Source organism: Paraburkholderia sediminicola, assembly GCF_046027355.1.
Taxonomy (GTDB): Bacteria; Pseudomonadota; Gammaproteobacteria; order Burkholderiales; family Burkholderiaceae; genus Paraburkholderia; species Paraburkholderia sediminicola_B.
Genome location: NZ_JAQQEK010000001.1, coordinates 344,528 through 401,033, shown reverse-complemented (window position 1 = coordinate 401,033; position 56,506 = coordinate 344,528). Strand labels below are relative to the sequence as shown.

49 protein-coding genes (1 of these 49 only partly in view) are annotated in these 56,506 nt (G+C 64.0%); 19 read left to right on the top strand and 30 right to left on the bottom strand.

Features of this window, described 5'->3' with window-relative positions; genetic code table 11:
- Nucleotides 1-1,261: 1,261 nt before the first annotated feature.
- From PQR42_RS01870 to PQR42_RS01855, 4 genes are all read left to right on the top strand, one after another.
- Nucleotides 1,262-2,698 (top strand): sigma 54-interacting transcriptional regulator, encoded by a 1,437-nt coding sequence (locus tag PQR42_RS01870; protein WP_408217842.1) that lies wholly within the window; start codon nucleotides 1,262-1,264, stop codon nucleotides 2,696-2,698.
- A 117-nt stretch (nucleotides 2,699-2,815) separates the two neighbouring features.
- Complete coding sequence (locus PQR42_RS01865) at nucleotides 2,816-4,552, top strand: MFS transporter (protein WP_408384684.1); 1,737 nt, start codon at nucleotides 2,816-2,818, stop codon at nucleotides 4,550-4,552.
- A gap of 139 nt (nucleotides 4,553-4,691) precedes the next feature.
- A complete protein-coding gene (locus PQR42_RS01860) occupies nucleotides 4,692-5,042 on the top strand; it encodes an NIPSNAP family protein (RefSeq protein WP_408384686.1) in 351 nt (116 codons plus the stop codon).
- Between the two features lie 288 nt (nucleotides 5,043-5,330).
- A complete protein-coding gene (locus PQR42_RS01855) occupies nucleotides 5,331-7,976 on the top strand; it encodes a mechanosensitive ion channel family protein (protein ID WP_408384688.1) in 2,646 nt (881 codons plus the stop codon).
- Here the strand turns inward: PQR42_RS01855 and PQR42_RS01850 are convergent.
- The 11 genes from PQR42_RS01850 to PQR42_RS01800 all read right to left on the bottom strand — a co-directional run bounded on the left by PQR42_RS01850 (nucleotide 7,915) and on the right by PQR42_RS01800 (nucleotide 22,325).
- The gene (locus PQR42_RS01850) at nucleotides 7,915-8,766 is read right to left on the bottom strand and encodes an alpha/beta fold hydrolase (RefSeq protein WP_408384690.1); all 852 of its coding nucleotides are present in this window, start codon (nucleotides 8,764-8,766) and stop codon (nucleotides 7,915-7,917) included. The genes PQR42_RS01855 and PQR42_RS01850 overlap by 62 nt on opposite strands.
- Before the next feature lie 255 nt (nucleotides 8,767-9,021).
- A complete protein-coding gene (locus PQR42_RS01845) occupies nucleotides 9,022-11,286 on the bottom strand; it encodes an ATP-dependent DNA helicase (protein ID WP_408384693.1) in 2,265 nt (754 codons plus the stop codon).
- The gene (locus PQR42_RS01840; protein ID WP_408384695.1) at nucleotides 11,283-13,064 is read right to left on the bottom strand and encodes a VRR-NUC domain-containing protein; all 1,782 of its coding nucleotides are present in this window, start codon (nucleotides 13,062-13,064) and stop codon (nucleotides 11,283-11,285) included. The genes PQR42_RS01845 and PQR42_RS01840 overlap by 4 nt, the downstream gene beginning before the upstream one ends.
- Nucleotides 13,065-13,147: 83 nt before the next feature.
- Nucleotides 13,148-13,531 carry an MBL fold metallo-hydrolase gene (locus PQR42_RS01835; protein WP_408384697.1) on the bottom strand — a complete coding sequence of 128 codons (384 nt, stop codon included), beginning with the start codon at nucleotides 13,529-13,531 and terminating at the stop codon, nucleotides 13,148-13,150.
- A 26-nt stretch (nucleotides 13,532-13,557) separates the two neighbouring features.
- Nucleotides 13,558-14,145, bottom strand: a complete 588-nt coding sequence (locus PQR42_RS01830) for a LutC/YkgG family protein (protein ID WP_408217819.1) — start codon at nucleotides 14,143-14,145, stop codon at nucleotides 13,558-13,560.
- Complete coding sequence (locus PQR42_RS01825) at nucleotides 14,132-15,526, bottom strand: lactate utilization protein B (RefSeq protein ID WP_408217816.1); 1,395 nt, start codon at nucleotides 15,524-15,526, stop codon at nucleotides 14,132-14,134. Before PQR42_RS01825 ends, PQR42_RS01830 begins: the two co-directional genes overlap by 14 nt.
- Nucleotides 15,523-16,266, bottom strand: coding sequence for a (Fe-S)-binding protein (locus PQR42_RS01820; protein WP_408217813.1), 744 nt, complete (start codon nucleotides 16,264-16,266; stop codon nucleotides 15,523-15,525). The genes PQR42_RS01825 and PQR42_RS01820 overlap by 4 nt, the downstream gene beginning before the upstream one ends.
- Before the next feature lie 361 nt (nucleotides 16,267-16,627).
- A complete protein-coding gene (locus tag PQR42_RS01815; protein ID WP_408384699.1) occupies nucleotides 16,628-17,374 on the bottom strand; it encodes a FadR/GntR family transcriptional regulator in 747 nt (248 codons plus the stop codon).
- A gap of 183 nt (nucleotides 17,375-17,557) precedes the next feature.
- Nucleotides 17,558-19,339: a S10 family peptidase gene (locus PQR42_RS01810; RefSeq protein ID WP_408384701.1), complete on the bottom strand. Its 1,782-nt coding sequence runs from the start codon at nucleotides 19,337-19,339 to the stop codon at nucleotides 17,558-17,560.
- 187 nt (nucleotides 19,340-19,526) lie between these two features.
- Nucleotides 19,527-20,705: a pyridoxal phosphate-dependent aminotransferase gene (locus PQR42_RS01805; RefSeq protein WP_408384703.1), complete on the bottom strand. Its 1,179-nt coding sequence runs from the start codon at nucleotides 20,703-20,705 to the stop codon at nucleotides 19,527-19,529.
- A gap of 138 nt (nucleotides 20,706-20,843) precedes the next feature.
- Entirely contained in the window at nucleotides 20,844-22,325 is a 1,482-nt protein-coding gene (locus PQR42_RS01800) for an RNA polymerase factor sigma-54 (protein ID WP_408384705.1), read from the bottom strand.
- 497 nt (nucleotides 22,326-22,822) lie between these two features.
- Here PQR42_RS01800 and PQR42_RS01795 point away from each other — a divergent pair, with 497 nt between their 5' ends.
- Nucleotides 22,823-23,164, top strand: a complete 342-nt coding sequence (locus tag PQR42_RS01795; protein ID WP_408217798.1) for a BON domain-containing protein — start codon at nucleotides 22,823-22,825, stop codon at nucleotides 23,162-23,164.
- 201 nt (nucleotides 23,165-23,365) lie between these two features.
- On the opposite strand, the gene PQR42_RS01790 is transcribed toward PQR42_RS01795, so the two are convergent.
- Nucleotides 23,366-23,818 (bottom strand): PA2169 family four-helix-bundle protein, encoded by a 453-nt coding sequence (locus tag PQR42_RS01790; RefSeq protein WP_408384707.1) that lies wholly within the window; start codon nucleotides 23,816-23,818, stop codon nucleotides 23,366-23,368.
- A 370-nt stretch (nucleotides 23,819-24,188) separates the two neighbouring features.
- Between PQR42_RS01790 and PQR42_RS01785 the strand changes: the two genes are divergently transcribed.
- A complete protein-coding gene (locus tag PQR42_RS01785) occupies nucleotides 24,189-24,431 on the top strand; it encodes a hypothetical protein (RefSeq protein WP_408384709.1) in 243 nt (80 codons plus the stop codon).
- A 91-nt stretch (nucleotides 24,432-24,522) separates the two neighbouring features.
- Here the strand turns inward: PQR42_RS01785 and PQR42_RS01780 are convergent, their stop codons facing one another.
- The 5 genes from PQR42_RS01780 to PQR42_RS01760 form a co-directional block, all read right to left on the bottom strand.
- Nucleotides 24,523-25,104, bottom strand: coding sequence for a hypothetical protein (locus PQR42_RS01780; RefSeq protein WP_408384710.1), 582 nt, complete (start codon nucleotides 25,102-25,104; stop codon nucleotides 24,523-24,525).
- Nucleotides 25,105-25,197: 93 nt separating this feature from the next.
- On the bottom strand, nucleotides 25,198-25,542 hold the full coding sequence (locus PQR42_RS01775) for a DUF1488 family protein (protein WP_408217788.1): 345 nt from the start codon (nucleotides 25,540-25,542) through the stop codon (nucleotides 25,198-25,200).
- Nucleotides 25,539-26,102 carry a DUF4142 domain-containing protein gene (locus tag PQR42_RS01770; RefSeq protein WP_408384712.1) on the bottom strand — a complete coding sequence of 188 codons (564 nt, stop codon included), beginning with the start codon at nucleotides 26,100-26,102 and terminating at the stop codon, nucleotides 25,539-25,541. Before PQR42_RS01770 ends, PQR42_RS01775 begins: the two co-directional genes overlap by 4 nt.
- Before the next feature lie 94 nt (nucleotides 26,103-26,196).
- Nucleotides 26,197-26,748: a type 1 glutamine amidotransferase domain-containing protein gene (locus PQR42_RS01765; protein ID WP_408217782.1), complete on the bottom strand. Its 552-nt coding sequence runs from the start codon at nucleotides 26,746-26,748 to the stop codon at nucleotides 26,197-26,199.
- A 118-nt stretch (nucleotides 26,749-26,866) separates the two neighbouring features.
- Nucleotides 26,867-27,217, bottom strand: a complete 351-nt coding sequence (locus tag PQR42_RS01760; protein ID WP_408217779.1) for a chemotaxis protein — start codon at nucleotides 27,215-27,217, stop codon at nucleotides 26,867-26,869.
- A 193-nt stretch (nucleotides 27,218-27,410) separates the two neighbouring features.
- Between PQR42_RS01760 and PQR42_RS01755 the strand changes: the two genes are divergently transcribed.
- Nucleotides 27,411-28,730: a DNA topoisomerase IB gene (locus PQR42_RS01755; RefSeq protein WP_408384714.1), complete on the top strand. Its 1,320-nt coding sequence runs from the start codon at nucleotides 27,411-27,413 to the stop codon at nucleotides 28,728-28,730.
- 22 nt (nucleotides 28,731-28,752) lie between these two features.
- Here the strand turns inward: PQR42_RS01755 and PQR42_RS01750 are convergent, their stop codons facing one another.
- Complete coding sequence (locus tag PQR42_RS01750; RefSeq protein ID WP_408384716.1) at nucleotides 28,753-29,049, bottom strand: hypothetical protein; 297 nt, start codon at nucleotides 29,047-29,049, stop codon at nucleotides 28,753-28,755.
- A gap of 156 nt (nucleotides 29,050-29,205) precedes the next feature.
- A complete protein-coding gene (locus PQR42_RS01745) occupies nucleotides 29,206-29,499 on the bottom strand; it encodes a hypothetical protein (protein WP_408217770.1) in 294 nt (97 codons plus the stop codon).
- Between the two features lie 336 nt (nucleotides 29,500-29,835).
- On the opposite strand from PQR42_RS01745, the gene PQR42_RS01740 reads away from it, so the two are divergent.
- From PQR42_RS01740 to PQR42_RS01725, 4 genes are all read left to right on the top strand, one after another.
- Nucleotides 29,836-30,363: a PRC-barrel domain-containing protein gene (locus tag PQR42_RS01740; RefSeq protein WP_408384718.1), complete on the top strand. Its 528-nt coding sequence runs from the start codon at nucleotides 29,836-29,838 to the stop codon at nucleotides 30,361-30,363.
- A 153-nt stretch (nucleotides 30,364-30,516) separates the two neighbouring features.
- On the top strand, nucleotides 30,517-30,903 hold the full coding sequence (locus PQR42_RS01735) for a DUF3175 domain-containing protein (protein WP_408384720.1): 387 nt from the start codon (nucleotides 30,517-30,519) through the stop codon (nucleotides 30,901-30,903).
- 91 nt (nucleotides 30,904-30,994) lie between these two features.
- Nucleotides 30,995-32,314 carry a cation:proton antiporter gene (locus PQR42_RS01730; RefSeq protein ID WP_408384722.1) on the top strand — a complete coding sequence of 440 codons (1,320 nt, stop codon included), beginning with the start codon at nucleotides 30,995-30,997 and terminating at the stop codon, nucleotides 32,312-32,314.
- Between the two features lie 107 nt (nucleotides 32,315-32,421).
- Nucleotides 32,422-32,994, top strand: coding sequence for an FUSC family protein (locus tag PQR42_RS01725; protein WP_408217758.1), 573 nt, complete (start codon nucleotides 32,422-32,424; stop codon nucleotides 32,992-32,994).
- Here the strand turns inward: PQR42_RS01725 and PQR42_RS01720 are convergent.
- Nucleotides 32,991-33,968, bottom strand: coding sequence for a cupin domain-containing protein (locus PQR42_RS01720; RefSeq protein WP_408384725.1), 978 nt, complete (start codon nucleotides 33,966-33,968; stop codon nucleotides 32,991-32,993). The two genes, PQR42_RS01725 and PQR42_RS01720, sit on opposite strands and share 4 nt — an antisense overlap.
- A gap of 116 nt (nucleotides 33,969-34,084) precedes the next feature.
- Between PQR42_RS01720 and PQR42_RS01715 the strand changes: the two genes are divergently transcribed.
- Nucleotides 34,085-34,456: a carboxymuconolactone decarboxylase family protein gene (locus PQR42_RS01715; protein ID WP_408217752.1), complete on the top strand. Its 372-nt coding sequence runs from the start codon at nucleotides 34,085-34,087 to the stop codon at nucleotides 34,454-34,456.
- Nucleotides 34,457-34,647: 191 nt separating this feature from the next.
- Here the strand turns inward: PQR42_RS01715 and PQR42_RS01710 are convergent, their stop codons facing one another.
- Complete coding sequence (locus tag PQR42_RS01710) at nucleotides 34,648-35,700, bottom strand: aldo/keto reductase (protein WP_408217749.1); 1,053 nt, start codon at nucleotides 35,698-35,700, stop codon at nucleotides 34,648-34,650.
- Nucleotides 35,701-35,956: 256 nt separating this feature from the next.
- Between PQR42_RS01710 and PQR42_RS01705 the strand changes: the two genes are divergently transcribed.
- On the top strand, nucleotides 35,957-40,429 hold the full coding sequence (locus tag PQR42_RS01705) for a DEAD/DEAH box helicase (RefSeq protein ID WP_408384727.1): 4,473 nt from the start codon (nucleotides 35,957-35,959) through the stop codon (nucleotides 40,427-40,429).
- Between the two features lie 227 nt (nucleotides 40,430-40,656).
- Nucleotides 40,657-42,660 carry a cyclic di-GMP phosphodiesterase gene (pdeR, locus tag PQR42_RS01700; protein WP_408217744.1) on the top strand — a complete coding sequence of 668 codons (2,004 nt, stop codon included), beginning with the start codon at nucleotides 40,657-40,659 and terminating at the stop codon, nucleotides 42,658-42,660.
- 51 nt (nucleotides 42,661-42,711) lie between these two features.
- Here the strand turns inward: pdeR and PQR42_RS01695 are convergent, their stop codons facing one another.
- From PQR42_RS01695 to PQR42_RS01685, 3 genes are all read right to left on the bottom strand, one after another.
- Nucleotides 42,712-43,599: a crotonase/enoyl-CoA hydratase family protein gene (locus PQR42_RS01695; protein WP_408384730.1), complete on the bottom strand. Its 888-nt coding sequence runs from the start codon at nucleotides 43,597-43,599 to the stop codon at nucleotides 42,712-42,714.
- Between the two features lie 427 nt (nucleotides 43,600-44,026).
- Entirely contained in the window at nucleotides 44,027-45,130 is a 1,104-nt protein-coding gene (locus PQR42_RS01690) for a malate/lactate/ureidoglycolate dehydrogenase (RefSeq protein WP_408384732.1), read from the bottom strand.
- Between the two features lie 55 nt (nucleotides 45,131-45,185).
- A complete protein-coding gene (locus PQR42_RS01685) occupies nucleotides 45,186-46,646 on the bottom strand; it encodes a M20 family metallopeptidase (protein WP_408493546.1) in 1,461 nt (486 codons plus the stop codon).
- A gap of 227 nt (nucleotides 46,647-46,873) precedes the next feature.
- Here PQR42_RS01685 and PQR42_RS01680 point away from each other — a divergent pair, with 227 nt between their 5' ends.
- Complete coding sequence (locus PQR42_RS01680) at nucleotides 46,874-47,185, top strand: superinfection immunity protein (protein WP_408384735.1); 312 nt, start codon at nucleotides 46,874-46,876, stop codon at nucleotides 47,183-47,185.
- Nucleotides 47,186-47,255: 70 nt separating this feature from the next.
- Here PQR42_RS01680 and PQR42_RS01675 read toward each other — a convergent pair whose 3' ends face one another.
- The 3 genes from PQR42_RS01675 to PQR42_RS01665 all read right to left on the bottom strand — a co-directional run bounded on the left by PQR42_RS01675 (nucleotide 47,256) and on the right by PQR42_RS01665 (nucleotide 50,240).
- Nucleotides 47,256-47,528 carry a YodC family protein gene (locus PQR42_RS01675; RefSeq protein ID WP_408217729.1) on the bottom strand — a complete coding sequence of 91 codons (273 nt, stop codon included), beginning with the start codon at nucleotides 47,526-47,528 and terminating at the stop codon, nucleotides 47,256-47,258.
- Between the two features lie 485 nt (nucleotides 47,529-48,013).
- The gene (locus PQR42_RS01670; RefSeq protein ID WP_408384737.1) at nucleotides 48,014-49,570 is read right to left on the bottom strand and encodes an MFS transporter; all 1,557 of its coding nucleotides are present in this window, start codon (nucleotides 49,568-49,570) and stop codon (nucleotides 48,014-48,016) included.
- Between the two features lie 31 nt (nucleotides 49,571-49,601).
- Entirely contained in the window at nucleotides 49,602-50,240 is a 639-nt protein-coding gene (locus PQR42_RS01665) for a TetR/AcrR family transcriptional regulator (protein ID WP_408217723.1), read from the bottom strand.
- A gap of 298 nt (nucleotides 50,241-50,538) precedes the next feature.
- On the opposite strand from PQR42_RS01665, the gene PQR42_RS01660 reads away from it, so the two are divergent.
- From PQR42_RS01660 to PQR42_RS01650, 3 genes are all read left to right on the top strand, one after another.
- Nucleotides 50,539-51,096: a nucleotidyltransferase domain-containing protein gene (locus tag PQR42_RS01660; protein WP_408384739.1), complete on the top strand. Its 558-nt coding sequence runs from the start codon at nucleotides 50,539-50,541 to the stop codon at nucleotides 51,094-51,096.
- Nucleotides 51,096-51,533, top strand: a complete 438-nt coding sequence (locus PQR42_RS01655; RefSeq protein ID WP_408384740.1) for a hypothetical protein — start codon at nucleotides 51,096-51,098, stop codon at nucleotides 51,531-51,533. Before PQR42_RS01660 ends, PQR42_RS01655 begins: the two co-directional genes overlap by 1 nt.
- 433 nt (nucleotides 51,534-51,966) lie before the next feature.
- Nucleotides 51,967-53,079, top strand: coding sequence for a patatin-like phospholipase family protein (locus tag PQR42_RS01650; RefSeq protein WP_408384742.1), 1,113 nt, complete (start codon nucleotides 51,967-51,969; stop codon nucleotides 53,077-53,079).
- 186 nt (nucleotides 53,080-53,265) lie between these two features.
- On the opposite strand, the gene PQR42_RS01645 is transcribed toward PQR42_RS01650, so the two are convergent.
- Nucleotides 53,266-53,691, bottom strand: a complete 426-nt coding sequence (locus PQR42_RS01645) for an OsmC family protein (protein ID WP_011492126.1) — start codon at nucleotides 53,689-53,691, stop codon at nucleotides 53,266-53,268.
- 347 nt (nucleotides 53,692-54,038) lie between these two features.
- On the opposite strand from PQR42_RS01645, the gene PQR42_RS01640 reads away from it, so the two are divergent.
- The gene (locus tag PQR42_RS01640; protein ID WP_408493545.1) at nucleotides 54,039-54,347 is read left to right on the top strand and encodes a DUF4148 domain-containing protein; all 309 of its coding nucleotides are present in this window, start codon (nucleotides 54,039-54,041) and stop codon (nucleotides 54,345-54,347) included.
- Between the two features lie 262 nt (nucleotides 54,348-54,609).
- Here PQR42_RS01640 and PQR42_RS01635 read toward each other — a convergent pair whose 3' ends face one another.
- Together PQR42_RS01635 and PQR42_RS01630 are read right to left on the bottom strand one after the other, a co-directional pair.
- Nucleotides 54,610-55,164 carry a carboxymuconolactone decarboxylase family protein gene (locus tag PQR42_RS01635; RefSeq protein ID WP_408385157.1) on the bottom strand — a complete coding sequence of 185 codons (555 nt, stop codon included), beginning with the start codon at nucleotides 55,162-55,164 and terminating at the stop codon, nucleotides 54,610-54,612.
- Nucleotides 55,165-55,199: 35 nt separating this feature from the next.
- Nucleotides 55,200-56,506, bottom strand: partial view of an aspartate aminotransferase family protein gene (locus PQR42_RS01630; RefSeq protein WP_408384746.1) — the 3' portion only. It continues 22 nt past the right edge of the window; only the last 1,307 of its 1,329 coding nucleotides appear in the window; its start codon lies off the right edge, out of view — the gene reads right to left on this strand; the stop codon is at nucleotides 55,200-55,202.

Sequence of the window (56,506 nt, the reverse complement as noted above, 5' to 3'; positions counted from 1 at the left end):
GTAACCTGCGCCTCTCTACGGAGGCTCTGGCCTTTCCTCCCCGCTCCATCGCGCCCGGTTGGTCCTCGACCGCGCGCTACCCCGCCGCTTTTCTTTCGCTGTTTTCTTGTTGTTGTGCGTATCGTTCGCTCGCAAACTCCGTGAGCGCGGTACTTGTTGTTTTTGCCATCCCCTTCATCTCCGCCGAAACAGACGGAAAAAGTGGCGAGGTCAACCTTTACATCGTCCGGTCACGACGACCGGTACGTTGTACCGATCATTCGCGCCGTGCTTTTTATGACAGTTGTTTTTCAGTGGCCCCGCCGCCTCCTCGTAGAACGCATTGGCTTCCCCTCACCGCGCCTACGAAGTCTTATTTGCCGCCGGTCTCTTTTCACTCCGGCTTCCCGAAGTTCGGACCGGGCGGCAACAGCATTCGCTGTGAAGTGCTTATTGCAACGGCTATGCCATGTGCCCCCAAACCCTTATGCCACCGTGATCGTTGCTGCGGCGCACCCTGCTCGCGCACGGTTCGCATCACGCGTTGATTCGAATTCGACACGCACTTGTGCGTCCGCCGACGTGCCGCGGCAAGACGTACCAGGCCGTTTGCTCGCCAGGCAATCCGCACGTCCCGCGTGGGGCCGGGCGCTGCGTCACATCCCGGTCAAATATGCCGATGCTTCGGAACCCTACCTGGTAGTCGCAGCACCCTGCCCAATGTGTCGCAGGCGTGAGACGAGGTAAATCGCGAATTACAGTTCCGTTTCACATTTGCCGTAAAACGAATTGAGGCGCTATGTGGAATGCCGAGCATAGCGGGACTTGACCGTCCATTTTTGAACCGCAAGGACAATGGGGTGATGTGAAAAACGTTTCTGAATCCAGACTTGTTTGTATGGCGCTCCAAAGCGGTTTCGCTTATCGTTAAGCCCATGCGCCAAGAAGAGTGCTTGTATCAGGCCAACGAGGTTAAAAACGGTTTGAGTGATTCGGGGAAAAGATCGTGTGACGGTTACAACGGTGAACACCGTTCCCGCCATTCGTCCGATATGTAGCACCTCGCGGCTCGCGCCGCCCGCTCCATGCCCCCCGAGATTGCCGCTACCGTGAATCGTCACCGCCGGGCTGCGAGTCGCAGAACCCCAAAAGCGGTGGATCAATCCATGTCCGGGTCCGCACATGCGGACCGGCTGGCTCAGTTGGCCGGAAGCCGGCATCTTGCCGGTCTGTTGGGTACGTCGCAGAACAGTCCTGAGAGCTGCATCGAACCGGGGGTAACATGAATACGACTTGCACGCCTGTCGACACGGAACGCACCGTTCTATATGTGTCGAATTCGCCGGATCAGAAACTGGCCGCTTTTCTGGCGGCTTCTGGCTGGCAAGCGGTGCATGCCAAAAGCACGGCCGTCGCGGAGCGTATGCTCGAGCGCGGCAATATCAAGGTCGGCCTCGTGGAACTGCCAGGCGACTGCACATCCCAGCATCTGTCCGCGCTGGCGTCCTGTATGCGGCGCGTCGAAACCAACTGGGTCGCCCAGATCGCGCCGGGCCAGGCGGAAAACGAACTGGTCAGCCGCTTCATCCTCGACTATTGCTTCGACTTCGTCACACGGCCGTGGCTCAACGAGCGGCTCGTATTCGCGCTCGGCCACGCGCATGGGCTGTCGAGCCTGCGGCATGTGGAAGTCGCGCCGGAGCCCTCGCTCGGCCGGCACGGCATGGTCGGGCAATGCGAAGCCATGCAGCAGTTGTACCGGCGCATCGACAAATGCGGCGTGACCGACGCGCCGGTGTTCGTCGCCGGCGAATCCGGCACCGGTAAGGAACTGACCGCCAAGGCGATTCATGAACGCTCGCCGCGCGCCGGACGGCCCTTCGTCGCGATCAATTGCGCGGCGATTCCGCCGAGCCTCTTGCAAGCCGAATTGTTCGGCCACGAACGCGGCGCCTTTACCGGCGCGCTCCAACGCAAGATCGGCCGGATCGAGAGCGCCCATGAGGGGACCCTCTTCCTGGATGAAATCGGCGACATGCCGCATGAATGTCAGGCGGTGCTGTTGCGCTTCCTGCAGGAAGGCACAATCGAACGGCTGGGCGGTAGTGGCCCGATCAACGTCAATGCGCGGGTCATTTCGGCGACCCACGTCGATCTGGACAAGGCGGTCGAAGACGGGCGCTTCCGTTCCGACCTGTATCACCGTCTATGCGTGCTGCGCCTCGTCGAGCCACCGTTGCGCGAGCGCGGCGGCGACATCAAGCTGCTCGCCAACTATGCATTGAGCATGTACAAACAGGACGGCGCGCGCAAACTGCGCGGCCTGTCGAGCGACGCGATCGTCGCCATGTCGAACTATCCGTGGCCGGGCAACGTGCGCGAGCTGATCAATTGCGTGCGCCGCGCCGTGGTGATGAGCGAGGGCCGCTTTATCACGGCGAGCGATCTGGGCCTGCCGGAAGCCGACAATGGGCCGGCCGTGACGCTGGCGGAAATCCGCAGCAAGGCCGAGAAAGACGCGATCGAGCACGCTTTGCAGCGGCATGGCTACAAATTGTCCGAGGCGGCGGTCGAACTCGGCATTTCGCGGGCCACGCTGTATCGGTTGATGCACGCCAACCGGCTGCACCAGGAGCCGGCCGCCGGGCGTGCTTCGAACGGCGCCGGTGGCGCGGATGCCGACGGCGAGGCGGAGCGGCGGGCGCCTTCGCTGGTGTGAGCGGGTAGGCTCGGCGTGGCGATTGCCGTGTTAGCCGCGGCTTCCGCATCCCTCGCGCCTTTCGCCGACACGCCGGCATTGCTATGCTGAAGGCCGTTCATCCATCCGGGAGCGGACTTGGCCGACCAGCACGTACCAGCGCTCGAGCGCCGTTCCTCGTCCGTCCTGCCCGCTCAGGCGAGCCCGTGCGACGCGCTCGTCATTCGCGCGCAACATCCCAGCCTCGTCCATCCGTGCCGGCGTAAGAAACTCGCGCTGGCCGCGACCATCCTCGGCTCGAGCATGGCCTTCATCGACGGTTCCGTGGTCAACGTCGCCTTGCCGTCCATCCAGACCGAACTGGGCGCGAGCGTGGCGGCGATCCAGTGGGTCGTCGACGCCTATCTGCTGTTTCTCGGCGCGCTGGTGCTGGTGGGCGGGTCGCTCGGCGACAAACTGGGCCGGCGCACGGTGTTCATCGCCGGAATCGGGCTGTTCACGCTGGCCTCGATCGGCTGCGGCCTCGCGCCGGGCGCCGCCGCCCTGATCGCGGCGCGCGCCGTGCAAGGCGTGGGCGCGGCGTTGCTGGTGCCGAGCAGCCTCGCGATTATCGGCGCGGTATTCGACGACAAGGAGCGCGGCCAGGCGATCGGCACCTGGGCCGGCGTCGGCGCGATCACCTCGGCGCTCGGCCCGGTGGCGGGCGGCTGGCTCGTCGATGCATTTTCGTGGCGGGCCATCTTCTTCCTGAACGTGCCGATTGCGTGCGCGACCGTCGTGCTGGCGATCATGGCCGTCCCCGACAGCCGGCAGGACGACGACGGCAATCCGTCCACCTTCCCCGCCGGCCATGCGACAGCCGGACTCGACTGGCCGGGCGCTGTCACTGCCACCGCCGGACTCGCCGCCTTGACCTACGGCCTGACCCTCGCCTCGGCGCACGGCTTCGGCAACCGCTGGGTGCTGGCGTCGATCCTCGGCGGCCTGCTGGTGCTGACCGCTTTCGTCGCGCTCGAAGCGAGAACCCGCAATCCGATGATGCCGCTCGACGTGTTCCGCTCGCGCGACTTCGTCGGCGCCAATCTCGTCACGCTGCTGCTTTACTTCGGTTTGGGCGGCGCGCTGTTCTTCCTGCCGTTCACGCTGATCCGCGCTTATGGTTACAGCGCGACCCAGGCGGGCGCGGCGTTGCTGCCGGTGCCGGTGACCATCGGCCTGCTGTCGCGCTTCACCGGCGGACTGACAAGCCGCTACGGCGCGCGGGCCTTGCTGACCGCGGGACCGGTCGTCGCCGCGGCCGGCTTCGCGATGCTCGCGCTGCCGTGGGTACGCGGTGAGTATTGGCGCGGCTTCCTTCCGGCGCTGGCCGTGCTCGGGCTCGGCATGACGATTACCGTCGCGCCGCTGACGACGACGGTGATGACCTCGGTGTCCGCCGCTCGCACCGGCGTCGCCTCGGGCATCAATAACGCGGTGGCGCGGGTGGCGAGCTTGCTGGCGATCGCGGTGTTGGGGATCGTGTTCGTGTGGTCGCACGATGCGGCGCTCGATGCGCTGCATATGCCGCAGGCGGCGCGCGCGGCAGCGAGCCTGGCGCAAGTCGGCATGGATTCGGGCGCTGCGTCGCCGGCCGCTGGGGCCGGTGCGTCGGAAGGGAAAGTGGGCGGAGCGCCGGCAGATGTGACGACGGCGCAAGCCGAAGCCAACGCGGCCCAAACACATGTGGAAGCGCCACGAGCGCAAGCCGAGGTGGCGCGGGCACAGGCCGAAGCCTTAGGCGCGGCATTGCGGGCGGTGGCGCTGGTGTCGGCGTTCTGCGCGCTGGCCGGCGCGACGCTGGCGGCCTTCACAATCCGCTCGCAACGGCCGCTTTAAATGCGCGGTGGCTGATTCACGGCTCTCGCACGCTCACCATCCATAGTTCATACCACGCTGAAACATCGCCGGCCGGCGCTCGCCATACTGCAGTCATGGTGCTTCAGACCACGACCCTCAACCGACCGGGAGCTTGCACATGGCGATTACCTGCTTCATCCGCTATCAGATCGACCCTTTCCAGCGCGATGCCTTCGACGAATACGCCCGCAACTGGGGCCGCATTATTCCGCGCTGCGGCGGCCATCTGATCGGCTACTTCCTGCCGCACGAAGGGACCAACGACATCGCGTGGGGCCTGATCGCGTTCAACAGCCTCGCGGCCTATGAGACGTATCGCGCGAGACTGCGCGCCGATGCCGAGGCACGCGACAACTTCAAGTTGGCGCAGACGAAGCGCTTCATTCTGCGCGAGGAACGCACCTTCACCGAAGTCGTGGAAGGCACCTTGGGCGTGCCGCCGGTGCGCGCGTCAGCGGCGACGGAGTAATTGCGAGGGGGGTGCAATTGCGGCTGCCGCCGTGGAGGCAGAGGCACAGGCCAAGGGGAATTCCTGAGCGTCACAGCCGGTATGGGACAATCCGGTGCTGTCCGACAGGCAAGTTTTTTGCTGCCGCAAGATGCCGCTGCGCGGGGCTCGCCGGCTTTCCGGCGCCTCGCGCCACAGGCAGTTCAAGGAACTTGTACGGCCGAACCCGTGTCGGTTCATGGTCACGCCGCCGAACCGGTCCGTACGTATCGGCACAGCCGTCCGCATCTGTCCCCCGCTTTACACCCTATGCGCAAATTATTCCAAGTCTGGTTTTTCGTTCTTCTCGCCTTCATCACCGCGCCGGTTTTCGCCGCGACAGCGCCGGCCACGCCCGCGTCGTCGGCCTCCGGCGTCGGCGTCACGCTGACACCCGAGCAGGCCCGCCAGGCCCTCGCCGTCCTTAACGATCCCAAGCGCCGCGCGCAAGTCGCCGACACGCTGCAGGCCATCGCCGCCGCCGGCGCGCTCAGCGCGCCGCCCGCTTCCGCGCCCGCGGCCGCCTCGGCGCCCGCTGCGGCGAGCGGCGCCGCCGCCATCGTACCGGCGGCGTTCAAGTCCAACGGCCTCGCCTCGCAACTGGCCCGTCAGGGCGCGCATTGGGCCGTCCACCTCGGCACGTCGTTGCGCAGTTCGGTCGCCGCGCTGCTCGATGTCGCATCGGTCCGCGCCTGGTGGAACTGGCAATCGACCAACCCGCAAGCGCGCGCCGTGCTGGGCCACGTCGCGTGGTCGCTGCTGGCCGCGCTGATCCCCGCGCTCGTGCTCGAATGGCTCGCACGCCGCCTGCTGCGCCGCGCCTACAGGGCGCTGGCCGCGCGCCGCGAACTGGAAGACGACGCCGCGCAAGCCGACCTGCCCGTCGACGTCGCGCCCCAACCGGCCGACACGCCGCACGCCGCGCCGCCGTTGCCCATTGCGCCGCCCTCGCCGGTGAGTGCGGCGCAGGCACAAGCCGACGCCGTGCCGTCAGGCACATCCGCCGCCACGTCGGCCAAAGGCAAGGTCACCGAAGCCAAAGGCAAGCAGAAGGCCAAACATCACTGGACGCTGCTGCGGCGCCTGCCGCGCGCGCTCCTGACGATGGTGCTGCGACTGCTGCCGCTTGCGGTATTCGTCGGCGCGGCGAGCGCGCTGATGTCGATCTTCACCGACGACGGCACGCCGCAAGACCGCGCGCTCGATTCGCTGGTCGATATCTACGTGCTGTGCCGCGTGATCGTGATCGTCAGCGGTTTCTTCCTGCAACCGGCCGCGCCGCGCCTGCGTCTGTTGCGCATGAGCGATGCGTGGGCCGCCTTCGTGCAGCGCTGGTTGGTGCGGATCGTCAGCGTGGTGGGCGCGGGTTCCGCGGTCGCGGAGATCGCGCAGTCGCTCGGCCTGAACGACGCGGCGCATCTCGCCCTGATGAAAGTGGTCGCGCTCGCCGGCCACATCATGATCTCGATTCTGCTTTTGCAATGCGCGAAACCGGTCGGCGACTTGATCCGCAGGCGCGTTGCCGAGCGCAAATCGCTGGAGATCGCCGGCAATGTATTCGCCGAGGTCTGGGCGTGGGCCGCGGTGTTCGTCGTGATGGCGCTGTGGTTCGTCTGGGCGCTCGACGTGCAGAACGGCTACCACGCGCTGCTGCATCTCGGCGGCATTTCGCTGGCGGTGCTGGTGGGCGCGCGGGTCGTGTCGATCGTGGTGTTCGGCGCGCTGGCCCGGCTCTTCAATGTGCAGGAAGACGCGGCCAAATCGCTCGTGCATCAGCACGCGTACCGCTATTACCCGCTGCTGCGCCGCGTGGTGGCGTGGCTCATCGGCATCGTGACCGCGCTCGCGCTGTTGCAGGTGTGGGGCGTGCATGTGGTCGACCTGTTCCGTGCGGGCACGATCGGGCACCGGCTCGCGTCGGCGATCATCACGATCGGCGTGGCGGCTGTGATCGCGTTGCTGGTGTGGGAAGGCGTCAACGTATCGGTCGAACAGCGGCTGGACAGTTGGACCACCAGCGGCGACCTCGTGCGCGCCGCGCGCTTGCGCACCCTGCTGCCGATGCTGCGCAGCGCGCTCTTCTGTGCCATCGCGCTGGTGGTGGTGCTCACCGGTCTGAGTGAACTCGGCGTGAACATCGGGCCGCTGCTGGCGGGCGCAAGTATCTTCGGCGTGGCGCTCGGTTTTGGCTCGCAAAAACTGGTGCAGGATTTCATCACCGGCATTTTCCTGCTGATGGAAAACGCGATGCAGGTCGGCGACTGGGTCACGCTCGCGGGCGTGTCCGGCACCGTCGAATATCTGTCGATCCGCACCGTGCGCCTGCGCGGCGGCGACGGTTCGCTCTACACCGTGCCGTTCAGCTCGGTATCGACGGTGAACAACACCAACCGCGGCATCGGCAATGCGGCGGTGAAGGTCAACATCGTGTTCGGCGAGGATGTCGATCTCGCCATCAACACGCTGAAGGAAATCGGCGCGGCCTTGCGCGAGGACGACAAGTTCAAGGACGGCATTCTGTCGGACTTCAGCTTCTGGGGCGTCGATGCGCTGGACGGCTCCGCCATCACGCTGGCCGGCCAGATTCAGTGCCGCGACAGTGCGCGCTGGGGCGTGCAGCGCGAATTCAACCGGCGCATTCTCGACCAGTTCCGCGAGCGCGGCATCGAGATCGCGAACCCGCAGCGCAATCTGCTGACGTGGGACCCTGAAAGCGCGGCGGCCAGAATCGAAGCGGATGACACGCACAAAGACGCACCTGACGCACTGAACGAGGCGCCGCCCGCCGATGCGCCTCCGCCCGCCGCGGCCCAGCAAACCGACGCCCCGGTGGAAGACCAGTTGCCCGTCGACCCTAAGCCGGCCGGCGGCCCAGGAACGCCAGCAAATCCTGGTTCAACCTCTCCGCATGAGTGAAGTAAAAGCCGTGACCCGCACCTTCGTAGACACGCAGTGACGCGCCGGGCATCAGCGCCGCGGTGGGCCGCCCGGTCAGTTCGAGCGGCGCCGACGCGTCACGGTCGCCATGCAGGATCAGCGACGGCACCTCGATCTTCGCCAGTTCCGCGCGGAAATCGGTGATGGTCTGCACGCGGGCCAGTTCGAGCATCGCCTGATGCGAGGTTTGCAGCATCATGCGGATCGTCCAGTCGAGCGGCGCGCGCGACACGCCCGGTCCGAAGTACGGCGCCGCATTCGCCTCGATCCAGTCGGGAAAGGAGCGGCTCAGCGCGAGGCGGCCCTGCTCGAATAAAGCGGCGTCGATGCCGTTGGGGTTGTCCTCGGTTTTCAGCAGATACGGCGTGGCCGCGGGCGCGACGAACGCGACCCGGGCGACGCGCGCCGCACCGTAACGCGTCAGATAACGCACCGCTTCGCCGCTCGCGATCGAATGCGCGACCAGTGTGACGCCGCTTAGGTCGAGCGCGCTCAGGACGCTTTCCAGATCGCCGGCGAGCGTGTCGAAGTCGTAGCCGCGGCCCGGATCGCTCGAACGGCCGTGCCCGCGCCGGTCGTAGGCGATGCAGCGGCAATCGAGGCGCGACAGCGGTTCCATCTGATACGCCCACATGTCGGAGTTCAGCGTCCAGCCTGACAGGAATACCAGCGGCGTGCCCTGTCCCCACTCGCGGTAGAAAAGGCGTGTATTGTCGGCGGTGCGGATGGTGTTCGGTTCGTCGGCGAGATACGGTGCGGTCGCGTTCATGGAAGTCTCCTTTGTCGACCAGAGTTGGCGCTTTAGCGCCTACTCTGGTCCCATGCAAAGCGGTCGACCAGAGTTGGCGCTTTGGCGCTTATGCCGACCCGGAGTTAGTGCTTCAGCATTTACTCCGGTCCCACGCAGCGCGCCCTGGTCTCATGCAACATGGTTGCGGCCTCAAGCGGGAATCGTGATGCCGTGACGCCACTGTGCCGGGCGGCGGTACGCGGGTCGATTACCTGGGAGGTAAAGAGGCGCGCGCTATTGCACGTCCCACCAGCGCGGCAGCAGACGCCGTACTTCAGGCCGCCGGTAGCGGTCGTCGATCAGATGCACCACGCCCTGGTCCTGCTCCGTGCGGATCACGCGTCCGGCCGCCTGCACCACCTTCTGCAAACCGGGATACAGGTACATGTAGTCGTAGCCGTTGCCGAACTTCGTTTCCATCGTGCGACGCATCTGTTCGTTGATCTCGTTCATCTGCGGCAAACCGAGCGTGGCGATAAACGCGCCGATCAGTTGCTGGCCGACCAGATCGACGCCTTCCGAAAATGCGCCGCCCAACACCGCGAAGCCCACGCCCTGATTCATGGTCCGGAAGCGCGCGAGAAAAGCATCGCGCGCCGCTTCGTCCATGCCGGGTTCCTGCGCCCAGACCGGCAAGTCCGGATGCCGCTCGCGCATCAGCGCGACCACGCGCTGCAAATACTCGAAGCTGCTCAGAAAGCCCAGATAATTGCCCGGCTGCGCCGCGTATTGCTTCGCGATCAGATCGACGATCGGCACGAGCGAACGCTCGCGGTCGCGCCATCGCGTCGATACGTTGCCGGCCACGCGCACTTGCAACTGCTCGGCGCGAAACGGCCCTTCCACGTCGAGCCATCGGGTTTGTTCAGGCAGACCCAGCGTGTCGCGATAGAAATGATGCGGGTTGAGCGTGCCGGAGAACATCACCGTGGTGCGCGCGGCCGCGTAGCGCGGCGCGAGAAACGGTGCGGGAATCACGTTGCGCACGCAGAGCGTGGCATTCGTTTTGTTGCGTGGCGCGTAACGGTCCGTGGTCAGCGTGAGGTCGAAGATCGAATGCTCGCCGAACTGCTCGGCCAGCGCGACGAAATGCATCGCGTCGAAGAAAAAGCGCAGCGACGCTTCGTCGATGGAAAGCGGTGCTTCCGCCAGTTGATCGGTGACGGCGCCGATCAGATTTTGCGCGGCCGAGAGCAGTTTGCCGGGGACGTCGGCATAGACCTGATACGTCGCGGTCTGCGCGCGCTTGACGGCGTTCCACTCGCGTTGCAGCCGTTCAAGCGGCTTGCGCAAGGTGGCCGGCGCCGTCTTGCGCGCGAGCCGGAACGCCGCCTGATCGAGCGACGCCGTGTACATGCGCCGCGCGCGGTCGAGCAGATTGTGCGCCTCGTCCACCAGCACGCCCACGCGCCACTGGTTGATCTGCGTGAGCGCATACAGCATCGCGCTGCTGTCGTAGTAGTAGTTGTAGTCGCCGACCACCACGTCGGCCCAGCGCGTGAGTTCCTGCGCCAGATAGTACGGACAGACGTCGTTGGCGAGCGCCGCTTCGCGCACCGCCGCGCGATCGAGGCGCGGACCCGCCAGCGCCGCGCTGCGGGCCGCGTCGAGCCGGTCGTAGAAGCCGCGCGCAAGTGGACAGGATTCGCCGTTGCAGGCCTTGTCGGGATGCTCGCAGGCTTTGTCGCGCGCGACCAGTTCGAGGGTTCTCAAGGGCAGGCGCGTGGCGCCTTGGTGGAGCGTTTCGATCGCGTCCAACGCCAGCGCGCGGCCCGGCGTCTTGGCGGTCAGAAAGAACACCCGGTCGATCTGGTCTGACGCGCACGCCTTGAGCAACGGGAAAATCGTCGCGAGTGTCTTGCCGATGCCGGTCGGCGCCTGCGCCATCAAAGGCTTGCCGTCGCGCGCCGAGCGATACACCGACACCGCCAGCTCGCGCTGTCCGCTGCGAAACTGCCCATGCGGAAACTGCAGCGCGCCGAGCGCCGTGTTGCGCGCGGCCCGATGCGCTTCTTCCTGCACGGCCCAATCGAGAAACCGCTCGCATTGCTCGACGAAGAAAACCTCCAGGTCGCGCGCGGTATGCGTTTGCGTCAACAGCACCTCTTTCTGGGTGCCGATATCGAAGTACACCAGCGCTACTGTCAACTCCGTGAGCTCGCGCGTCCGGCACAGCAGATGACCGTAGACAAGCGCCTGCGCCCAATGCAGCGTGCGGTGATTGGCCGGCATCCGTTCGAGATCGCCACGATGCGTCTTCACCTCTTCCAGTCGATTCGCGCTCGGGTCGTAACCGTCGGCGCGGCCGCGCACGGTGAGGCGGCGATGCGTGCCCGTCAGCGTGATTTCGGTTTCGTAGCCGCTTGCGCGCCGGCCGGCGACCGTCACGTGGCCCGCCATGCCTTCGAGCGAGGTCGGCGCCGGCGTGAACCGCAGATCCAGATCGCCGCGCCTCGCGGTGAACTCGCACATCGCCCGCACGGCGACCACGTAGGTCATGCGGTGGTCTCGGTGGTGGGTGCGGTGGTGGCGACCTCGGTAGCAACTTCAGCCGCGCCACCTTCCGCGACTGCGGCTTCATCGGCCCAGCGCACATCAAGCACGCGCACCGGCATGCCGTGCTGCGCGCAGTACGCGAGCCAGCGAATCTGGTTGTCCTGCAAGCGGTCGCCGGGGCCTTTCACTTCGATCAACTCATAGCGGCGCTCGGTCGGCCAGAAGCGGATCAGGTCTGGCAAGCCGGACCGGTTACCGCGAATATCGTGCAGCAAACGCTCGAACCACAATTTCAGATGCGCGGCCGGCAAACAGTCGAGCGCCAGCGCGACGAGTTCCGGCGTGAGCATCCCCCAGAACACGAACGGCGATTGCAGCCCAGCCTTGCCATGCAGATGCCGCAAAATCGTCTCGCGATAAACGCCGCTATCGAGTTGTTCAAGACACGCGGCGAACTGCTCCGCGCGGCGCGCATGAAAATCCGGCGCGTGCAGATCGGCCGGACCACGCTGGAACGGATGAAAAAACGCCCCTGGCAACGCCGCGAAGACCGGCTCCCAGCACAACAGCCCGAACAGCGAGTTGATCAGCGCGTTCTCGACGTAATGCACCGGTGCGGTCTCGCACGTCAAATGATCGCGGGCGACATATTCGACCGGCATCGGCGCCTCGGGCCGCGGCAGCACCAGCGTGCTGCGCTCGACCGGGCGAGCCGCCGGCACACGCGCGATCGCCTCGCCACGCTTGCGCTGCAAACGCGGCAGCATGCGCGCGAGGCGTTGCGCCTCTTCTTCGCTTTCCGGCGCGGCGGCGACTTGCGAGGCCAGCGCGAAGGCATCGTCGAAACGCTCGCTGCGTTCGAGCACGCGCATGCGCCGATGACGCGCGCCGGGCCACGCACAACGCTCATAAACGGCGAGCGCGGCCGCCCAGTTCTGCCGGCGCTCGCACAGGTAGCCGATGCGGAACAACAGTTTCGCGCGCCGCGTTTCAAGCCAGGGGTTGGCAGTTTCGATGGCGGCGACCGAAGTAACGAGCTCGTCGATCGCCGCTGCTTCCGTCTCGCCGCTGGGCAGCCATTCGAGCGCCTCGCGGCACGCATGCAAGGCGAGATAAACGTCGACGTCCGCACGCTGCTGGAACGCACGCGACGAAGGCGCGAACGCCACTTTCTCGTACTGGAACACCCCGAGGTCGGCGAGCACGAACTCCGACCACTCCTGCTGCAAATTGCCGAAGAACATCAAACGCAGACGTTCGCAAAGCGGCGCGATCGCCACGTGAAGGACGCGGTCTTCAGTTCGACCGTGCCATGCCGAAAGCGGGCGCGCCGTGGCGCCTTTCTCCTCACTCTCGCTCGCATGGAACGGGCGCAGTGTTTCCATCAGGTCCGGCTTGCGCAGGCTTCTCGCGCCCGGAATCAACGCGATGGCGTCCGCGAACATCTCCATCAACTCGGCACGCGTGGTGAGCGCGAACAGTTCGTCGAGCGTAAGAGCCGGTTCGGTGTCGACCCAGCCGAGCGCCGCGATCGGCGCGGCCGCCTGCAACGGGCAACCGATCTCGTCGTAAGACAGGCGGCTCGCGCGGAACAGCGTGCCTTTGCGCATCAGCATGCGCACCAGCAGCGCGCGCGAAGACTGCGGCAACGCGGCGAACTCGCGCAGAAACGCGTGTTCGTGAGCGTCGAACACGTCGTCGTAACGCTGCGCGAGCCACGCCAGAGCGCGCTCGAAGTTCAGCAGATAGTAGAGAGCGTAGGGAGAGACAGGTGTTGCCACGGCACTTTCACGAAACCTGTATGTTTATACAGTGATGATAGCAAAATCCGTGGCGAGCCCGGCCACATTGCCTTAAGGCAACGTCATGGCGCGGCTTGAACGTACTGCCATTCGAATCCGTCCGCCCCCCGCCTCACCCGCCCCGCCGATGTCTGCGGGAAATGCGCGGTGAAGAGCGTCGCATCGCGATCGGCCGCGTAGTTGAGCAACCCGTGCCGTGAGCTTCGCGCCGACGCCGCATCGAGGCAGAACGTCGAGTTCCATTCCGGCCGGTAGACCTGGATGGGGTTATGCATCACGTCGCCGCTGAAGATCGCCTCCTCGCCGCGCGAACGGATCGAAATCGACATATGCCCGGCGCTGTGCCCCAGCGTGGGATGAAACACGATACCTTCGCGCCACGTGCCGCCCTCGGCGGGAATCAGCAGATTGGCAGGCTTATCGAACGGGATGCCGCATTGTGCCATTCGATCATGCCGCGGCTACTGCATTTTCATTGCGCCGCCAGCCACACCACCGTCAATGAACGCACGCCTTGTGCGCCGCGAATCAGCACACCCTCGATATCCGCCGTCGCCGAAGGTCCGGTGACGAGCGCCGCATATCGGGCGTCGCGGAAATCATCGCGCCGGTATACGTCCTGCAAGCCGTCGATCAATTGCGCCGGATCGAGCAGCACGACCAGATGCTGCACGATGTAGCCCAGCGCGTTGACCACGTACTCGCGCTCGCTGAACCACACCGAGCCGGTTTCGGCGACGCCGAAGCGTGCCCGCACCACGCCGACGTCGATGTCCTGTAGCGATGCGGGCTCCGTATCGGCGGTGAGCGCTCGCGTGCCCGGCACTTCCGCGGTCGCCGAAGCCACCGATGTCTCCGCGCCGAAGCGCTCGCGAATCAGCCCGCTCACATCGGCCGCGAATGAGGCTTCGACGCAAGTGCCGCCCATCGCCTGCAAAGCCGCCGTGAAGCGCGCGCGCAGATCACCGCCCGGCGCGTCGAACAGCGGCACCTCGGGCCGTGGCCGCGCCGGCGGCTGTGCCTGCCGCACCTTTTCCAGAAAAGCCTCACGCGTTGCCATTGTCGCCTCCACGATTCTTCTTGTACCAGGCGTGGAAGGTCAGCTTTGGCGCCTCCGGCAACTCACGTTGCTTGCCCCAGATATTGAGCGGGTTATACAGCACGAAATTCGGCAGCCGCCGCAGCGCGCTGCCCATCGACGACACCGTCGCGCGATACAAGGTCGGACTCGCCAGCAATCGCCCCGCCATTTTCAGCACTTCCTGCTTCACGAACGGCACTTCGTGACGCTCGGCGATCACCGTGCGCCACTTGTAGATCTGCTCGTGGATATTGATCTTCACCGGACACACGTTGGTGCAGCTGCCATTGAGCGTCGACGCGAACGGCAGCGCGCTATAGCGCTTCAGATCGAAGGTCGGATTGATGATCGCGCCGATCGGTCCCGAGTACGTGCCGCCATACGACAGCCCGCCGCTGCGCCGGTACACGGGACACGTATTCATGCAGGCGCCGCAGCGAATGCATTTGAGCGAGTACCAGAAGTCCTCCATCGCAAGCCGCTCCGAGCGGCCATGATCGACGAGGATGAAATGCATCTCCGTGCCTGGACGCGGCGCGCGGAAATGCGAGGTGTACTGCGTGATCGGCGAGCCGAGCGCGCTGCGCGACAGCATGCGAATGAACACGCCGAGGTCGGATACTTTTGGAATCAGCTTCTCGATTCCGATCGACGCGATATGCAAAGGCGGCACGTTCGCCGACAGATCCGCATTGCCTTCGTTCGTACACACCACCACCGTGCCGGTCTCCGCCACCGCGAAATTACAGCCGGTCATGCCCGCCGTTTTCTCGCGCACGAAATACGGCCGCGTGTTCATCCGCTGGCTTTCCGCGAGGTAATGGATGTCACTATTCTTCGGATCGGTGCCAATGGTGCGGCCGAACAGTTCAGCAACGTCGGCGCGCAGTTTATGCACCGCGGGCACCACCATGTGACTCGGGTCCTGATGATCGAGTTGCTGGATGCGTTCGCCCAGATCCGTTTCCATCACCGTGATGCCACGCGGTTCGAGATACTCGCGCATCTTGCATTCGTCGGTGAGCATCGACTTGCTTTTGACGAGCGTGGTCATGCCGCGCTCCGACATGATCTGGTGCACGAGCGCGTTGTGCTCTTCGGCGGTGGCGGCCCAATGGACCGTCACGCCGTTGGCCTCGGCCGCCGCCGCGAATTGTTCGAGATACTGCGAAAGGTTCGACAGCGTGTGTTCCTTGATACCCGACGCGAGTTCGCGCATCGTCTCCCACTCCGCGATGCCGTGCGCCTGCACGTCGCGCTTCTCACGCAAATCCCACAGACGCTTGTCGTGAAACGCCACGTGCTCCGTCTTGCTGATGAAAGCGCCCGCGGCTTTCGCGTGATCGATCCGGTTGCTCATGCGCGTGCTCCGTTGAGGACCTGCGCGATATGGATGAAACGCGCGTCGGCCTTCATGCGTTCCGCGCAGCCTTGCTGATGCATGAGGCACGACATGTCGCCCGAGACGATGTACTCGGCGCCCGCGTTCAGATGATCGCGCACCTTGTCCTGTCCCATGCGCACCGACACCGGCTCTTCGGTGACGGAGAACGTGCCGCCAAAGCCGCAGCATTCGTCGGGCCGCGCCGGCTTGACGAACTCGATGCCCTTCACGCCTTCGAGCAAGGTACGCGGCTTCGAAAACGGCGTGCCCGCCACTTCCGAAATCGATGCTTCCTTCAGATGCCGCAATGCGCTGCAACTGTTATGCAAGCCCACCCGATGCGGAAACTCGGCCCACGGAAATTCACGCGCGCCGACGACGTCGTGCAGAAACTCGACGAGTTCGTACGCGTTCGCGCGGACCTTCCTCACTTCGTCGGTTTGCTCGAGCGCGGTCAGATGCTCGCGCACGTGATGAATGCAACTCGCCGACGGCCCGACGATGTAGTCGTAGCCCGCGAAGTTGCGCGCGAACACGCGCTCGGTGCCGGCCGCCTCGGCATGCGCGCCGCTGTTGGCCATCGGCTGGCCGCAGCAGGTTTGCTCCTGCGGATAGTCGACCTCGATGCCGAAGCGTTCGAGCAATTCGAGCGTGGCGATCCCCACTTCGGGATAGAACGCGTCGATGAAGCACGGGATGAACAGGGCGACTTTCATAAGCTCATTGAAAAGAAAAGGCACCAGCCGTCGATTCACCTACTCTACTGCGGAATCGCGCTCATGAACCAGTGCGTTGCCGCGCAGCGGAATGCACGGCCATTGAATGATTGGCACAGATTCCGGCACCTCAGTCAGACTGGTAAGGTTGGTCTGACCAAGAATATAAGGGAAGTTCCGAGAGGGTGTCAATCGTGGGATCGCGACGGATTAGAAGCGATCGGGATCGATAACGCCACGCAGTGCGCGCAAGCGTCCGCGGCGATGAACCAGAACTGCAGGGGATTTAAAGCGAAGAATTGAAACCGCAACCATGTGGGCGCCAGGTTAGCGCCCAGACAGCATTCACGCTCTCAAGCGATCAAGAAACCACACTCGACGAAGGCTTCGCCGCGTCTTCCTTGTACATCTCGCGCACGAAATTCAAATGACGCTCGGCGGCCTTGCGCGCCTTTTGCGCGTCGCGCGCCATGACGGCGTCGTAGATGGCCTGATGCTGGCTCATCAACTGCTTTTCCATCGCGTCGTCGTAATCGATCAGCCGATGGTACTGGCGCATGCCTTCGCGAATCAGCGTATGGATACCATGCATCACATGCGCGAGCGCGATGTTGTGCGTGGAGTCGGCGATCGCGAGGTGAAACGCGGCGTCCAGTTCCGCGAGGTTCACGCGATCCTGCGACTGCGAGCCCGCCTTCAATGCCTCGAACGCCACGCTGATCTTTTTCAGATCGGCGGCCGTGGCGCGCTCCGCGGCATACACCGTCGAAATCGATTCGAGCCCCTGGCGCAACTCCAGAATATCGGCACTGGTGCGCGGATTCTGCAGCAACAGTTCGGCGAGCGGTTTGGAGATGATGGGCGCCGTGACATCGACCACGGTGAAACCGCCCCGCCCCGAGGTCTCGATGTAGCCGTCCGCTTCCAGCCTGATCAGCGCCTCCCGCAACGACGGGCGCGACACGCCGAACTGCGTTGCCAGATCGCGTTCGGCCGGCAAGCGGTCGCCGGGCATAAGCGTGCCGTCCGAGATCAGTTGCTTGATCTGGTCGGACACCACGTCGGACAGCCGTTTGCGCGTGAAGGACTGGATCGGGAGAAATGGCATGGGCAGCGGTGAGTGAAGCCGGTTGAGCGAGCGGTTTTCAGGCGGTGGATCAACGTCCAGGCACGGTGCGTTGCAACGTTGCAGTCATGCTGCGACGTTGCAGCGAATTATACCGTTCAACGGGACACGCCGAATCCGCTTGTCAGGCAAGCTCCGACCGCGCTGCGAATGCTTCGGAACCCGCTAGCGCGCCCCCGCCGCATAGAAACTCGCAAGATCGCGCTTGAGCGTATGTAACGCCGCGTCGTCGAGATAGATCATGTGACCGGTCGGATAGTAGGCGATTCGCACATTGGCGCGCAGCGGGCCATCCACGCCAAGATGCGCGAGCGCATATTCGGTCGCATAGAACGGCGTGGCCAGATCGAAATAGCCGTTCACCGACATCACGCGCAACTGCGGATTCTGTCGCATCGCTTCGGCCAGATCGCCCGCCGCGTACGGCACGGGCAGATGTTCGCCCCACCATTCGCGATGCTTCCAGTCCCACTGCGTCAACGCTTCGTCGTTGAAGACGCGGTAGCCGTCGGTCGGCGTGAAGTGCAGATCCTCAGCAAAATGCTGGTGCAGCGCCGCGTCGAAAGCACTCGAGACGCTACTCACCGAGGCGTCGTAATCGGGACGTTCGGACACGCTGTCGAAGTCGATCCCTTCGAAACGCGCATCGTAACGGCCGACACTGCGCGCCTGATCGCGCAGCAATTCACTGCGATAACGCGACGGATAGAGACGCAGGCGGCTGCGCTTCACATAGGCGACATCGAGACCGGTGAACTGCGCGACGCGCGCGGCGATCGCGTCGCGCTCGGCGTCGGGCAGCGCATCGCCTTGCGCGAGGGCTTGCGCATAAGGCCCGCGTGCAAATGCACGGGCTTCGTCGAGAAAGGCCGGCAGACTGGCCGGCTTCGGCATGATCTTGTCGTGATACCAGGCGATCGCCGCGAAGCTCGGCAGATAGCTTTCGCTTTTGAAATCCGAGCCCGCCGAGAACGCGGCGGAATCGAGCACCGACGACATCAGGATCACGCCGTTGAGCGCGATATTGTTTTGCCCCAACTGATACGCGAGCATCGCGGCGCGTGCGGTGCCATACGATTCGCCGAGCAGATACTTCGGCGAATTCCAGCGCTGGTTCACCGTCAGATAACGGTCGATGAACTGCGAAAACGCACCGAGATCCTTATCGACGCCCCAGAAGTCTTTACCCGTGCCATGACCGACGACCCTCGACAAACCCGCGCCGACGGCGTCGATGAATACCAGGTCGGTGGTATCGAGCAGGCTGTCGGGATTGTCGGCGAGCGTGTACGGCGCGGGCGGCGTGATGGCCGGACTCGCGGTACGCACCCGCTTCGGCCCGAACGAGCCGATCATCAGAAAGACGCTGCCGGCGCCCGGACCTCCATTGAAGAGAAACGTGACCGGCCGCGTCTGCAGCGTTTTACTGGCGACGGTGTAGGCGACGTAAAACACGCTCGCGTTGGCCTGCCCTGTCTTATCGCGCAACAGCAGGTTGCCGGCGGTGGCCGAGTAGTCGATCTTGCGGCCGTCGAGCCGGATCGAATGCTGCGTGACCGACGAGGTTTCCGGCGGCACGGGGATCGCCGCCGGCTCCGGTTTCGCGTTGCGCTGCGCCGCGCTGCCCGACGCTTCGTTCTGCGCCGTTGCGGCCGGGCGAGGCTGGCGAGGCGTGCGCGGCGAGGCCGCGTGTGGCTCGTCGAGCGGTTGGCCGTTCGTCTCCGCGCGTTGCTCGGGCTCGCCGCTCACGACGCGTGGCGCGTCCGGCGCCGACGCCTCGACTTCCGCGCTTGCTGCGGCTTCCGGCGAATCGTCCGGTTCAGCTGCCGCGCACATCGTGCTGAACATGGCGAGCGCGAGAAGCACGAGCGCCATCGCCACGAGAGCGGCCGCCATCGATCCTGCCATCAGCGATTGGCGCAACCAGAAGGTGAAGCGAAGGCCCATGAGTTTCCCGACCGAGAGTCGATAGGCGCCGATGTCCGGAAGGTCCAAGCTTAAGACGAACTCGGCGCTCGATTTTTGACGCAAGCATTTGCGGCGTCAATCGAAAACTGGCGAGGACGCGCATTCCTCCCACGACGCATCGCTGCGTGATGCGAATCGAAAAGCAAACGAAACCTTGGCGAAAGGCTCAACGCGCCGGCAATGCGCCGACGAATGCCGCGATCCGCTCGCAGGCATCGATGAGGCGCGCTTCGTCGACGACGAAACCCAGCCGTACGAAACCATTCGCCGTCTCGCCGAAAGCGCTCGCGTCGAGCAGCGACACGCCCTGCGCGCGAAACAGCTGCCAGGTGAAATCGACCGTATCGAGGCCCGTGCCGCTCACATCGACCATCATGAACATGCCCGCCTCGGGCAACAGGCACCGCAATCCCGGCACACGATGCAGACGCTCGAACACCACATCGCGCCGGCGCCGGTAGATCTCACGCATCTCGGCGGCGATCCGCGCCTTGTGCTGCAACGCCGTCAACGCGGCTTGCTGGATGAAGCCGGGTAAGCCGTACAACATCGCAAGCGCGAGCCGCCCCATATGCTCGATCAGTTCCGTGGGACCGATCGCCCAGCCCACGCGCCAACCCGCCATGGCATGCGATTTCGACAAACTGCCGAGCGTCACGGTGCGCTCCGCCATGCCGGGCAGCGAGGCAATGCTCACGTGCTCGCGTTCAAACGTCAGCTCGGCGTAGACCTCGTCGGACAGCACCCATAGATCGTGCCGGCACGCGAGTCGCGCGATACGTTCGAGATCGGCGCGTTGCATGACCACGCCGGTCGGATTGCACGGCGTCGCGAAGAAAATGGCTTTGGTGCGCGACGTGACGGCCGCCTCGAGCGCGTCGCAGTCGACGTGAAACGCCCGCGCCGGATCGACCGGCACCGTCACGAGCGTGGCGCCCGCCGCGCGCACGCAGGCTTCATAGGTCAGATACATGGGCTCGGGGACGATCACTTCATCGCCTGCTTCCAGCAGACACAGCGATGTGGCGAACACGCCGTTCTGCGCCCCCGCCGTCAGGATCACGTTGGCGGCGCTCGCGGCACAGCCCGTCATGCGCGTATGTTCCGCGGCAATCGCCGCGCGCACCGGCTCGCGGCCCGACACGGCGCTGTAGTGCGTATCGCCGCCGCGCAAGGCCTCGATGGCACGCTCGACGATCGGCGCGGGCGTGGCGAAATCGGGGTCGCCCACGCTCAGCACGATCACGTCTTCACCTCTCGCCTCGGCCTGCTGCGCGACACGATGGATTTCCCACGCGGAGGTGCGCCGGCCCTGCAAGCGTTCGACCAGATTCGAGTACTTCATTGACCCCACCCCGTTTCCCATGGACCCGCCAATGTAAAGGGGCGAGCGCGAAACGTCCAGATACGAAAAAGCGCCACGCGGGCGGACAGCCTCGCGTGGCGCTTGAGCGCTGCCCCGTTGCGGCGGGGCGCGGCGCGTTTAAAGCTGGCGGCGCAACTCCGCCGGCGGCACCTTCATCAGATGCCGGTATTTCGCCACGGTGCGGCGCGCCACCAGTACGCCCTGATCGGCGAGCATCCTGGCGAGCGTCACGTCCGAGAGCGGATCGCGCGTGTTTTCCGCCGCGATCATTTCCTTGAGCAGCGCGCGCACGGCCGCAGCCGAACATGTGCCGCCGCTTTCCGTGCCCAGTTCGCGCGGGAAGAAGTGCTTGAATTCGAAAATACCGCGCGGCGTGGCCATATATTTGTTGCCGGTGGCGCGCGAGATGGTGGATTCGTGCAGGCCGAGTTCGTCGGCGACATCGCGCAGCACCATCGGCTTAAGGGCGATTTCGCCGTACTGGAAGAAGGCTTTCTGATGCGCGACGATGCATTCGGCCACGCGCTGAATCGTGTCGAAGCGTTGCTGCGCGTTGCGGATCAGCCAGCGTGCTTCCTGCAGTTGCTGCGCGAGCGGCGAGCGGCTCGCGCCGGCCGACTGCGCGAACAGTTCCGCATACATGCGATGGATGCGCGCACGCGGTTGCACGGCCGGGTTGATCGCCACCACCCATTTGTTGCGGACCTGACGCACGATCACATCCGGCACCACGTAGTTGTCTTCGGTGCGGCCGTAGCTGTTGCCCGGCTTCGGGTCGAGCTTGCGCACCAGCGCGCAGGCCACCCGCAGTTCTTCCGCGCTGCAGCCGATCTGCTTTTGCAGTTCAGCCTGCTCACGGCGGGCGAGCCGTTCCAGATGATGTTCGACGATTTGCCGCGCCGCCTCGCGCCCCGGCGTGCCGGCGGGCAAGGCATTCACCTGCAGCGACAGGCATTCGGACAACGAACGCGCGCCCAGACCCGGCCGATCGAGCGATTGCACGAGACGCAGCGCCACCAGCAATTCTTCTTCGGTCAATTCGGGTTCGAGATCGACGCTGTCCGCGAGATCGGAGAGTTCCTGACGCAGATAGCCGTCGTCGTCGAGCGCCTCGATGATGAAGCGGGCCACCGCGCGGTCACGATCGTCGAGTCGATAGAGGCGCAACGAATCATGCAGTTGCTCGCGCAAGGTCGGCTGCGAGCGCGCCCATTCGGCGGGGTCGCTGCTGTCCGAGTCGCCGTTCTGGCGGGTCGAACTGCGGCTGCTGTAGTCGCCGGAGAAGTCGCCCGGCATGTCGTCCTGGCCCGCGCCTTCGAGCGTGTCGTTCGCGCCGGATTCAGTTGGCAGCGAATCCGGTTCGGCTGCCGCGACCGTGTCGGTGGCGGGCAGCGCGCCGCCGTCTTCGCCAGAGGTTGCGGTTGCCAGCGCAACGTCTTCCGTCTCCGACGAGTCGTACTCGAGGAACGGATTGGTGTCGAGCGCCGTGCGCAACTCCTGCTGGAACTCCAGAGACGACAACTGCAACAGACGCACCGATTGCTGCAGACGCGGCGTGAGTGCGAGAGACTGCCTTGTGCGTAGTTCAATTGAAGGCATTGTAGTGAGGTCCCGTTGATAGCCGAAAAATGGTCAGTAGCCCGTCTGGAGCAACTGTCGTACCACCTCGCGCAACGCCCTGTTTTTTCTAGACTTTGTATTTTCAGGCCCGCCAATTGCGCAGGCCGCCGGGCGCCCTTTTTACAAGTACCCGGCAAATTCCGGTCCCTCCCGCCTTGCGCCGTCGAGCTTGGTGCCAACGCTCGGCGGTGCCTCATTCCTCAGCCTAAATACATGTGCCGTAACAGCTTTCCTGCAATGGCAGTCTCTTGACGCCGGAGCGGGCACATCGCTTGCGTCCATACACTATGTGGACGGACGCCGGTCTTGCACGCAACACGAAAGCGAAGCGCATGCACAGACCGCCATCCGGTGTCGATAACGGGCCCTGACGGAACCGTAGCGGCAACGATCCCACGCGTGTCATCGGCGGTTCCGGCCGCGATCGACCGCAGGCAACAAGACCGCAATTTTCATCAACACCCGAAGGAGAAACCATGAAGACCATCCAACTTTTGAAGACCGCAGGTAGCATCGCTGTTGTCGCTTTCGCACTGAACGCGACGAACGCCATGGCGCAGAGCAGCGCTCCGTCGGCGGCGTCGGAAACCATCGGCCAGCACGTCGACGACGGCACGATCACCACCAAGGCCAAGGCCGACCTGCTGGCTGCCAAGAACGTCAAGTCGACGCATATCCACGTGAAGACCCGCAAGGGCGTGGTGTGGCTCACGGGTACGGTGCCTTCGGCGGACGACAAGGCAGCAGCGGGCGAAGTCGTCGAGGCAGTGAAGGGTGTATCGAGCGTCAAGAACCATCTGAAGATCGCCGCCGAATAAGAGCGGCCGGTCGCCCCGGGAAGCGCCGGCTTCGGTTGGCGCTTCCCGGCGCTCCTGGTTCAGAAAACAGAAAAGCCATCCGCACCGCGGATGGCTTTTTTTATGTGCGACTGGCTTCCGGATTGAAGCCCGTTGCGCTTGCGTAGAAACAAACAAGAACAACAATCGGCGCCCTATCGAGCGCCGATTGCTCAGCGACTTTTAACGCTTGGCTGCCGCATATTGATCGCGCAGATCACGCACGCGGTCATGATTTTGCAGTACGCCTTGATACTGCCGCTCGACAATCGCCCGCACATCCGCCGGCAACTCCTTTTCAAGTGCATCGTGATAGCGCTTCTTCGCGACGTCCTCGCCCTTCTCGCACTCGGCCAGAATCTCGTGGTCGCTGCGATCCGTCACGGCCGACTTCACGTCGACCCAGCCGCGATGCAACGCGCCGCTCATGCTGCCGCCCGTTTCGGGCTTGCCACCCAGACCTTGAACCGCGTCCTGCAGCTCACGCGCGCCGCGCGTGCAGTCTTCGGCACGCGATAGGAACAGCGTTTTCAGCTGCGCGTCGTGCGCATCGTCGGCTGCCTTGCGAAAGCCCTTCTCGCCGTCCTTCGACGTTTCGACCAGATCGTTCAGCACGGAAACAACGTTCGTAGCCATTCAATACCTCCAAGGGTTTCGTTAGTCATGGAATCCGCCGCCGGAAACGCGTCGCGCTATTGCCAGGCGCTCGCCCACCGACGATGGAGTTCATGGATCTATCCGCACGCGGCGTGCCCGACGGGTATCGCTGTAAACGTATTGCGCGCTGCGTCGACGAGCCCTAGCAATCTTGGCAACGCGCGTAAATGTTGCCCGCCGCGAGACCGCGCGACAGCCCACAAGCCCCGCGCGGCGGGCTTCCGATCAATGGCACAGCGGTTGCTTTATATGCTCCGCCCCAGCACGCGTGCAACGCAACAACACACTGCAAGACGTGCCACTGCATTGAAAAAACAACGGGCAGGCAACAACGACAGGGAGTATCACCATGAAGATCAGGAGCGCAGAATTTCTGGCCGCCGTCGCGATCATCGCCTCGGCGACCGTGATGCAGATTCGCGAACATCTGCAAGTGCCGGAAGCGCCGTCGTCGAATGCTCAGGCAATGTCCCCTTCGTGCGGGGTAACGCATGAAGGATTCGTGCCGGCCGCGTGCGAGCCGACGCGCGACGAGCGCCAGGTGGATCGCGCGCCGCAGCCGCGACGTAATGCGCCGCAAGGCTGGGTGTGAGCGGAGGGTTGAGTACCGGCAGGCACGAAAAAACGGCCCGATCGATGTCGGGCCGTTCTGCTACTGACCGCAGCGAAAAACGCGCGTCGACTCAGGCGCTCCTCTCGCTGAACTCGCCAAGTGGCACCGGTTTCTTCAACGGATCGAAGTCGGCCCAGCGTCCCTGCTGCCAGCGTCCGCTCGCCCGCTCGATCGCCATGCCGCCTGCTTCGCGCAAAACGCGCGCGGCATCGAACTGATTGTCCGGCGAGACGTGCACGGCGACCAGCACGCCGGAATCGCGCGTCTCCTCATGGAATGCTGAACGAAGGCCCGTGTGACCGGCGTCACGCGTTCGCGACATTGCCCCGACCAGCGAGCCGACATACGCGCCGACGCCCGCGGCAATCAGCGACACGATGATCGGCGTCGAGAACGCCGCGAAGATGCCGACGCCCACCACGGCGCCGACTACCGCACCGATGGTGACGCCCATGCCGGCACCTTTGGGCGCATTCCGCGCGCCGGCATCGGTGCCGGTGTCGCCGCCAATCGGATAACGCGCGTGCTGGCCACGCGGATTGACGAAGAACAGCGTGACGTCTTCCTCGACGAAACCTGCATTGAAGAGCTTTGCCGCCGCATCTTCAGCGGCGGGAAAAGTCGTAAAGCGAGCTGCGACGATGAGTGACATGAGGCCTCCTTGCATCGTTGGATAGCGTTTGCGGACCATGCCGCCGCATTTTCGCCGCGCCACACAGCGCGCGAGCGGCGGCACGCGCCGGCACTACGCCGTGGTGCCGCGATCCGGTTCCATGCCTTCCACTCTGAACAGTCCGCTATGCAACACTACGCCTTCACCGCCGTTCTGGTCGAGTGCTTCCGCGCAAACCGAACGGATACGCTGACGGCCTTTGTCGAAGGCCGCCATCAGCGTGGCTTCCAGGGCGGAATCGGCGCCGAAATGATCCTCGAGCGCCTCGGCGGTAATCGTGCATACGACCGGTTCGCCGTCCACCCGCGCCATGAAGCGCACGGTCAGATTCGCTCCGTCGAAGACCGGCTTGTCGTCGGAAAAAGTGATCTGCATAAGGGAATCCTCATAGGCCGGCCGCGGCAGGATCGCGTTCATGGCGAACCCTTCATTGCGCCGGCGAGTTGCTGCGCCATCGCGAGATGATGTTGGATGGTCGGCAGCGCATGCTGGGCCGCAGCCTTCAGTTGAGCATCGGTGCCGCTAGTGCTTTCCTGCTGGAACAGATCGACTGCTCGCTGATGCGCTTCCACCCCGACCTGCTCGACGTAGGCCTGATCGAATTCCATGCCCTTGAGGGTCTGGAGTTTGCCGACCAGCGCGGAATCCGCCGACGGCGTCGAGGTGAAGCCCTTCTTCGAGACCAGCGCCGCCATCGCGTGGGAGAGTTTCGTGTGATCCGTAATCATCTGCTGCGCGAATTTCTTCACGCGCGGATCGCTGGAATTCTTCAGCGCCACCTTGCTGGCCGCGATTTCGGTGGCGTCGGACTGCGAGGCGTCCTGCACGAATTGCTGATCCGCGGGCGAAAGCTTCGTGCCGCTGACCGGCGCGTCGCTCGCCGGGGCGTCGCTGGCTTGCGCGTAGACCGCGCCGATGGACGCCGCGCTCAAAGTCAGCGCGACAGTCATCGCTTGTAGGGAATACCGGAATTTCATGCATTTTCTCCCAGGTCGACGGATACACCGAAGCGGAACCGGTGAGACGTGGCGCCGCATTCTTCCAGTGCGCGCGCCCCGCTCGTCACTCCGCTCATGCGGCCTTGCGCTTCGACAATTGCGCAATGAGCGTTCTGTTAAAAGCCGGGAGGTCGTCGGGTTTGCGGCTGCTAATCAGATTGCCGTCCTCGACCACTTCCTGATCCACCCACGTGCCGCCCGCATTGCGAATGTCGTCCTGCAGGCTCGGCCAACTCGTGACCGTGCGGCCTTTGATGATGCCCGCCGAGACCGGCAACCACGCCCCATGACAGATCACCGCGATCGGCTTCTTCGCGTTGTCGGCTGCCTTGACGAAGGCTTGTGCCTGCGGCAGCAGACGAATGGCGTCGCCGTTCACCACGCCGCCTGGCAATACCACGGCGTCGTAGTCGGCCGCGCTTGCCTTGTCGAACGTCACATCGACTTCGACGGCGTCGCCCTTGTCCACGTGCTTGAAACCCTGGATCTTGCCCGGCTTGGCGGAAATGACGTGCACCGTTGCACCTGCTTCAACCAGCGCGCGTTTCGGCTCGATCAGTTCTGCCTGCTCGAAACCGTCCACCGCGAGCATCGCCACCTTGTAACCCTTCAACGTGCTAGCCATGCGTACTCTCCATCGTGTGAGTGCTGGGCCGGGCGTGCTGCGTGACCCGGCCCTTCCTTAGCCTTCGATTCAGCAAAAGACGTGCCCACGCGTCCATCGACGGACTGCGCGAGGCCGGTCAAAGACCTTGCGGGTCATCGTCGAGGCCGTCGTCGTCGTTATCGTCGTTAACCAGCGGATCGATGACGCGGTCGGGTTCGATATCACCGTCCGGCACCCGTGTCGAATCGCCGTCGGCAGCGGCGCGTTCGCCTGTGCCGGCGCGATCCGTATCGCTGCCGAGTTCGGTGTCGCCGGTTTCGAGCGCATGATTGTCCAGTTCGGTATCCACATCGAATTCATGACGCTTCGCGCCGGCGACGTCGCTGCCGCTATCGGATGAATCGCTCGGACCGAGCGCGCCGGTCGTGCCGGCGGTTTGCTTGACGACCTGTTGCGGCTCTTCATCGGGATTCAGGGTGCTGCTCATGGCGCTCTCCTTGGTTCGTTTGGATCGTTCGTTACCCATAGCGAGAGTTCGCAAGGACTGTTCCGCTCATCCGCGAAGCAACACGAGACAGCCATACGCGCCACGCCGACGGCAGCGCCGGGCATTGCCTTTGCTTGCAGGCACAGTCACCGGCGCAAAGCGCGCCCTCCGCTTGAAACTTCTACCTGCGACGATGGCTGCCACGACAACTCCGATTCAACGCCGCCCTGAGCGCATGGACGACGACAGCGCGAAACAGCCCGCGCCCGCCGCCATGCCGCCAGGCTTGCGCCATGCCGACGATACGAAACCCGGCATCACGCGTCAGCGTGAACAAAACGGCTTCGCGTATTTCGATGTAGCGGGCAAACGCATCGACGATGAAGACGAAATCAAACGCATCAACGCGCTCGCCATTCCACCGGCTTATGAGGACGTGTGGATCTGCCCGGATGCGCGCGGCCATATCCAGGCGACCGGCCGCGACTCGCGCGGCCGCAAGCAATACCGCTATCACCCGCTCTGGCGTGAAACGCGCGACGCCGACAAATACGAACGCATGGCCGAGTTCGGCCGCGCGTTGCCGAAGATCCGCGCCCGCGTCGCACGCGACCTGAATCTGCCGGGCATGCCGTGCGACAAAGTCATCGCCGCGATCGTGCAGTTGCTCGATACGACGCTGATCCGGATCGGCAGTGTCGAATACGCGCGCGATAACCAGTCATATGGTTTGACGACGCTGCGCAAGAAGCACGTGAAGATCGAAGCCGGCCAGTTGCGTTTCAAATTTCGTGGCAAGAGCGGCATCGAACACGACGTGACGGTGAACAATCCACGCGTCAAACGCATCGTGCGGCGCTGCGCCGAACTGCCGGGTCACGACCTGTTCCAGTATCTCGACGAAGACGGCACGCGCCGCACTGTCGGCTCCGCCGACATCAACGACTATCTGCGCCGTGCGAGCGGCGCGGATTTCACGGCCAAGGACTACCGCACGTGGGCCGGCAGCGTCTATGCGTTGGCCGCGCTGCGCCGCCTGATGTGCAGCAGTGCGGCGGAAGCGCGCCGTCATATCGTCGCGACCGTGAAGGATGTGGCGGCGTTGCTGCGCAATACGCCGGCCGTGTGCAAGCGTTGCTACATTCACCCCGCGGTAATCAGCTCATTCGAAGCGGACGAATTGCAGACGCTCGCGCCTGCTCAATCGCGCCGCGGGCTGAGGGTGGACGAGGTCGCGTTTGCCGCATTGCTTGCGCAAGCCGAGAAACGCGCGGCGAAGCTTGCGCGTCAGGCTGGCGCGAAAGGCCGCAAGGCGCGCGAATCGGCGGTGGCGGAAAGCATCGACGACTCGATCACCAGTTTGCTGAAGAAGTCGCGCGTGGTGCGCAAGGCAACGGCGGCGAAGGCCGATGCAAAGGCTGGTGCGCAAGGTGCCCGGCGCGCGGCCGCGCCTCGGATTGCAGGCGTGCGCGCGGCAGGTGCTTCGCGTGCAGGGAAACAGGCGGCGCCTTAAAAGACCCGCAACTCAGGGCTCGTTATACCTCTTCCGCGAATGCGGCCATCACGAGCCACATATCGCGCTCGCCGTCCCGTATCTCGGCAGCGAGCGCATAGGGGTCGCCGGGCGAACAGACGCGCTCGAGCGCTTCATGCGCGACTTCGCCGTTGTCGAATACATGGGCCGACAACGGCCGCACTTCCTGTTTTCCCTCGAACATCTGCTGCTTCCTTCGATACACGAGGGTCTCGGACTTCCAGCTGCGAAAGCATTCGCTGACGTGCGTGAAATCGCCGCCGCAGATGTTCACCTGATAATGGATTGTTTGCGTCATGATCGTATTTCCCGCGATGCGCCCGATGCATGCGCCTCTGCCTCCTGGTGTTCTTGAGCAAGAGAGACGAGCCGCACGCTTCTTTCGCATCGATACAGCCGGAGCAGTGTGTCTATAGTTGCCGACGTTGCCCTCTGCTCCGAAACTTCCGTGTGCTCACTGACCTTTCGTATCGCTACTCGCGTCAGCGCCGGGCATATTGGTCGAATCGGTCTTCGGCTTCTTCATCTTCGGCTTTGACATGTGATTCGATTTCGAGCCAGCGGAACTCATCGCTCCCGATGTAGGTTGTCCATCCGTGGTCGGTGCCGCGGTCGCCGCGCCGTGAGCGTTACCCGAGCCGCCGGTGCCGCTGCCGCCGCCGTTACCGTTGCCGCCGCCCGCTTGCGCGAACGCCGCGCCCGACATGGCGACGAGCGCCGACACCAGCAATGCTTTTGAATATTTCATTGAAGTCTCCGAGGATAGATGGACAGCGTACGTATGTGACTGATTGCGCTGCTGCCAAGACATTCAGCAAGGGCTATGCCTCATGGCGGAGCGCGTCGCGGTCCTGACCGCACACCACGCAGCCGCCGACCGTCAACGCACCTTCCTCAGCTCTCCTCGTCTATCGTCTATTCAGACGAAATATTTTCAAACACGTCAGCACGCTTTACGCGTTCAGCGTGATGCTCCACACGCGTTGTTCGCAAACCAACCACTGCGCCGCAGCACGCCGTCCGGAATTGGAAGGAACGCGGGTTGCTCAGCCTTGCACACACCAACCTATAGAGGAGGCTCATCATGCTGAACCAGACACAGACACAAGCCGGCATGCGGCAAGACCAGGGCGCGCGAATCGTCGGCAAGGGCAGCGCGACCGCGGACGGCCCCGGCCCGGACGTGATGGCCGCGTCCACGCTCGACGGCAACAAGGTGCTCAGCAGCGATGGCGAGGACATCGGCAAGATCAAGGACATCATGCTCGACGTCGGCTCGGGCCGCGTCGCATATGCCGTGCTCTCGAGCGGCGGTTTTCTCGGCATCGGCGACAAGCTGCTCGCCATCCCTTGGCATGCATTGACGCTCGATACCGGGCGCAAGTGCTTCGTGCTGAACATGACCGCTGAGCGCGTGAAGAACGCACCGGGCTTCGACAAGGACCACTGGCCATCCATGGCGGACCAGACGTGGGCCACGTCCGTGCATCAGTACTACGGCAGCGAACCGTACTGGGGCCGCGACTCGTATGCGCGTCGCGACGACTGCGGCGTGGGCGACATTCCGCCCGCGTCGTCGGACGCGCCGCAGGCTGGCGGGATGAAGTTGTAACGCAGGCTCGCGGCGGGCGCGCGCAGCCGCAAGCGCTCACCCGTGTCCGCGCCGATGCGCCGGCATGCCGCCATCGCGGCAGCCGGCGCGTTTCAGTTTGAGCGCACAATAAGCGCCATCAGCGCGCGCACGACTCGATGAGGAGGCGGCATCGTGGCCACCCGAAAATCCACCAGCAAGTCCAAACGCCCCGTCGCGCGCGGCAAGTCGGGCCGGCCGCCGCGCCAGCGGCACGCCCAGGCGCACGCGGCGCAGCGCGCCGAAAGTCCGAAGAAGTGGTCGCACCATGTGATGGAAACCAGTGACGCGATGGATATCGAGCACGATGTTTTCAAAACCGGCAGCGCGGAGTCGATCGCCCAATCGCTCAAGCAGTCGTCCACGAAAAGCCGCCGCCGCAAAGGCACGCCGTTCCAGTCGGCCATGTCGATGCTGAACTTCTATATCAATCGCGCCGGCAGGAACCTGCCGAAAACGCGCCGCGACACCTTGCAGCAAGCCAAGCGCAAACTGCGCGAAGCATTCGGACGCGCGCCTTGATATGACGCGTCGTTGACTGACGCGTCCGGGCGCACCTTTCTTCAACCGGCCACGCATGCGGCACGCGCATGCGGGCCCTCACCGGATGCTCATGCACGAAACTTTGTGGTTTCTCATCGTCGGCGCCGTGCTCGTTTTCATGGGCCTCGCGGCCACGACGCTCCGGCGGCTACCTGTCAGCGCCGCCATGTTTTATCTCGCGATCGGCTACTTCCTCGGGCCGCCCGGCATCGGCCTGTTGCGCCTCGATATGATCGCCGACGCGCATCTGCTGCGTGCCATCACCGAAGTCGCGCTGCTTGTCTCGCTGTTTGCCATAGGCCTGCGGCTGCGGCTAGGCATGCTCGAAAAACTCTGGACCGTGCCGCTGCGTCTCGGCTTTCTTGCGATGCTCGCGACCATTCCGCTGCTGATGCTGTTCGGCGTGTACGTCCTGCATCTCGGCTGGGGGCCGGCCCTGCTGCTGGCGGCGATCCTCGCGCCGACCGATCCGGTGCTGGCCCACGACGTGCAAGTGCACAACCCCGGCGACCACGACCTGCTGCGCTTCGCGCTGTCCGGCGAAGGCGGGTTGAACGACGGCATCGCGCTGCCCTTCGCGATGCTCGGGCTGGCGCTATGCGCGGCGCCCGCCGCCGAGGCGGGCGATCTGTTGAACCTGAAGCTCGCGGGCAGCATCGTGTGGGGCGTGGCGGGCGCGATCGCGATCGGCGGCGTGCTCGGCTGGGCCACGACACACGCGGTGACGTGGCTGCGCATGCGCCACGCGCAGGCGCTCGGGCTCGAGGGTTTCTTCGCGCTCGGTTTGATCGAACTGTCGTTCGGCGCCGCGCAGCTCGCGCATACCTATGGCTTTCTGGCCGTGTTCGCCGCCGGTGTCGCGATGCGCCGTGTCGAACACCGCGCGAGCGGCGGCCAGTCGCCTCGCGAAACCATCGGCACCGTCGATTCCGAAGACGTCGAAGCGACCGCGGCGAATCCAAGCAAAGCGCACGCGTATATGACGGAGTCGGTGCTCGGCTTCACGATCGAACTCGAACGCATCGCCGAGGTTGCCGTCATGGCAATGGTCGGCAACGTGCTCGCCACGATGCACACGCCGCTCTTCACCTGGCAGACCATTGCGCTGACCGCCGCGCTGTTCGTGCTCGTGCGGCCGGTATCGGTGGAGTTGTCGCTGCTCGGGTCGAGCGCGACGCCGACGCAGCGCCGTTTGATGAGCTGGTTCGGGATACGCGGCATCGGTTCGTTTTACTACCTGGCGTACGCGCTCGAAAACGGCGCCGCCGCCGACGTCGCCCCGCTCGTGCCGCTCACGCTGGCCGTGATCGCGGCGTCAGTGGTGATTCACGGTGTCTCAGCCACACCGTTGATGAACTGGTATCGCCGGCTGCGCAGTCATGAAAGTTAGTCGCGATCATTCAAACAGGTGAATCCGCGAAGCCTGTCTGTGCTCGACTGTCAACTGGAGTCGCTAGAATACGGGACCTTCATGCTGCAATAAGCCTCTCACCTTCGATGACCCCACCCGACGATTCCCGACGCACGGCACGGACGAGCGCCGCCGACTCGCTGTTTGCCTTTCTCAAGTCGTTGCCGCTCGGCGAGCGCTTGATCGAGGGCAGCTTCATGGCCGTGCAGGCGGTCGCCGGCGCGAGTCTCGCCGTCGCCATCGGCCGAATGCTGCATACCGAGCAAACCTTCTGGGCCGCCATCACGGCGATCGCGGTCAGCCAGCATAGCTACGTCGACACGCGCAACCTGTCGCGCGATCAATTCATCGGCGCGATGGTGGGCGGCTTGTGCGGACTGGTGGGCGCCACCTTCGGCGCCGGCTATTTCGCGGCGTATGCGGCCACGGTCGGCGTGGCGATTGCCCTGTGCTGGATCCTGAACGTCGGCAGCGCGGCGCGTCTGGGCGGTATCACGGCGACGATCATGCTGTTGGTGCCGGGCATGGGGCCCGCGTGGGACAAAGCCCTCATGCGCCTCGGCGAAGTAACGCTCGGCACGATCTGCGCCTTGCTGGTGGCCTTCCTGATGTCGTGGGCGGAACGGCGCTGGTTCGGCAAACCGGGCAAGCCAGGCTAGTTATCCGCCACATCGCTCTCCTGCGGACGACGCCGGTAGCGTCCCGGCGGCACGCCGACGCTTTGCTGAAACGCCTTGCCGAAGGCGGCCTCCGACTGATAGCCCACCGCCTCGCCGATCTCGGCCGCGCTGCGCTGCGTGCGGCGCAGCAGATCGCAGGCGATCGTCATGCGGATCTGTGTGAGAAAGTCCATCACCGTCATGCCCGCGCGTTCGTTGAAATGGCGTGCGTAAGTCGCGCGCGACATGGCGGCGAGCTCGCCGAGCTCGGCGATGGTCCACGCCCGTTCGGGAGCGCTGAGCATGCCTTGCACGGAAGCGCCCAGGCGCGCGTCGGCAAGCAGCGCGAGCACGCCTGAAGCCGATGCGTTCTGCTCGCCGTGCACCCGTAGCGCCATGGCGAGGAGCGCGTGGCTCAATGCGGTGACGATCGCGAGGGCGCCCGCCTGGCGTCGTTCGGCCTCGCTTCGCATCAGCCCAATCACCGTTTGCAGCGAGTCCAGCGTTTCCATGCCGCTCAGCGAGACATGGAACGGATCGGGCAAGGCGTTCAGCAGCAGGGCCGACGAACCGGGCGAGTAGACAAAGCGGCCGCACAGAAGATCGAGGTCGGCAGGGATGCGCGCGCCATCGTGGCCGTCTTGGCCGTCGTGACCGTCCTGGCCGTCGTTGCGTCGCAAAGGCAGCATGCCGTCATGGCTTTGCGTCAACGGCGCAGTGGCGGCCGAGCGCTGCACATCACGCACACGATGCGCCGCGCCGCGTGGAAACAGCATGAAGTCGCCCGCGCGCAAGGCACGCTGCGCGCCGTCGGCAGTCTCGACGACGCATGCGCCGTCCAGCACCAGGTGGAACGGCGCGATGCCCGCCTCCTCCGGGCCATGATCGATATCGAAAGCGCCGGAGAGCAGGCAACGCAGATCGAGGCTGGCTTGGGGCCGGGCGAGGTCGATCAGTCGGCTGAGCGTATCCATGAGACGATCGCGCTAAAAGTTGAGCGAATCGAGTATTCAGGATATCGCGGCCCAGCGCAATACTTGTCTCACGACGCCGGTACCCGCCGACGCGCAACAGACCAAGGAGCACTGCCATGTTGAACTGGATCGAATACCGTCAGGAACTGGTCGGCCGTATCGGCGAGATCGCCAAACTGTCGCCGGACACCGTCAAGGGCTATCAGGCGTTGTCGGGCGCCGGCCAGAAGAAGGACCTGCTCGGCGCCAAGACGCGCGAACTGATTGCGCTCGCGGTGGCGGTCAGCCTGCGTTGTGACGGCTGTATTACCGTGCACACCGCCGAAGCGCTCAAGCATGGCGCGACGCGCGAGGAAATCGCCGAAGCGCTGGGCGTGGCGGTCGCCATCAATGCGGGCGCCGCGATGGTGTACTCGGCTCGCACGATGGATGCCGCCGCGGCTTATGCCGCGCAAGCGGCTGACGCGGGGCAGGCTGCCACGGAATGAGCGGATGCACGGCGAGTTGCTTGTGTAGCTGAAGCGGCGCAAGTGGCCGGAGCGGGAACTGGACAGGCGTCCGACCCGCCAGCCGCGCTGGCGGAATGCCACAACCGGGCACCGCGTCGACAGACCGCGCTTTTCTCACACTGCGTCCAGCCGGCAGCGCTGGCTGCGGCTGGTTTCGCCAACCGCTGCCACTACGCCGCCGGATGCCGCGCCTCTTCAAGCTGCTTGCGACGCGGCTCACCTTGCCGCTCCAGCATCCAGCCCGGATATTCCGCAGGCAGCGTGCTCACCTGATCGAGCTTCGCAAGCTCATCCGCGGTGAGCGAAACACCCGTCGCGGCGATATTGTCGTCGAGCTGCTCGACCTTCTTCGCGCCGACGATCACCGTGGTCACTACCCGCTGATGCAGCAGCCACGCTAGCGCGATCTGCGCGACCGACACTCGCTTTGCCTCGGCGATATCGCGCATCACGTCGATACAGTCATAAGCGCGCTCGCGATTGACTGGCGGAAAATCGAACGTCGTGCGACGGCTGCCCGCCTCGCCCTGCTGCTCACGTCCATACTTGCCGCTCAGCAAGCCGCCCGCGAGCGGACTCCACACCATCAGACCGAGGCCTTCGCTGTGCAGCATCGGCGCGAGTTCCCGTTCGAGGTCGCGGCCCGCCAGCGTGTAATACGCCTGCAGCGTTTCGAAACGCGCGAGCCCAAGGCGCTCGGAAATGCCGAGCGCTTTCGCGATCTGCCACGCGGCCCAGTTCGACACGCCCACATAGCGCACATGGCCGTGCTGCACCAGCGTGTCGAGTGCGCGCATGGTTTCCTCGATCGGCGTGGCCGGATCGAAACCGTGGATCTGATACAGGTCGACGTGATCGAGTTGCAGACGCTTGAGGCTCGCCTTCACGCCGTCGATGATGTGATAACGCGAGGCGCCGCGCGCGTTGGGAAATTCGCCGGTCTGGCCGAAGACTTTGGTGGCCACCACCACTTTGTCGCGCGGCACCTTGAGGTTCTTCAGCGCCTGGCCGGTGATCTGCTCGGACTGGCCCTCTGAGTAGACGTCGGCTGTGTCGATGAAATTGATGCCCGCGTCGAGCGCCCGGCCGACCAGCCGCTCCGCGTCCGCCTGCTGCAGATCGCCGATCTGCTTCCAGATGCCCCCGCCGCCGCCGAAGGTCATCGTGCCCAAACATAATTCTGAAACAAACACACCGGTACGGCCCAACTGGTTGTATCGCATCGTCGAGACTCCATCGTGGTTTCGTGGATGGGTGAGGCGTAGAGAGTACTGCAATTGGCAAGATCCGGCAGCGCGAGCGGCAAGGTGTGCGCCCGGCAAAAATTGCCGCAGCGCAGGCTTTTGATTGCGACATAAATGCCGACCCGTAGTCTTCGGCAAAGCAAGCGGAAACCTGCCAGACTGATTCCTGATCCTTGCAACCGGCTGCTTTCGCCGTCCTCTGGATATGGCACGACCCGCCCCCAACTATGCAAGCATGACTTCGGCCTCCACAACTGCCGCCTTGGGTACGGCACCCGCCACTGCATCCGTCGCGACGCCCGCCATCGGGCTATCGACGGCCGGCGCGCTCGCCGATTTCCATCCGGCAGTCGCGAGCTGGTTCCTTAAGACCTTCCCCGCGCCGACCGACGCACAAGCCGCCGCGTGGCCGCAGATTCGGCGTGGCCGTTCCACGCTGGTGGCCGCGCCGACGGGTTCGGGCAAAACGCTTACCGCGTTCCTGTCCGCGCTCGACGATCTGGTCCAGCAAGGTCTCGCCAACGGCGGCGTACTGCCCGATGAAACGCTGGTGGTCTACGTGTCGCCGCTGAAGGCGCTCTCCAACGACATCCGCCTGAATCTGCAACTGCCGCTGCAAGGCATCGCCGCGGAACTCGACGCGCGCGGCTTGCCGCCACTGGACATGCGCACCGCCGTGCGGACCGGCGATACCACGCAGCAGGAACGCAACGCGTTGAAGAAGCGCGCGCCGCATATTCTCGTGACCACACCGGAATCCCTCTACGTTTTGCTCGGTTCGGACTCCGGCCGTCGCATGCTGTCGACCGTGCGCACGGTGATCGTCGATGAAATTCACGCGCTCGCCGGCAGTAAGCGCGGCAGCCATCTCGCACTCAGCCTCGAGCGGCTCGACGCGCTATGTCAGCGACGCTTGCCGCGTATCGGCCTGTCGGCGACGCAAAAGCCGGTAAGCGCGGTCGCGCGCTTTCTGGTGGGCGGCGGCAGCATCGACAGCGGCATTCCCGCTGATTGCGCGATCGTCGACGTGGGTCACATCCGCGAACGGGATCTGGCGCTCGAAATCCCGCCCGTGCCGCTCGAAGCGGTGATGCCTAACGAGGTATGGGAGCGCGTCTACGACCGTCTCGCCGAACTGGTGGCGATGCACCGCACCACGCTGATTTTCGTCAACACGCGCCGCATGGCCGAGCGCGCCGCGCGTCATCTGACCGAGCGGCTGGGCAAGGACGTGGTCGCCGCGCATCACGGCAGCCTTGCGAAGGAGCATCGTTTCGACGCCGAGCAGCGCCTGAAACGGGGCGAACTGCGCGTCCTGATCGCCACGGCTTCGTTGGAACTCGGCATCGATATCGGCGACGTCGATCTGGTCTGCCAGATGGGTTCGCCACGCGCGATCGCGCCGTTCCTGCAACGGGTCGGACGCTCGGGCCATCATGTGGGCGGCATGCCGAAAGGCAGGCTGTTTCCGAATTCGCGCGACGATCTGATCGAATGCGCCGCGCTGCTCGATTGCGTGCGGCGCGGCGAACTCGACGCGCTGCGCATTCCACGCGCGCCGCTCGACGTGCTCGCCCAGCAGATCGTCGCGGAAGTGTCGAGCGCGGAATGGAGCGAGGACGCGCTTTTCGACCTGATGCGCTGCGCCGCGCCCTACGCGGACCTCACGCGTGACCAGTACGACGCCGTGCTGCGCATGCTCGCCGAAGGCTACACGAGCCGCAATGGTCCGCGCGGCGCCTATGTGCATCGCGACGTGGTGAGCGGCACGTTGCGCGGCCGGCGCGGCGGCAAGCTGGTCGCCGTCACGTCGGGCGGCACGATTCCCGAGAACGCCGACTATGCCGTGGTGCTCGAACCGCAGGCGATCAATATCGGCACCGTCAACGAGGATTTCGCCGTCGAAAGCCTGGCCGGCGACGTGTTTCAACTCGGCAACGCGTCGTACCGGATTCTGCGGATCGAAAGTGGACGCGTGCGCGTCGAGGACGCACAGGGCCAGCCGCCGAATATTCCTTTCTGGCTCGGCGAAGCGCCGGGGCGCAGCGACGAGCTGTCGCTCGGCGTCGCGCGTTTGCGCGAGCAGATCGGGCGTCTTCTCGATGGCGAGGACACGGCGGCCGGTTTTGCGGACGCGACCGGCACCGAAGTCGAAACCCTGCCCGCCCGCATCGACCACGCGATCGACTGGGTCGTCGACAATCTGAATCTCGACGAAGCCGCCGCCCGCCAGATCGTCGACTATCTCGCCCGCGCGCGCGCCGCGCTCAGCGTGCTGCCCACGCAGAACACGCTGGTCATGGAGCGTTTCTTCGACGAATCCGGCGGCACGCAGCTGGTCATTCATGCGCCGTTCGGCAGCCGGGTGAACCGCGCGTGGGGCCTCGCGCTGCGCAAGCGCTTTTGCCGCACCTTCAACTTCGAGCTGCAAGCCGCCGCCACCGAGGACGCGATCGTGCTGTCGCTGACCGGCAGCCATTCCTTCGTGCTCGACGACGTGTGGCGCTATCTGCATTCGAACAGCGCCGAGCATCTGCTGATTCAGGCGCTGCTCGATGCGCCGCTGTTCGGCGTGCGCTGGCGCTGGAACGCGACCACGGCGCTCGGTCTGCCGCGTTACACCGGCGGGCGCAAAACCGCGCCGCAACTGCAGCGCATGCGCAGCGAGGATTTACTGGCGAACGTGTTTCCCGAGCAGGCCGCGTGTCTGGAGAACGTGGTCGGCGAGCGCGAGCTGCCGCATCATCCGTTAGTGGACCAAACCGTCGACGACTGTCTGCACGAGGCGATGGACAGCGAACGCTGGCTCGCGCTGCTGCGTCGTATCGAACAGGGCGACGTGCAACTGGTCGCGCGCGATTTGCCGGCGCCCTCGCCGCTCGCCGCCGAAATCCTCAACGCGAAACCGTACGCCTATCTCGACGACGCGCCAATCGAGGAGCGCCGCACGCAAGCCGTGCTGAACCGCCGCTGGACCGACCCGTCGAGCGCCGACGATCTCGGCGCGCTCGATGCGGAAGCCATCGAAAGTGTGCGCGACGAAGCGTGGCCGCAGGCGCGCAACGCCGACGAGATGCACGAAGCGTTGACCGGCCTTGCCTGCATCACCGAGACCGAAGCGCGCCGCAACGATGGCTGGCCGGCATGGCTCGCGTCGCTGGCGGAATCCGGCCGCGCCACCCGCCTGCAGTTCGCCGGCGACTCCGCCGTGTGGCTGCCCGTCGAACGCCTCACGTGTTTTCAGTCGCTTTATCCCGACGCCCGGTTTGCGCCGCCGCTCCCCGCGCCGAAAGGCTACGCGGAGGCCTGGAACGCCGACGACGCCCTGATCGACGTGCTCCGTGCGCGCCTGACCGGCTTCGGCCCGCTGCCGGTCGGCGCGATTGCACAGGCGCTGATGTTGCCGGCGGCATCGGTCGAACAGAGCCTGACGCGCCTCGAAGCCGAAGGCTACGTGATGCGCGGCCGCTTCACGCCTCAAGCCGCCGAGGAAGAATGGTGCGAACGACACCTCCTGGCGCGGATACACCGCTACACGGTGAAACGCCTGCGGCGGGAAATCGAGCCGGTCGAACGGCACGACTTCATGCGCTTTCTGTTCGAGTGGCAGCATCTGACGCCGGACACGCGCAGCGAGGGGCGCGACGCGCTGGCCGCGGTCCTCGAACAGCTCGAAGGTTTCCAGGCCGCGGCGGGCGCGTGGGAGGAAGACATCCTGCCCACGCGCGTGAAGGCCTACGCGAATACTTCGCTCGACGAACTATGCCGCGCCGGCAAAATAGTCTGGACCCGCCTGACGGAACGCGCGCGCGGCGCCACCGGGCCAGTCCGCAGTACGCCGATCGTGCTGCTGCCGCGCGCGCAGGTGCGCGTATGGAGCGCACTGCTCGATCCGTCGAAGCAACCGGAGTTGTCGGCGCGCGCGCAAAGCGTGTATGACACGCTGGTGCAACACGGCGCGATGTTCTTCGACGAATTGCTCGCCGAAGTTCGCGTATTGCGTATGGAACTGGAGAGCGCGCTGGGCGAACTGGTGGCCGCGGGTCTCGTGAATTCCGACAGTTTCGCGGGCTTGCGTGCTTTGTTGAAGCCCGTCGCCAAGCGCAACGCGTTTTCCAGCAACCGGCGCGGGCGCTCGAGCGCACTGATCGGCGGCATGGACGACGCGGGGCGCTGGGCGCTGGTTAGCCGGCCCACCACGGCTGCGGCGTCAGAGACCGTGCCGGAGCGCCGCCGGCAATTCCCACCTGAAGTGCTGGAACACGTCGCGATGACGCTGTTGCGCCGTTATGGCGTGGTGTTCTGGCGTCTGCTCGAACGCGAGGCCGAGTGGCTGCCGCCGTGGCGAGACCTGCTGCGCGTTTTTCAGCGGCTCGAAGCGCGTGGCGTGATTCGCGGCGGGCGCTTCGTGAATGGCCTCGCCGGCGAACAATTTGCGCTGCCCGAAGCGATTCCCGTGCTGCGAGAAGTGCGGCGGCATGCGAACGACGGTGCTTTTGTCTGTGTCGCCGGGACCGATCCGTTGAATCTCGCGGGCACTTTGCTGGTCGGCGAACGCGTGCCCGCGATGGCGGGAAACCGGGTCCTGTATCGCGACGGCGTTGTGGTGGCCACGCTCGTATCCGGCGCTTTCTGGTTCGAACCGTCACTGGAAGCGGTTCCCGCCGAAAGGGAAAAGGCTCGCGCGTGGCTGGCGCGACGGTTTTAGCTGTTTAGAGTGAGCGCGGGTTGCCGTCAATTACCTGCGCATGGCCAGAAAGAGCACGTAAAAAACACACAGAAAAGCCCTAAAGACGGAAGTCTTACTGACCGTTAATCTTTATAAGCCCTAATTCCAATCGCTTCGCTACAATGGGGACAGTCTTAAGTATGATGAAGACTGTTTGCCGACTCCGCCTTCACGGCGGCCACCGGCACACACCGCCCGGGGATCTCATGAACGACGACCAACACGACCAGGTGCTTTATGCCCAGTTCGGCACAAGCAGCCCATGCTGGCGTCTGTCGAACGACAGCAACGCGCTCGAACTCACGCCCGTGACTGGCGACGTGCCGGCCAATGTCGCTATTCCGCTGAATCCTCAGCAGGCCTCGCAAATCCGCTGCCTCACCGGCGTCACTTCGCATCTCATCCTCGACGTGCGGCTGTTCGGCGAACCGCTGCGCTTGCATCTCGTCGGTAAAAAGCTCAGCAGCAACAGCTGGGCCGGCACCGCCTCGGCCTACGACGACACCGAATCCGTCGCCCGCGATCTGGTCCACGGCCTCTCGTTTGCCGAACAGGTCGTGTCCGAAGTAAATTCGGTCGTCGTGATCGTCGACCGGCATGGTCGAATACAACGCTTCAACCGTCTTGCCGAAGAACTCACCGGCGTCAAGGAAGAGAACATCATCGGCCGCAACGTATGGGCGTTGTTCATGTCCACCGAAGACGGCGCGGCCTCCAGCCAGAACATTGCAGGCTTCTTCAATCGCGGCGTGTCGTACGAGGTCGAGCGGCGCGTCAAAACAGTGCATGGCGAACGGCTCTTTCTGTTCCGCAATAAATTCGTCCACAGCGGCAGCGGCGTCGAGGAACAATTCCTGATCTGCTCGGGCACCGACATCACCGAGGAACGGCTCGCGCAGGAACGCCTCACCGAACTGGCGAACACCGACTCGCTCACCGGCCTCGCGAACCGCAACGCGATCCAGGACAAAATCCGCACCGCCATCGAAGACGCCGCGCCGGGCGAAGCGGTCGGCGTGCTGTTCCTCGATCTCGACAACTTCAAGAAGGTCAACGACCACTACGGCCACGTATTCGGCGACCGTCTGATCCGCGACGTGTCGTCGGCCATCAGCGAGTGCCTGAACGAAGGCGATACGCTCGCGCGCCTGGGTGGTGACGAATTCATCGTGCTCGCGGCCAAGGGCATGGCGCACGAACTCGAAGCCACCGCGCAGCGCATTCTCGAACGCATGCGCACGCCGTTCGCCCTCGGGCTCGTGGAGGTCTACACGGGCTGCTCGATCGGCATCGCGCTGTATCCGGAACACGGCGACAGCCTCGAGTCGCTGATCCGTTCGGCCGACACGGCCATGTATGTCGCCAAGGACGAAGGCAAACGCACGCACCGCGTGTTCTCGCCGGAAATGAACCGCCGGGTCGCCGAGTACATGTGGCTCGACACCAATCTGCGCCGCGGCCTCGAAGAGGGTCAACTGACGCTGCACTACCAGCCGAAACTGTCGCTCGCCACCGGCGTGGTGCAAGGCGTCGAAGCGCTGGTGCGCTGGAATTCGCCGGAGCGCGGGCAGATCATGCCCGCCGAGTTCATCCGTTACGCGGAAGAGTCCGGGCTGATCGGCGTACTGGGCCGCTGGGTCATGGTAACGGCCGCGAAACAGGCCGCCAAATGGAAGGCGGACGGCTACAACCTGCGCATCGCGATCAACGTGTCGGCGCGGCAACTGGTCGATACCGCCGTGGTCCGCCATTTCAACGAGGCGCTGCGGGACGCCAATCTCGACCCCTGCCTGCTCGATCTCGAACTGACCGAGAGCTGCCTGATCGAAGACGAAACGGCCGCGATCGATCTGATCAAGCAGTTCCGCCAGCTCGGCGCGCAGGTTCATCTGGACGATTTCGGCACGGGCTATTCGTCGCTCTCGCAGCTTGGCCGGATTCCGCTCGACGTCATCAAGCTCGACCGCAGCTTCGTGCGCTCGATCAACGCCGACACCAAAGCGCAGGCACTGGTGCGCTCCATGGTGGCCGTCGCGCAGGAGTTGAATTTCAAAGTGGTCGCCGAAGGAATCGAGACCGAATCGGAAGAAGTGTTCATGAAGGGCTTGGGCGTGGATTACGTGCAGGGCTTCCTGTACGGCCAGGCCATGCCGGCGGCTGAATTCGAACGCTGGTTGCAGGATAGACAGAAGCTCAGGCTCATTGCCTGAGCTTCCGGCGCCGCCCCCCTTGCGGCTTATTGTGGTCGACCCCCGGTTAGTTCAGGCAAAATTGGCCGCGCTGGCCGCCGTCTGACGCAGGTTCGAGGTACGGCGGTTCTGCAGCATCACCAGCCGCTCCATGAAGGCGAGGTCCTTCTCGTCGATCGTGAAGGCGGCGTCCACCCAATCCTCGGTGATTTCCATCAGCTCGGCGCGCGAGAGTTGCAGCACGCGCTGGCGCGCGCGCAGCATCGCACGGATGCCGTTCATTTTCGGCTTGAGCGTGTCGATGAAAGTACGGGTCGCCATATAGGCTTCGCCCGGTTCGAACAGCTGGTCGACCAGACCTTTGCCGTAGTGCCATTCAGCCGTATGCGATTCGCCGACGCCGATCAGCTCCTCCGCGAGCCGCATGCCGGCCTTGCGCGCCACCAGTGAATAACCGCCCATGCCCGGGAACAGATTGAATGCGATCTCCGGGAAGCCCATCCGTGCGTCGGTCTGCGCGAGCAGGAAATGATGCGCGAGCGCGGCCTCGAAGCCCCCACCGAGTGCCGTGCCCTCCACCATCGCGATCGAAATCGCCCCCGTGTCGAATCCCCGCGATGCCGCATGCACGCAATCGACACAGGCCCGCGCGTAGGACATGAGCGCCTGACGCTTGCCGGCGCGGATCGCATCCGCGAAGAAATCCAGATCGCCGCCGACGTTGTACATGGTCGGAATCAACGAACCGGTGACCCAGAAATCGATCGGCAATCCCGACTCTCGTGCTGCCTGCGCGAGTTCCAGGATGTCGTGGACCAGATCGAGATTGAAACAGGGACGCGGCTGCGCCCGCAACATCATCCACATGACGTTGCGGCCTTCTTCGTAGTAAGCCGAGATTTGCGAAAGATTGCCGGCTTCGAGGAACGGACGGCAGGCGTGGTGATTATGCAGATTCATTTTGAACGGTCCTTTTTAAGGTTAAACGCTGGTATTGCAATGCGAGCCTAAAGCAGACCGGAATCGGATGGGAGCGGGGTAACCAACAGATGAATGCAAGCCGCGTTCAAAAGCCCGCCAGCAGGCGCTCTGCGGGAAAGAGAGAGGTCGATGGCATGTCGCGCGGACGCAAACGGTTGCGCACCGAAGATGGGCGAAATTGGGCCACAAATAGGCACACGGCGTGCAATCTATTTGCGCACGGGCAAGGATTGAATTTCTTGCCGGATCGAAGAAAGAAAGAAATAGTCTTCGATTAGAAAATGCAATCGAAAATGATCAGCGGGGAATGGTTTTTTCTCTGATTGGTGGGCTAACAGACGGTGTATCCGCTTCGCATGATCAAACGCGGGCGGCCCACCGCGCCGCGCGCCTTTCCATCAGAGCCTTATTGCAGACGCGCGGACCAGTGGCCGGCTGCTTCCGCGCTCATGCCGACGGCCAGCGCCGCGGCGAGAATCTGCGCCCACGTGGCCGCGTCCACGGGAATGCCTTCGGCCTCGCGCTGCGCGCGCGTCACGCGCTCGGGTTCGCCAGGCTCATAGATACGCTCGGCGCCCGCCGCGAGCGGCGAGGCCTTCACCCAGTCGATAAACGCGTCGGCTTCGGCTTGCGCATCGGGCGCGTCGAACGCGGCCGGATCGATGATCACCGACAGCATGCAGTTGATGATCGCGTTGGTCGTGCCGAGCGTGGTCGAGTGCGTGGTGAAGCCGCCAGACAGCGCGCCGCCGAAGATCTCGCACAGGGCCGCGAGCCCGAAGCCCTTATGACCGCCGAACGGCGTCAGCGAACCGAACGGCACTTCGTGCATGACTTTGGGTTCGAGCGTGGCCCGGCCCTCGTGATCGATCAGCGCGCCGGGTTGCACCTGTTTGCCCTGGTTATAAGCGACGCGCGTCTTGCCGTACGCCACCGTGCTGGTCGCGAAGTCGAGCACGAGCGGCGGCTTGCCGGGCCGCGGATAAGCGGCGCAAAACGGATTGGTGCCGATGCGCCGGTCCGCGCCACCGAACGGCGCGACGAGCGGATCGCCCGCCACGTTGACGAAGTGGAACGACACCAGACCCGCCCGTGCGCACTGTTCGGCCCAATGACCGATGCGACCGATGTGATGCGCGCCACGCAAGCCGACCGCGCAGATGCCAAGGCGTTTGGCGCGTTCGATGCCCTGCTCCATGGCCTCGAACGCCACCACCTGGCCGAAACCCCGGCCGCCTTCGACCGTCAGCACGGCGCCCGCGTCTTTCACCACGTCGGCGTGCAGGTTCAGTTGAAGCTCCCCGTCGGCGAGCGACGCCACATAGCGTGGAATCATCCCCACGCCATGCGAGTCGTGACCCGTCAGATTCGCCGCCACCAGATGATCGGCGACCAGTTCCGCTTCGCGTGGCGTGCTGCCCGCCTGCTCCCAGATCGCCCTCACATAGGCATGTAATTGATCGGCCGGAATCCGGCGCGTGGCGGCTTGAGCGGTCGAGTTATCGGTCATTCACAGTGTCGGCGGACGTGATGGGTTCAGGGCAAACGACAGTCGAAGAGCAAGCTCAAGGCGCGGCGGCGATCACCTCGGCGACCGCGGCCGTGAGCTTCTTGCCGTACGGCACGTGCAGGAACTCGTTCGGCCCGTGCGCATTCGACTTCGGTCCGAGCACGCCGCACACCATGAACTGCGATTTCGGGAAGCCCGCCTTCAGCACGTTCATCAGCGGGATGGTGCCGCCCTGCCCCATATAGGCGACGTCCGCGCCGTAGTGTTGGCGTGACGCGTCGTTGAGCGCGGTGGCGAGCCACGGTGCGAGGTCCGGCGCGCTCCAGCCGCTCGCCGCGCCCGCGTCCGGTTTGAACGTCACCTTGGCGTTGTACGGCGGATCGACTTCGAGCAACGCCTTCAGTTCGGCGACGGCCTTCTCCGCTTCGATCATCGGCGGCAGACGCAGCGACAGCTTGAATGCCGTGCGCGGACGCAGCACGTTGCCGGCATCGGCCAGTGCGGGCAAGCCGGCCGCGCCGGTCACCGACAGCGACGGACGCCACGTCGAATTGAGCAAGGCCTCCTTCGGATCGGTGGTGGTGGGCAGCACCTGACGGCCGTCCTGGCCGCAAGCCCACGGCAGCTTCTTCCAGACGTCGTCGCCGAGAATCTGGGCCGTGGCTTCCGCTTCACGCAGACGGTCGGCCGGGATATCGACATGGAAGCCCTTCGGCAGCAGCGTGCCGTTGGCCGAGTCTTCGAGACGGTCGAACAGTTGCCGCATGATGCGGAAGCTCGACGGTGCGATGCCGCCATAACCGCCCGAGTGAATGCCTTCGTCGAGCACTTGCACTTCCAGGTCGCCGGCGACCAGTCCACGCAACGACGTAGTGAGCCACAGTTGATCGTAGTTGCCCGCGCCCGAATCCAGGCACACGACCAGACCCACCTTGCCGAGCCGCTCGCGCAGCGCGTCGACGTACGGCAGCAGATCGTAGCTGCCCGACTCCTCGCAGGTTTCGATCAGACCGACGCAACGCGGACGCTCGACGCCTTGCGCGTCCAGCGCGGCGAGTGCGGTGATGCTCGCGTAGATCGCATAGCCGTCGTCGGCGCCGCCGCGGCCGTAGAGCTTGTCGTTCTCGAGCTTGGGCGTCCACGGTCCGAGGTCGTTGCGCCAGCCGTCGAATTCGGGCTGCTTGTCGAGGTGCCCGTACAGCACGGTGGTTTCCTCGCTGCCCGAACGGGTCGCCGCCGACTCGAAGAAGATCACCGGCGTGCGGCCAGGCAAGCGAATGATTTCGAGTTTCAGGCCGCGCACGGGCTGCTGTTCGGCCCATTGCGCCGCGTCGGTGATCACGCGCTCCAGATAGCCGTGCTTGACCCACTCGGGATCGAACGCCGGACTCTTGGCCGGCACGGCGATGTAGTCCGTCAGCGCGGGTACGATCTCGTCGTTCCACTTGCGGTCCACGAATTCGCGTAGCGTCTCGGGGTTGATGCGTTGAGCCTGCTGGGTATCGTCGGAGATCATGATGGCGGTCCGTGGGGATATGTTCTGTCGAAACGATCATGATAGTCCCGATGCGGCGTCCGCTGAACCCCTCGCCGGGCATCGGCTTGGTGAACGGCTGTCGGCGCCGCTCGTGCCGGCCGCTCGTTCCAGCCATGTCGAGCGGCCCAAAGCCTTTGCGGCGAGCTTACGCAAACAGAACAATCGCGCGACAATCGCGTCATAGGTCGCATATCGGGAGCCGCTTCATGGGGGGCAACGTTGTCGTGCAAGCCATCGCCGCGGTGCTCGCGCTGGCGCTTTATTTTCTGCCGGCCATGCTGGCGGACCGGCGTAAGCGTCATGACATGCTGACGCTCGCGCTCTTCAACGCATGCCTCGGCTGGACCGTGTTCGGCTGGCTGCTTGCGCTCTACTGGGCGTTGCAACCGAACCCGCCGAAGAACATCGCGGGCGAGATCGTGGAGACGCGCAAGCTCGTGAGGATGAGAGCGTTTTCGTCCGCGCTGCTGGTGCGCGTGCAACGACGCGCAGGCGCGCAAGATCGCTCGGACAAGTAATTCAGGCGAGGCGCGGGTCAGGCGGAAAATAAACGGGCCGGCCGAAGCGCCGGCCGACCATGCGGGCTGTTCAGGCCGCGCGGCTGATGCGGTTCCAGAGCACGGAACCAGCGGGAATCGAGCGCGGCTCGGTGCGTACGCTCGCGGGTGAAAACATCTCACGGCGCAATTCGCCGTGTTCGTCGAACCATTCGCAAATCAGCCAGTCGCCGGGATTGAGCGCCACGGGGCCTGCGTACGTTACCGTCATGCGCGAGCCCCCCTCCTTCAACGTGACGACGTCGCCGACATTGAACTGGGCGGTGGGCGGTGTCTGGAATGCGTCAATGGTAGCGGTCAGCATATTCATCCCCCTACGGAACCGTTGAACGGTATTTAAGTCATTGCGCCGGGTTTTTCGACTTTAGACCTGCTGAAGGAAAACTCTAAAAGGTTCGACAAGATTAACAATCGAAATTAATCGCCGCAAGCGCTTTTTATTGATACCGTTTTCATTGGCAGTGGAATGGCTTCCACCGTCGGCTGTCGATCCAGAAAACCGGGAAAACCCTTCAATGCGCCGCCTGGCCGCCCGTTCATGCCGCACTGCACTATCGCAAGAGTTGCTGCGGAGTGTCGACGCGGCAAGTAGAAAATGCGAGCGCCGTTTCGTCATATCTAATGCGTCAGCAGACAGGTATTCAGGGTTTATTCTGATCTGCCACAACGGAATTACCTGTGAATAACGAACTCACCGGTAAATGCGCCATGCTTAAAATCGGTCATGTTTAAAAAAGCGCCTAATAATTTCCGACAGCTTTGTTGAAAACGATTCGCACCGCCGGATTTTCAAACCGGCTGCGCCGAGCGGCGCAGCGCGAGCTGCTGGTGCCGCACCAGCAGCACGCTCAAGCCGATGCAGACGAACATCAGCAGTGCGTTGATCGCGAGGCTGATCTGGAACGCGTGCGCGTAGTCGCCCGGTGCCGCGCGGCCGCCGATCGCGCCGAAGAACGCGCCGCTGATGGCCGCCGTGCCGAACGCCGAGCCGATCTGCAGCGTCGACGACACCACGCCTGAAGCAAGCCCGGCCTTCTCCGGCACGACCTCCAGCAATACGATGCGCATGATCGACGGCAGCAGCAGGCCATGACCGACGCCCGCGCACACGAGGCCGCAATAGAACAGCAGATCCGGCGTGGCCGACTGGGTGGCGGACCAGCCCGTGACCGTGAAGCCGATCGTCATCATCGAAAAGCCGAGCGTGAGCACATGGCCGCCGATGCGCTTGACCACCGCCGGCGAGGTCAGCGGCCCGACCACGAAACCGATCGCGAACGGCATGATCGCCATGCCCGAAGCGAGCGGCGTCCAGTGCAAACCGGTTTGCAGAAAGATCCCGTAGGTCAGGAAAAACGCGCTATTGCAGTAGAACAGGAACGCGAGCACGAGACCCAGCGCGAAGGCCCGGTTGCGGAACAATTGCAGGTCCACCAGCGGATGGCCGCCGCCGCGCTCGACGCGCCGCTCGGTCATCACGAAGAGCGCGAACGCCGGGACGGCAAGCGCGAACATCACGAAGGTCCATGCCGGCCAGCCGGCTTCGCGGCCGTGCGTCATCGGGTAGATCACCAGCAGCAGCACGGCGGATAGCAGCGCCACGCCCTTGACGTCGATGCCGGTGCGCGTGGCCGGCTGATTCTCCGGCACGAACTTCCACGTGCCGACAAACGCCGCAATACCGATCGGAATGTTGATCAGAAAGATGATGCGCCAGTCGAGCCCGAACGGATGATACGTGATCAGCGCACCGCCGCCCAACTGCCCGACGATCGACGACAAGCCGAACACGAAGCCATACAGGCTCATCACCTTGGTCTGCTGATGCAGCGGCACGACCGCGCGAATCGTCGCGAGCACTTGCGGCGCCATGACGGCGGCGGCGATGCCTTGCACGATCCGCGAGATCACCAGCATGTGTCCGCTGGTCGCGAAGCCGCACAGCGCCGAGGCGACCACGAACGCCGCCATGCCCGTCATGAACATGCGGCGACGGCCGAACAGGTCGCCGAGCCGCCCGCCCGTGATCAGCAGCACCGCATACGCCGACGCATAGGCCGAGACGACGAGTTGCAATTGCGCGTCGCTGGCGTTCAGGCCGGTGTGAATCGACGGCAACGCGAGATTGACGATGAAGTAGTCGAGCGGCGCGAGGAAGGCGCCGACGAACAGCACCGCCAGCGCGAGCCCCTGCCGTTCGAAACGCGGCTGGGCCCTGTCGACCGATGTTGCCACGCCCGTTGCCATGCTCGCGGCCGCGGCGCCAGGACAGGTCACCGCTGAGGCTGCGGAGCCTTGGGGTCCAACGAATGCCGCCGGAGCGGACTTGATCGCTTCGCTATTCATGACTGATCGTTCAAAAATTCGGCAAAAAAATTTAGACGAGCGCGCGCATGGCGACGTCCACGATTCCTATTAACGCGTCTTCCTTGTGAGCGACCCGCCCCAGCACGCGCAGACCTTGCATCACGCAGAGAAGGAAATCGCCGACGGCTTTTTCGTCGAGTGTGGAATTGAAGGCGCCGCTCGCCTGCCCGCGAATCACCGACGCTGCCAGCAACGTGGCCATGCGGCGCTGAATCGCGGCGACGCGGGTGCGCAGCTCTTCGTCGCCCGGCTGCATTTCCAGCGTGGTGTTGGTGATGAGGCAGCTGCGTTCGCCGGTCAGCGCGCACGCGACCCGCGCGTAATGCAGCAAAGCGTTGCGCAGCGCCTCTTCCGGCGGCACTGGCGCATTCAGCCGCTCGGCAAGCCGCGCGACCGAACCTTCCGCGTAATGATCCAGCGCGGCCAGCATGATGCCGTGCTTGTCGCCGAACACGCCGTAAAGACTGCCGCGCAAGAGGCCCGTGGCCTTGCACAGGTCGTCGATCGAGGTGGCGTGGTAGCCGTGGTTCCAGAACACCTGGCTCGCGCTCGCCAATACCGTGTCCGTGTCGAACTCGCGTGGCCGGCCCCGAGGGCAGACGTCGCCTGCTTTCTTCGCGGATTGTTTCGAATTGGCTGATTGCTTCATGCAGTGGATATTATGACTAACCAGTCAAGAATGCAAGACGAGTTTCCGTAGAGCGCCGCCGAGCCAAGGAACTGGTGACGTTCATCGAAACTGAGTTCGATCAAACAAAACTGCTTGGCCGTTTTCAACAAACAAACCTATTCGTCGGCCCACCCGCCTGCAACGTTACCGAGCGAACTTCTCGATATTTGACGACTGCAACGTCGAATCCTTAAAACAGGGATAAAAATCCCTGTATTGAGGATTCGAGGAGTAATCCCTATACTAAGGACAATCATCCCTAATTTGAGGATTCTCCGTGAGTGTTGCAGACTTTCTCTTCACACCAGGGCTGCAGCGGGTACTTGGTGCCACGCTCCTGCAGCCTGACCGCAGTTTTACGCTACAGGAACTGCTGCGTCTGGCAAACAGTGGACACGGGAGCGCTCAAAAGCAGGTAGATCGACTAGTCGAGGCCGGCGTGCTTCAGGAAGACGCTCGACGAGGCAGGCAACGCAGCATCCGGGCGAATACCGGATTCCCGCTCTATCCAGAATTGCTCAGTATCGCGCGCAAGTCATTTGCCGTTGTGGAGCCGCTGAAAGAAGCCCTCGCGCCTTTTGCCGAACACATTACCTCAGCGTTCGTGTTTGGCTCCATGGCCAAGGGAACCGACAGTTACCGAAGCGACATCGACTTGATTGTCGTCGGGACTGCCCCTCTTCTGGAGCTATCTGAGGCCCTGCATAGGGCCGAACAAGGTCTGTTGCGCCCCGTTAACTTTTCTCTGTACGAGCCTGCTGAATGGGCGGCCTTGATAAAATCGGACCCCATTATGGGCCAGATTGCCCAAGGTCCCACCTTGAAGATAGTGTGATGCCGCGCCCAACTGAATACGAAAACCTCATCAAGACGAAAGCCTTTGAGGCTGTCACCGCAACGCCCGGGGCTATCGCGGGCTTCCTGGGTAACGCAGCGGACTATATGGCCACCGCCGACGGGCTGGATACCGGCCGACATCTGCAGGTTTTTACCTTGGCCTACGAAGGCTATTTCCAGGTCGTCCAAGCGGTTTTGGAGTTCTACGAGGTACGCACCAAAGATGCCGGCCGAAACCTGGCCATCCAGCGTGTGTCGACCTCGCTTGGCGTGGACTCCCGAGAATTTGCCTTCATCACAAAAGCTCACGAGCGTCGCAATGGTACCTCTTACGTTTTACCGTTTCCCCCGGTGTCGAAGGCTGAGGCCGCCATCATGCTGGACATCCTGGCTAAGTATCTACCCGTCGCGCGTGCGCTAACCGGTACGCCGTGAGCCCCAATTTTTACCGGACAACATATCGCTGGGAGACAAAGCAAACAATATCCTCCAGTGGTACACGCCCGTTCGTTATCTCGCACTTGATGTATGCGCATTTCCGAGCGTCGCAAAGAAAGCCCACAACCTGGCGACACTTGCTTATTCCTGCACTTGGGATATCTGGTCACTTGCAGCGCCCGATCCGCTGGCGGCCGACTCAAGTCAGATTCCTTTGTCGTCCACAACTCAGCGCCGCAGAATGACTTATAACGACCAGTCACCTAACTAACCTCTACGAACCAGATTTGTTTGTGCATCACCAGAGCGTAAAGCCGGCGAGATTGGCAGAAATTCATGCAGTGCAGTACAACGGTTAAAACCGCGTCGGCAGTTTCGTTTTCCCCTATGAGTTCGCCGACTGCTGAGCGACCGCACAACGGAGGTCAGGATGGCAACGACAAAAGGCGTTCCTACGATCGGTCTCGCCCTCCAGGGCGGCGGCGCGCACGCGGCGTTCTCATGGGGTGTACTCGACCGCCTGCTGGACGAAGTCGAGCGCGGAACCCTGTCGATTCTCGCGATCAGCGGCGCGAGCGGCGGAGCGCTCAACGCCGCGGCCTGCACATACGGGCTGCACAGGAGTCCGACCGATGCCAAACGGTCGCTCGAACAACTCTGGACGCTGGTCGGCGCCAGTTCGAAGTGGCAACCGTTCTATAACTTCCCCAGGGACCTGCTGAAGTCTCCCGAGCGCTGGAATGTCGATCTCAATCCCGCGATACTCGCGCAAAGCATGCTCCAGCCGTTCGCCTCTCCGTATGCGATGCCATGGCTGACCAATTCCCTTGGCTCCATCATGGAAACCGTGATTCCGGACTTCGGGGTCGTCAATGACCCGAAGGATGCCGTGCCCAGGCTCTACGTGGCGGCGACCAACGTGAACCTGACCGCATTGCGTATCTTTGAACCCGGCGAAATTTCGGCGAAGGCGCTGATGGCCTCCGCGTGCTTTCCCACGCTCTTCGAGGCGGTGGAAATAGGCGGCGAGTTCTATTGGGACGGCGGGTATATGGCCAATCCGGCGCTCGCGCCGCTCGTCGAGTGGGTCGACGACATTCTGAGCGTGCTCATCGATCCGCTCTGTACGAAACACGGGCCGCCTGAGCGCCCCAGCGAGATCAACAACCGGATCAACGAAGTCAGCTTCGGCGCGTCGTGGGTCACGGAAGTCCGCCAGATCCAGTTGATCAACGAACTCGCCGCTGAAAACCCTGGCCTCGTTCACCGCGGAAAGCCGTACACGCCCAAGCGCTTTCACGTGATTCGCGCCGACCGCTTCATGGACGAGATCGGCGCCGCATCGAAAAACACGCCCTCCATCGAGTTTTTCCGCGCCTTGCGGCACGCGGGCCATGCCACGGCGGACACATGGGTGCGCGATTGTCTGCCGAGCGTCGGCAAGGTTTCAACTTTCGACATCGACAAGCTCGTGAGAAGCCGGGTCAAAGGGACGCCCGCCGCGATTCATGCCGTTCAGCAGGCCGAGGGGAAAACGCTTTGATGAGCGTTGTATGACCGGGCCGAACGAAGTCGGCTAGTCTTCGCGCCAAGCTGGCTTCGTAGCGCTGCAAGAAGGCGCAAGCAACGGCATCGGCGTCTCTAACTAAGGCGAGTAAACGAAAACCGGCGCCAGGCTCGGCCTGTGCGCCGGTTTAATCGCTTCTAAATCACCAACAAAAGCGCGAACTCAGGTTTCGAGCTTCGCGTCCATCGTGATCGTGGCGTTCAGCACTTTCGATACCGGGCAACCGGCCTTGGCGTCGGCGGTCGCCTTCTCGAAGGCGGCTTTGTCGCCGCCGGGGATTTTCACGGCCACGTCGAGATGCACCGCGGTAATCGCGAAACCGCCGCCGTCCTTGTCGAGCGTGACGGTGGCCGTCGTGCCGATGCGCTCGGGCGTGATGCCGGCCTTGCCCAGTTCCGCCGACAGCGCCATCGAGAAACACCCCGCATGCGCAGCCGCAATCAGCTCTTCCGGGTTCGTACCGATGCCATCCGCGAAGCGTGTCGAAAACGAGTATTGGGTCTCCTTGAGGACGCCGCTGTCGGTGGAAATCGAGCCCTTGCCGTCTTGCAGGCCGCCTTGCCAGACTGCTGATGCCTTGCGCTTCATCGCTCTCTCCTGTTTGTGCCTGCTTCGCGCGCTGTGCGACCGAATCTGATGCCCACCGCAACGGTCCAGCCCAGGATTTGCGGTTTCGACATCGGTCGCGAGTGTCGCGCGGCGCTGCAGGCGCGGGCGTGGACCGAACTTCATCATAGGCGCTTCCGTGTGCCAGCGTCGTGACGATGCCGGCAATCGCTCAAAACAGAAGCCGCCCGGAAATTATGTCGATAACGGTAATAATCTTTCCTCCGAAAGCGGCTTTTTCATCGACCTCGTAAGAAATAGACTCGTTTCAACGGATCGGCACCCAGCATTGAACCGATCTCATCAACAATCGAATATTGGAGGTCATCATGAAATCGCTTATTTCCGCAGTCGTTATCGCATCCGCGCTCATCGTCCCGGCTGTTTCGTTCGCCCAGCAGGCGAATGGTCCGGTGACCCGCGCACAAGTGCGCGCTGAGCTGGTTGCCGCGCAAAAAGCGGGCCTTCTGAACCAGAACGACACCGACTATGCGAAGGCCGTGCCGCAAGGCGGTGCGACAGTGGCCGCCGAGGCACAGGGTTCGCAGGACGTCGGCGGCGTGAAGGCAGTCTCGTCGGATGCCGGCGCGCGGGACTCGGTGCAGCAACGCCTGTTCTCGACGTATCGCGGCCAGTAAGCCGGTCAGTCGCGCGGTTGGCGATGCGGTTCTCGCCGGTATAGCCAGTGTATGGAAGGTGAAGGTGTAGTCGCAGTAAAAGAGCGCCCCGGTTGCGAAGTTCGCCATCGGGGCGCTTTGTATTGCGTGGCGGAAAAGTTGGCGAATGCGTGGTAAAAGAGGCGGCGTTTTCGATGCCGAAGCTGGCCGCGCCGCGATACGGATCACGCCGTACCCGGCCGCGCCCGCGCAATTGCACAACGACGCCGCCATGCTGCCCGCACTATTCAGCGAACGGCAAGCTCTCCTGCCCCACCGCACGCATGTCGAAAACGTTCAGCGTCATCGCCACCAACGCGTAGTAGCCGAGCAGGCCCACCAGGTTGATCACCACCTGATGCCCGAAGCGCTCGACCGCCTTCGCATAGATCGCGTCCGAAACGCGCTTGGTGTCGTAAAGCTCGCTCGCGAAGTCGTGAATCAACGCGTCGTCGACATCCGCGAAATCCGGGCGCTTGCCTTGGCGAATCGCCTCGGCATCCGCTTCGGACACGCCGGCTTGCAGCGCGATCGGATAGTGGATGTACCACTCCGCCTGCGCCTGCCAGCGCGCCGCGGTCACCAGAATCGCCAGCTCCGACAGGCGCAGCGGCAAACCCGTCCGATAGCGGCAGAACGCGCCCAGACGCTGCGCCTGCTGGGCCAGTTCCGGACTATGAATCCAGCCGAGAAACGGCCCGTTCAGATTGCCGCGAGGCCCGGACAGAATTTCGTCGAGCACCGCTTTCTGTTCGGGCGTGGCGTCGGATTGGTCGAAATGAGGCAAACGCTCGGTCATCATCGTTCTCGCAAGTCGTGGTGGTGTCGTAGTTCTCAAACGGCGGCCAGCGCGCCACCAATCGCATCCGCGAACCTGCTGACGATTTCGTCGATGTCGCGCTCAGTGCAGATGAACGGCGGCGCCAGCAGCACATGATCGCCGATCTGGCCGTCGACCGTGCCGCCCATCGGATACACCATCAAACCACGCGCGAACGCCTCGCGCCGGATTGCCGCGTGCAGCTTGAGGCCGGCGTCGAACGGCGTTTTGCTGACGCGGTCCTTGACCAGTTCGACGCCGACGAACAGTCCCCGTCCGCGCACGTCGCCGATATGCGGATGCTGCGCATAGTGCTCGCGCAACCGGCCACGCAACTGTTCGCCGCGCGTCAGCACGTTGGCCAGCAGCTTGTCTTCCTCAATCACGCGTTGCACTTCGAGCGCCGCGGCGCAGGCGGTGGCGTGGCCGATATAGGTATGGCCATGCTGAAAGAACCCCGAGCCGCCAACGATCGCCTGGTAAATCCGGTCGCTCACGAGCGTCGCGCCGATCGGCTGATAGCCGGCGCCGAGCCCTTTGGCGATGGTCAGGATATCCGGCGCCACGCCGTCTTCCTCGCAGGCGTACAGGTAACCGGTGCGACCCATGCCCGACATGATCTCGTCGAGAATCAGCAGCACGCCGTAGCGATCGCACACCGCGCGAATCTTGCGGAAGTACTCGCGCACCGGCGGCACCGCGCCAGCCGTCGCCCCGACCACCGTTTCCGCGACGAAGGCGGCGACCGTGTCCGCGCCGAGTTCGAGAATCTTCTGCTCGAGTTCGTCAGCGAGACGCTGCGCGAAGACTTCTTCGGTTTCGTCGGCGCGCTGCTCGCGATACGCGTAACACGGACTCACGTGATGCGCTTCGATCAGAATCGGCAGGAACGGCTCGCGTCGCCACGCATTGCCGCCGATCGCCAGCGCGCCGAGCGTGTTGCCGTGATAGCTCTGGCGACGCGCGATGAAATGGCGGCGCTGCGGCTCGCCCTTCTCCACGAAATACTGGCGCGCGAGTTTCAGCGCCGCCTCGATCGCCTCGGAACCGCCCGACACGAAGTACACATGCCCGAGCCCTTGCGGCGCGCTCGCCACCAGGCGGTCGGCGAGTTCCTCGGCGGGCGCGGTGGTGAAGAACGACGTGTGCGCGTACGGCAACTGCTGCGACTGCCGTTTGATCGCGTCGATCACGCGCTGGTTGCTATGGCCGAGACAGGAGACTGCGGCGCCGCCGGACGCGTCGATATAGCGCTTGCCGGTGGAATCGATGATCTCGATGCCGTCGCCCGCGACGGCGACCGGGAGCGACTGCTTGGGCG

Bases quoted from the DNA above. Each gene is read 5' to 3' on its own strand.
- PQR42_RS01870 (WP_408217842.1), top strand. From the start codon at position 1,262: ATGAATACGACTTGCACGCCTGTCGACACGGAACGCACCGTTCTATAT.
- PQR42_RS01860 (WP_408384686.1), top strand. From the start codon at position 4,692: ATGGCGATTACCTGCTTCATCCGCTATCAGATCGACCCTTTCCAGCGC.
- PQR42_RS01855 (WP_408384688.1), top strand. From the start codon at position 5,331: ATGCGCAAATTATTCCAAGTCTGGTTTTTCGTTCTTCTCGCCTTCATC.
- PQR42_RS01850 (WP_408384690.1), bottom strand. From the start codon at position 8,766: ATGAACGCGACCGCACCGTATCTCGCCGACGAACCGAACACCATCCGC.
- PQR42_RS01845 (WP_408384693.1), bottom strand. From the start codon at position 11,286: ATGACCTACGTGGTCGCCGTGCGGGCGATGTGCGAGTTCACCGCGAGG.
- PQR42_RS01835 (WP_408384697.1), bottom strand. From the start codon at position 13,531: ATGGCACAATGCGGCATCCCGTTCGATAAGCCTGCCAATCTGCTGATT.
- PQR42_RS01830 (WP_408217819.1), bottom strand. From the start codon at position 14,145: ATGGCAACGCGTGAGGCTTTTCTGGAAAAGGTGCGGCAGGCACAGCCG.
- PQR42_RS01825 (WP_408217816.1), bottom strand. From the start codon at position 15,526: ATGAGCAACCGGATCGATCACGCGAAAGCCGCGGGCGCTTTCATCAGC.
- PQR42_RS01820 (WP_408217813.1), bottom strand. From the start codon at position 16,266: ATGAAAGTCGCCCTGTTCATCCCGTGCTTCATCGACGCGTTCTATCCC.
- PQR42_RS01815 (WP_408384699.1), bottom strand. From the start codon at position 17,374: ATGCCATTTCTCCCGATCCAGTCCTTCACGCGCAAACGGCTGTCCGAC.
- PQR42_RS01810 (WP_408384701.1), bottom strand. From the start codon at position 19,339: ATGGGCCTTCGCTTCACCTTCTGGTTGCGCCAATCGCTGATGGCAGGA.
- PQR42_RS01805 (WP_408384703.1), bottom strand. From the start codon at position 20,705: ATGAAGTACTCGAATCTGGTCGAACGCTTGCAGGGCCGGCGCACCTCC.
- PQR42_RS01800 (WP_408384705.1), bottom strand. From the start codon at position 22,325: ATGCCTTCAATTGAACTACGCACAAGGCAGTCTCTCGCACTCACGCCG.
- PQR42_RS01795 (WP_408217798.1), top strand. From the start codon at position 22,823: ATGAAGACCATCCAACTTTTGAAGACCGCAGGTAGCATCGCTGTTGTC.
- PQR42_RS01790 (WP_408384707.1), bottom strand. From the start codon at position 23,818: ATGGCTACGAACGTTGTTTCCGTGCTGAACGATCTGGTCGAAACGTCG.
- PQR42_RS01785 (WP_408384709.1), top strand. From the start codon at position 24,189: ATGAAGATCAGGAGCGCAGAATTTCTGGCCGCCGTCGCGATCATCGCC.
- PQR42_RS01780 (WP_408384710.1), bottom strand. From the start codon at position 25,104: ATGTCACTCATCGTCGCAGCTCGCTTTACGACTTTTCCCGCCGCTGAA.
- PQR42_RS01775 (WP_408217788.1), bottom strand. From the start codon at position 25,542: ATGAACGCGATCCTGCCGCGGCCGGCCTATGAGGATTCCCTTATGCAG.
- PQR42_RS01770 (WP_408384712.1), bottom strand. From the start codon at position 26,102: ATGAAATTCCGGTATTCCCTACAAGCGATGACTGTCGCGCTGACTTTG.
- PQR42_RS01765 (WP_408217782.1), bottom strand. From the start codon at position 26,748: ATGGCTAGCACGTTGAAGGGTTACAAGGTGGCGATGCTCGCGGTGGAC.
- PQR42_RS01760 (WP_408217779.1), bottom strand. From the start codon at position 27,217: ATGAGCAGCACCCTGAATCCCGATGAAGAGCCGCAACAGGTCGTCAAG.
- PQR42_RS01755 (WP_408384714.1), top strand. From the start codon at position 27,411: ATGGCTGCCACGACAACTCCGATTCAACGCCGCCCTGAGCGCATGGAC.
- PQR42_RS01750 (WP_408384716.1), bottom strand. From the start codon at position 29,049: ATGACGCAAACAATCCATTATCAGGTGAACATCTGCGGCGGCGATTTC.
- PQR42_RS01745 (WP_408217770.1), bottom strand. From the start codon at position 29,499: ATGAAATATTCAAAAGCATTGCTGGTGTCGGCGCTCGTCGCCATGTCG.
- PQR42_RS01740 (WP_408384718.1), top strand. From the start codon at position 29,836: ATGCTGAACCAGACACAGACACAAGCCGGCATGCGGCAAGACCAGGGC.
- PQR42_RS01730 (WP_408384722.1), top strand. From the start codon at position 30,995: ATGCACGAAACTTTGTGGTTTCTCATCGTCGGCGCCGTGCTCGTTTTC.
- PQR42_RS01725 (WP_408217758.1), top strand. From the start codon at position 32,422: ATGACCCCACCCGACGATTCCCGACGCACGGCACGGACGAGCGCCGCC.
- PQR42_RS01720 (WP_408384725.1), bottom strand. From the start codon at position 33,968: ATGGATACGCTCAGCCGACTGATCGACCTCGCCCGGCCCCAAGCCAGC.
- PQR42_RS01715 (WP_408217752.1), top strand. From the start codon at position 34,085: ATGTTGAACTGGATCGAATACCGTCAGGAACTGGTCGGCCGTATCGGC.
- PQR42_RS01710 (WP_408217749.1), bottom strand. From the start codon at position 35,700: ATGCGATACAACCAGTTGGGCCGTACCGGTGTGTTTGTTTCAGAATTA.
- PQR42_RS01705 (WP_408384727.1), top strand. From the start codon at position 35,957: ATGACTTCGGCCTCCACAACTGCCGCCTTGGGTACGGCACCCGCCACT.
- pdeR (WP_408217744.1), top strand. From the start codon at position 40,657: ATGAACGACGACCAACACGACCAGGTGCTTTATGCCCAGTTCGGCACA.
- PQR42_RS01695 (WP_408384730.1), bottom strand. From the start codon at position 43,599: ATGAATCTGCATAATCACCACGCCTGCCGTCCGTTCCTCGAAGCCGGC.
- PQR42_RS01690 (WP_408384732.1), bottom strand. From the start codon at position 45,130: ATGACCGATAACTCGACCGCTCAAGCCGCCACGCGCCGGATTCCGGCC.
- PQR42_RS01685 (WP_408493546.1), bottom strand. From the start codon at position 46,646: ATGATCTCCGACGATACCCAGCAGGCTCAACGCATCAACCCCGAGACG.
- PQR42_RS01680 (WP_408384735.1), top strand. From the start codon at position 46,874: ATGGGGGGCAACGTTGTCGTGCAAGCCATCGCCGCGGTGCTCGCGCTG.
- PQR42_RS01675 (WP_408217729.1), bottom strand. From the start codon at position 47,528: ATGCTGACCGCTACCATTGACGCATTCCAGACACCGCCCACCGCCCAG.
- PQR42_RS01670 (WP_408384737.1), bottom strand. From the start codon at position 49,570: ATGAATAGCGAAGCGATCAAGTCCGCTCCGGCGGCATTCGTTGGACCC.
- PQR42_RS01665 (WP_408217723.1), bottom strand. From the start codon at position 50,240: ATGAAGCAATCAGCCAATTCGAAACAATCCGCGAAGAAAGCAGGCGAC.
- PQR42_RS01655 (WP_408384740.1), top strand. From the start codon at position 51,096: ATGCCGCGCCCAACTGAATACGAAAACCTCATCAAGACGAAAGCCTTT.
- PQR42_RS01650 (WP_408384742.1), top strand. From the start codon at position 51,967: ATGGCAACGACAAAAGGCGTTCCTACGATCGGTCTCGCCCTCCAGGGC.
- PQR42_RS01645 (WP_011492126.1), bottom strand. From the start codon at position 53,691: ATGAAGCGCAAGGCATCAGCAGTCTGGCAAGGCGGCCTGCAAGACGGC.
- PQR42_RS01640 (WP_408493545.1), top strand. From the start codon at position 54,039: ATGAAATCGCTTATTTCCGCAGTCGTTATCGCATCCGCGCTCATCGTC.
- PQR42_RS01635 (WP_408385157.1), bottom strand. From the start codon at position 55,164: ATGACCGAGCGTTTGCCTCATTTCGACCAATCCGACGCCACGCCCGAA.